We start from the raw sequence: 57,025 nt of genomic DNA, 5'->3' as shown, positions 1-57,025 counted from the left end.
CGCGGGCCAGTGATAGCGGATCAACTCGCGTTCGATGACGGTCAACCAGTCGGTGACCAGGCGTGAGGCGGGGTGGTTCGGGCTGCGCGCGGCGATGGCGACCAGCTCGAAAAGGATCAGGAACTGGCGTTGTTCGCGCGGCCGGCACAGATGCTGCCAGGCGGCGCGCAGCAGGTCGGCCGCCGAGTCGACGCGGCGGATCTCCTCCGAGAGCAACTGCTTCTCGAAGTCGGTGCGGATGTGTTCCAGGACCTCGTTGAGCAGCGCGTCCTTGGTCTCGAAATGTCTGATCAGGGTGGCGTGACTGATGCCGAGCGCCTGCGCGACCGGGCGGAGCGAAAGATCCTGGATGCCGTGGTCGAGCACATAGTCGGTGGCGGCCGCGAGCAGTTCCGGGCGGCGGTGCCGAAATCGCAGCGTGCGGCCGTCGACCTTCTTCTCGCTCGCCGCGGGCAGCCTGGCGGGTTCACTCATGGGGCAGATTTTACCGTTCCAACCGGTTACGTAACCGATCGGTACGGCTATTGTTTGGTAGACGGGTCGATCCGAGGGCCTGTGAGTGAGGAGACGAACGATGAAGTTCGACGAATACCGCGCCCACGACGCGGTCGGACTGGCCGAACTGGTCGCTCGCGGTGACGTGCACCCGGCCGAGTTGCTGCGGCTCGCGCTGGACCGCCGCGCCGAGGTCGACCCGGCGCTCAATGTGGTGAGCCTGCTGATGGAGGACGTCGGCAAGGAACTCGCCGAGCGGCCCGCCGGTGACAGCGCGCTGGCCGGTGTTCCGTTCCTCATCAAGGACCTCGGTCAGGACTACGCCGGATATCCGACGGCCGGGGGCACCGGTCCGCTGCGTTCGGTGCGCGCCGAACGGCACAGCATCGCCGTCGAACAGTGGCTCGCCGCCGGTCTGGTCATCTTCGGCAAGACCACCACCCCCGAATTCGGTAGCAAGGGCATCACCGAGACCCGGACATTCGGTGCGACTCGAAACCCGTGGGATCCGAATCGCACGCCGGGCGGTTCGTCCGGCGGGTCGGCCGCGGCCGTCGCGGCGGGCGTCGTGCCGGTGGCGGGCGCCAGCGACGGCGGCGGCTCGATTCGAATTCCGGCCGCCTGCACGGGTTTGTTCGGCCTCAAGGCGGGACGAGGTCTGGTGTCGAGCGGCCCGCAGCTGGGTGATCCGCTCTTCGGCGCGGTGTCGGAAGGCGTTCTCACGCGCAGCGTTCGCGATTCGGCGGTCATGCTCGACATCCTGAGCGCGCCGGATCCGGGTGCGCCCTATGCGGTGGCGCGCCCGGATCGCGCCTTCTCGGCGGCCGTCACCGAGGCTCCGCGCCGACTACGCATCGGGTTCAGCCATGAGTCTCCGATGGGAACGCCCGTCGATCCCGAGGCGGTGCGCGCGGTCGAGGAGGTGGCGCGACTGCTGGAGAACCTGGGGCACACGGTCGAACCCGCCGCGCCCGCGATCGACGGTAAGCAGCTGGCCACGGATTTCATGACGGTGTGGACGGCTTCGGTCGCGGCCGAACTCGCACACGCCTGCACGGTGACCGGTGCGGCCCCGCGCGATTTCGACATCGACACCCAGGTTCTCGCGGCGGTCGGTCGCGCCGTTTCGGCCCCGGAACTCATCGAGGCGCACGCCCGCTGGAATCTCTACACCCGCGCCCTCGGTGATTTCCACACCACCTACGATCTGCTGCTCACCCCCACGCTGGCCGAACCGCCGTTGCGGATCGGCCAGAACCGCACCCCGGTCATCGCCGAAACCGTGCTTCCCCCGCTGCTCCGCATAGGTGCGGGAAAAGTCCTGTCCCGCACCGACTTCTACGACAGCTTGGTCACGGCCAGCCTGTCGGCCGTGCCGTTCACCCAGCTCGCCAATATCACCGGTCGTCCGGCGATGAGCGTGCCCACGCACTGGACCGCGAGTGGTCTTCCGCTCGGCACCCAGTTCGTCGCTCCGCCCGGCGGTGAATTCCTGCTGCTGCAGCTCGCCGCCGAAATCGAGACCGCGCAGCCCTGGTTCGATCGAGTGCCCGCGGAAAGCCCTCTCCAGCAGGCGAAATCGCGCCGCTAGCGCTCAAGCCGGATCCGGCTGTTCGACGACGGGGTGGTGCGCGCCCACCACCCCGGTCACCGCGGCGACCACCAGAACGAACGCCGCCACGGCGCATCCCGTTCTGCTGAAGTGGAAGAGCTCCCAGCGCCGCAGGATCTCGGCGTAATCGGCGGGCGGACCGCCCACCGCCCACACTTTGATGTGCTGATTGATCGGCACGTTGCCCAGCCTGGTGATCAGGAAGGACGCGACCGCCAGGGCCGCGGCGCCGGCCGAGAGCCATCGGGTGGTCGACTTGGATCGGGTGGCGAGCAGCACCGTGCTCAACACCGTCAGTCCCATCAGGCTCTGCATGACGGGTCCGTTCACCCGCATCAGCGCGGTGTGGAAGGTGAATCGCACCTCGAGCGGCACCTCGCGGAACGCGTAGAGAACGTTCACCGCGCCGTAGCCGAAGGCTCCGGCCAACAGTCCCGGAAACAGCAGCGCCGCCGCCCGAATCCACCTCGACATCATGTGGAACTCCCATCGTCCGCATTCATCGCAACTCCGAGTTGCGATAGCATCGAGGATGTCCGATCGGCGCAATTATCGCAACTAGGAGTTGCAATGAGTCCCGTTCCGTCCCCTGGACGTGGGGAAAAGGTGCGAACGGCGGTGCTGGCCGCCACGCTCGACGAACTCGGCGCGCACGGCTACGCCGCGCTCACGGTGGACAATGTGGCTCGCCGGGCGGGCGTGCACAAGACCACGGTCTACCGGCGCTGGCCCGATCGCGACGGGCTCATCGCCGATGCGCTTTCGGACAGCGTCGACTCCGAAATCTCCATTCCCGATACGGGTTCGATCGAGACCGATCTGCGCGCGCTGGCGCGAACACTGGTGGTCTGGATCGACAGTCCCTCCGGCAGAGCGATTCTCGCCGCCGCGCTCTCGGACGCGGTCGGGCTGCCGCGTCCCCCCGATTCCATTCGGCATGTCTTCCGGGACCGCATCCGGCGCGCGCTGCCGATCGTCGACAAGGCGATGGACCGTGGCGAACTGCCGCGCGGCACCGATCCGGCTCGAATGCTGAAAACCCTTGCGGCGCCTATTTATATGCGGGCCCTGATCACCCACGAACCACTCGACGAGGCCGCCGCCGACGCCGCGGCCCGGCTCGCCCTGACCGCGGCCCGGGCGGGCCTGTTCGGGGGCGATCCGGAGCCGGGAGTCGCGAGCGGGGCGTAGCGCAGGCTCAGTTCCAAGTGGGCTGGAAGCTCAGCTGCGAGTGGGCTGGAAGCTCAGTTTCGAGTGGGCTGGAAGCTCAGTTTCGAGTGGGCTGAAAGCCCGCGCCGACACCCGCGCGAGCGTCGACATCACGCAGGACGGCGGCGATGTCGGTGCCGACCTCCGGGCCTATGCAGCCGACGCCCACGTACGCGTTGACCATGCCGACGAGCCGGGATCCGGCGACGATCGGGCCGCCGGAATCACCCGGCAGCACACAGGTCTGGGTCCAGGTCTCGCGTCCGCTGGCAAGGACGTCGCCCCAGACGAGACCGCAGTTGGTGCCGGTGGTGCGGCCCTTCTTGCAGACGGTGGCGGGGAACTGCGCGGGAGCGCCGACCTCGGTGATGGCGAAATCGCCGAGCCGGTCGGTGGGCGTGATGCGGTTCGGGTCGAATTCGATGATGGCGTAGTCGAGTTCGGCGTTCTTGTCCACGACGCGGCCGATCCCCTCACCGGTGTGAGCGGCTTCGGCAACGACGCTCGCCCCCGGTTCGCCGCAGTGCCCGGCGGTGAAGCCGACGAGACGCCCGGCAGCGTCGTTGCCGATCGTCGTCAACGTGCAGCGTGAGCTGTTCCCGACCACGATGCCCGATCCACCGCCCAGCAGGGCGGCATCCTCGGCGTGGCCGATGGCGGGTGCCGCCGCGGCGGCGAGTAGGGCGACCCCGACACCGGTCAGGGCGATTCGCCCTGGTCCGTATGCACGACGACCGCTCGGAGACTTGCTTGCGCGAGTAGATCGGAAGACAGTCACCTGAGCTACATACCCAATGGTCAGCAATCTAACAACATCGTCGCGCCGCTGGTCGGCTCAGGCGGTGATTGCCTCGTCGATCGGGGTCGGGCCGTTGTTGAACTGGATCGTGCGGTGGATGGTGGCCGGTTGCGCGAGCACGGCCGCGATGACGGCGGCGACGTCGTCGCGGCTCACCGTGCCGCTGGTGGCGCCCTGAGCGGCGGTTTCGATGCGGCCGGTGCCGGGATCCAGGGTGAGGGTGGAGGGGGCGACGATGGTCCAGTCGAGGTCGCTCGCGCGGACGTGGGCATCGGCGGCGGCCTTGGCCTCGGCGTAGTGGAAGAACGAATTATCCGGTGGCACACCGTGATCGGTGCGCGCACCGAAGTAGGAGACCAGGACGAAGCGGCGTACGCCCGCCGCGGCCGCGCCATCGGCGCTGCGCTCGGCCGCGTCCCGGTCGACCGCGTAGGTGCGATCGGGATTTCCCCCGCCCGCGCCCGCCGAGAAGACCACCGCGTCATGGCCGGAGACCAGCTCCGCGATCTTCTCCGCCGAGAGGTTCTCGATATCGGCGACCACCGGGACCGCGCCCGTGGAGGCGACCTCTTCGGCGTGCTCGGGATTGCGGAAAAGCGAGCTCACCTCGTGCCCCTCGGCGCTGAGCAGGCGCGCGAGCCGAAGCGCGATTTTCCCGTGACCACCGATGATGACTACTCGTGACATGGATCCAGTCCTCGCTTCCGAGATTTCTAGAGCCGAGCGGACGGTTCGTTGCTTTCGCTATCGACCATAGGCGATGACAGCGCGTAGAGGGGGAGGCCCCGTCGCGCCCCGGCCGTCGGAATCCGTTCGAGCACGCCGCCCGCGAAGACGTCGTACAGCGGGAGGGTCTCGAGATGGACGTAGCCGATATGGCAATCGCACACCGCCATCGGGCAGGGGCGCGGACGCAGGGCGTCGCGGAACGAGCCGTCGTAGAGGTTGCCGAGCGGATCGCGGACGAAATGACACCGGCGCACCGTGCCGTCGCCGTCCACGGACACCACCGAGGATCCGGTCCGACACGCGCGGCCGGCCGAGTCGTGGGGATGGCGGCTGAACGGGAACAGTGGATCCAGCTCCGTCCACGGTTCGGCCTGCTCGTCCGAATAGGTGTGTCCCTCAGCGGCATTCACCCAGAGGTAGACGTGCTCGGGCAGATCCGCGCGCAATCGCCGCGCCTGCTCCAGATGCTCGGGCAGACCGACGATGCCGACGCTGAAGCGCACACCGGCCGCGGTGAGTTCCCCGGTCCTGTCGATGAAGCGCTGGTAGGGAGTCTGGTCCGGATGGTAGGTGCACCACAGGGCCAGTGTGTTCAGGTCGGCCTCGGCCAGCCAGCCGGTGCGGCAGCTGAGATTGGTCTGGATGGCCACGCGCTCGATATGCGGTTCATGGGACAGTTCGACCATCGCGCGCCGATACCAGGACCGGACCAGGCCTTCGCCCCACGGCGTGAACAGGATCGAGAGCCGGTCCCGGGTCTGTGCGCGAGCCCACGCGGTGAAGCGCTCGAGCGCCGCGCGGTCGGCGCGCAACAGTTCGGTCGAATCGCGTCGCTTGGCGAAGGGGCAGTACGGGCAGTCGTAATCACACGAGGACAGCGGGCCGCGGTACAGGAGCGTCAGGTCCACGGTCAGCGCGCTTCGTAGGCCGACATGGCGGAAAGTACGGCGGGAGAGAAGAACTCGGGACCGATGGCATCGGAGTAGGACAGCCCTTCCGGGGTGAGCCGCAGCCGCTCGGCGGTCTCGCTCACCCAGCCCCGATCGGCGAGCGTGCCCAATTGCGCGCCGAAATCGAGTCGGGGGTCGCCGCCGAATCGGACCCGGTAGTCGGCGAGGGACAGTCCGTCGGCCTGCAACAGCGATTGCAGCAGATGCCGACGCCTCGCTTCGTCCGCGTCGATGACCCGACCGTGCAGAGCGCGGCTGAAATCGGTTGTCTCGGTGTAGGTGTCGATGATCGAGCGCACCTCCCGCATGGACACCGCGTAGTCGAACGAATAGTGCAGGCCGGAGGTGTAGGAGCGCGCTCCGCAGCCGAGGCCGATCATGCCGTCGGTCTGACAGGCGTAGTCGTCGGGTCCCTGCGGCGGCGCGTCGAGGCGGCGGAACATGCGCATGGAGACCTGCTCGTACCCGTTCGCCAGCAGATGATCCCGGCCCTCGGCATAGAGGCGCAGCCGATGGGCATCCCAATCATGTTCGGCCGCAGCGGGATCGAGTTGACGTCCGAGCCCGGTGAGTGGGCGGATGTAGAGCGGATAGAGATAGATCTCCTCCGGTCGCCACGTCAGCGCCGCGTCGAGGGAGACCCGCCAGCTGGTGGAGGTCTGTCCGTCGATGCCGTAGATCAGATCGATGTTCAGGACCGGTATGCCCGCGTCGCGAATGCGGCCCAGTGCCGCATCGACATCCGCGCGTCGCTGCGGACGCACGGCGGCGCGCGCCTCCTCCTCGATGAAGCTCTGCACGCCGAGACTCAGCCGCGTGGTCCCGCGCTCGGCGAGCACGGCCAGCCGATCGGCCGTCGCGGTGGCGGGCGACGCCTCGACCGAGAGCGGGATCGCGCGCAGGTCCGCGCCCATGACGAGTTCGGCTGTGTCGCAGAGGCGTTCCAGCTCACCGGCCTCGAGAAAGGTCGGCGTGCCGCCGCCGAACGCGGCGGTGGCGAAGTGCACCGGTTCGTCGTGACCGAGTGCTGCCCGGACCGCCTCGGCCTGGCGGGTGAGCGCGTCGAGGTAGCGGCCGGTCAGGTCGCCCGGTGCGCCCACCCGGGTGAACAGATTGCAGAATCCGCATCGCACTTCGCAGAACGGGATGTGCAGGTACAGCGAGAGCGCCTGCCGGGATTGACCCGCCCAGACCCGCGTGAGCGACGGGCGCGGTTCCAGCGGCCGGTACGCGGTCTTGTGCGGGTACGCGTAGACGTAGCTCTGATAGGGGCGCGGCAGGATGAGCGTGGAGGTCATGCGGAGGGCTCCAGGAAGAAGTGGCCGTACGGAACGGTCCAGACGGACTCGTGGCCCAGCCGGTGGCCGGTGTAGCCGTCGTCTCCGTAGGCGGTGCCGTGATCGGAGCAGACGATCGCGAAACAGCGCCTGCGCGAACGCATCACGTCGAACAGCCGGCCGACGTGACGATCGATGTAGCGCAGTGCGCCGGCATGCGTGGCACGGGTATCGCCCGCCTCGCGGGTGGCTCCCGGCGTGTGGAACCAATTGGGCTGATGCAGTGCGGAGGCGTTGAGGAACAGGAAGAGTCGTTGTGCGGCGGGAAGTTCCGAGACCACCTGTTCCGCGCGCGCCACCTGCGCCTCGAAGGAGGTGGGCGAGGCCACCGAGAACTCCGGCTCCCAGTGGCTTTCGGCGAACAGGCCCGGCAGCACACCGCCGAGCGCGCCCTGCTTGTTGAAGAAGCCGACACCGCCGATGCAGACGGTGTGATAACCCTGCCCGGCCAGCGCCGTCACCAGGTCGGGGGCGTCGAAGACGAAGGTGCCGTCGGCGGTCGTCTCACTGCCCGCGAACCGTGCGGCGAAGAGCCGGGGGTGCGGGCCCGGTGCCGCGGGCGTCGGGAGGAACCCGGCGAAAATGGCCTGGTGCGAAGCGTACGTGAAGCTGCCCGGTGCATGCCGTCGCTGCCAGCCGCCGCCGGGCAGGTGTGCGGCCAGGTTGGGGAGCAGCCCCTCGGCGGCGAGTTCGGTCGCGACGTCGTAGCGCAGGGTGTCGAGCGTGAGCAGCAGCAGGTCGTCCCGGCCCACCACCTCGTTCATGTCAGGCCGGTGCATGGAGATCCTCGAGGGCTGCTGGGGCGGTCGAAAAGCGTTGCGGAAGAACGAATTGCCGTGCGGCGCGCAGCTGTGCGGTGTACGTGTCGAGCCCGGCCGCCGGAGTGCCCGGCAGCCCGGTCAGTCGCGGCAGGAGATCGCCGAAGGCGTTCACCTCGCCGACCGCGAAGCGCTGCCAGCCGATCGCGGGCAGCAGATCGACTCCGACACACAGGGTTCCGGGGAAGCACGCCGCCGCCTGTTCGCAGATCGACAGGGCATGGGCCCAGCGATCGCCGGCCGCCTCGATGACCGCCGCGAGATCGCCGCGCGCACCGCCGAGATGCAGGTTGGTGAGCGGGGTGCGGCTGGTGCGCACGACCGCGTGCGTGGCCCGCCCCCCGATCACGACCACGCGCAGATCCGCCGATCGGCCCGCGAGTGAGGCTTTGGGCATCCAGCGTTCGACGTGCAGTCCGTCCGGGGCGAGCCGGTCGACGATCGCCGCGATATCGCGTTCGTCGGTGTAGCGCCGGACTCGGAGCGAATTGTGCAGCCGCGGAGCGTCATCCGGGCCACCGGTCGGCACGAGCTCCACCGAGGTGGTCGCGCGCAGCCGCCCGGAGCTGGTCGATTCGACCGCGAGCACGCCCGAGGCGGAGGAGCCGTGCGCGAGTTTGACGAAGACGCGCGGTATCGCGTTGTCGCGCATGAGATCACGAATGTCGGACCAGCTGTGCACCGGTGGGCCCGTGCCCGAGGTGGGCGAGGGCGGCACCGGAACCCGTGCGGCTGCGAGTGCGGCGTGAGTGAGCCGCTTGTCGAAAAGGACGGCGAGTTCGGCCGGATCGTCGAGGCGAACGCCGCCGCGCAGCGACTGCGCGGCCCGCAGGAACCGCTGGTACCAGCGAGCCGAACCCTCCACGCGGGTGGGTTCTTTCACCCCGCGCAGCAGCGCGTCCACCTCGGGGTTCTCGCCGGGCGAATCCAGCCGCACGATCTCGTCGTCGGCGAAATCGTGTCCGCCCTCGCGCAGCACGTCACGCCACTGCACGACGCGGGGCGTCGGGAGCCCGGCGGCGTCGGCGGCCTCGAGGAACATCCGCACCCGGCGGTTCTCGCCATTGCCGACGACCGCCCACCGGGACGTGGAATCCCCGGTAAAAGCCTTCGCGGACAACGTCACTCGCCGACCGCGACGAAGCGCCAGACCTCGCCGTCCTCGTCGTCCTCGTCGTCCTCGTCGATGTCGGACTCCGCGCCGTCGTCGCTCAGGCTCAGCGTCACACCCGCCGCGCCGAGGGTCTCGGTCAAGCGGGTGCGCATGGCGGCGCTGAGGTAGTTGTGGTGCATATCCAGGGAACTCAGGTGCGTCAGCGGCTGACCGCTCAGCAGGGCGACCGCGCCGTCGTCGGTCAGCACGCCCATGGAGACGTCGAGCGAGTCGAGCCGTGCGACGACGGGTGCGGACGCGAGCGCGAGGCAGATCTCGTCCTGCATCTCGCTGTTGCGCAGGGCCAGATGCTTCAGGCTGGGCAGCAGGGCGCCGGTCAGGATGGGCGCGAGATCCTCGACGGCGCTGTCGCCGCCGTACTCCGAGGTGCCCAGCCACAGATCCAGGTGGGTGAGCGCGGGCAGATCGCTGGCCGCGATACCGCGCACGGCGTCGGCGGGCATCCCGCCGGTCTGCACGACGAGTTCCCGTAGTCGCTCGTGTCTGACGGCGGGGAACCGCAGCTCCTGGCCGCCGCGCACGCCGAACCACTCCAGCGCGGGGAACGCCTCGAGCAGGGGAGTCACCAGACCCTGGTTGATCCAGGAGATCTCGCATTCCTCGTAGGTGATGTCGGCCAGGAAGAGCGCGCGCAGGGCGGGCAGGCGATCGGCGGCCGCGACCAGGGCCTCGATCACGGGTTCGGGGCCCTTGTCGTAGGCGTCGGTCCAGCAGCCCACGATGAGCGAGCGCACCGCGGTGGTGTCGACCTCGGAGACGAAGCGCGCGAAGCGATCCGTCCAGGGTTCCTGCGAATCGTAGGAATCCACCCCGACCCGCCAGGCGACCGAATCCGCGGCGGGCAGCGAGCGCGCGACCGGCTGCTGCGCTCCGGCCGAGCTGCCCGGTTCCACGAAGTCGAATGCGGGCAGGCCGCCGAACTCCGCGAGGTGTTTGCCGATGGTCATGCGTGCTCGCCCTCTGTATCCGTCTGCGCTGTCGATCGATGTGCTCGAATCGGCCCGGGCGCGAGCCGATCGCGCCCGGATACCGGAGTTCTTACCAAGTCCGGGTGACAAGCCGGATTTCAGGGCCTCCCGGGCTGCCCCGGTTCCCGAGGTTGTCGGTGCCCGGGTCTAGTTTTTCCCGGCATGGCACGCATCCGGTGCCGCGATGGGAGGGAATCCATGTATCGGCAAGGTGATGTTCTGATCGTGCCGCTGCGCGCGAGCGCGGTGCCCCTGACGGCCGACGATGCGGTGCCCGAGCCGCGCGACGGCCGTGGCCGGCTGGTGCTCGCGCTCGGCGAGGTCACCGGCCACGCGCACGCGATTCAGGGTCCGGGCAGGCTGATTCGCGAGTCGAGCGCGTTCGGCCCGATGCTGCTGCACCTACCGGAGGGCGGGCGGGTGGTGCACGAGGAGCACGCGGCCATCCCACTGCCCAAGGGCTGGTATCGAGTCGTGCGCCAGCGCGAGTACGTGCCGGGGTCGGTGCGCGTCGTCGCCGATTGACCGGCGGGCTCGATGCTGCGGAAATTACTGGGCGAGAACAGGAATGAGTGCGATCGTGACTGATCGGATCGAATGGCGGGCGCTCTCGGCGGCGACCGGCGCGGGTGACCGCACGGCGGCCGAGGCCGCGGTGCGGGCGGCGTATCGGCGGGCCGGACTCCGCGAACCGGCGCGAATCGTCTGGGCCCGTTCGCCACTGGAGGCGGTGCGCCTGCTGACCGGCTCGGAGACGGGCGAGGGGCTGGGGGATACGGGGGCCTGTGTGCGCGAAGCGCTGCGCAGCCGTCCGTGGGCGGCGGAACGCGAGCGGGTGCACGCCGAACTGGGGCCGAAGGGTTTCGGCGCGCACTGGCAGGCGACCGGTGCCGATCTGTGGGAGCTGACTTCCGCTGTCGTGGAACGGATTCGGGCGGGCGTTCTCGAGGCGATGGCCACGGGGCACAAGGAGACCGGGAGGCGCGGGGACGAGACCGGACTGCGTTTGCTGCTGCTCGATGCCGTGCTGGGGCAGCACGATGCCGCGTGGCTGTGCGCCTTCGACACCTCGCCGGGGCGTCCACTGGACGCGATCGCCGCCGTCGCACGCGAAGCGGGCTGGTGGTGGCCGTACGAGAACGTCGCGGTGATCAGCGAGCGGCCGCTGGAACTGCATCGCGACGAAGCCGGACGGCTGGACCGTGCGGACGGTCCCGCGCTGGCCTACTCGGACGGATTCGCGCTCCACGCGTGGCGCGGTATGCCGGTCGCCGGTGAATTCCTCACCGGGCTGGCCGCTTTGACGCCCGAGCGCATTCGGGACGAGGAGAACGCCGAGCTGCGCCGGGTCATGCTCGAGTACTACGGATACGATCGCTACCTCGAGGAATCCCGTGCGCGGCCGGTGCATCGCGACGAGACCGGGGTGCTGTGGCGCATCGCTCTCGACGGTGACGAGGATGTGGTCATGGTCGAGGTGGTCAACTCCACCCCGGAACCCGACGGCAGCAGCAATATCTACTGGCTCCGGGTTCCGCCCTCGACCCGCACCGCGCGCGAGGGAGTCGCCTGGACCTTCGGGCTCAGTGCCGAGGCCTACGACCCGATCCGCCAGACCTGAGCCCGGGCACCCGCTCCGAGCTGGTCGTTCTGCGAACGTTCAGCGATCGTTGAGAGCCCAGCGGCACGGTGGGCGGCGACGCGGAACCGCCGCCGGACCGGAGGAGAAGATCCATGACCGACACCATCGCCCCGAATGTGCTTCTCGTACACGGTGCCTGGGCCGACGGCTCCAGCTGGGGGAAGGTGATCGAGATCCTGCGCGCCGACGGCTACGGCACCGTGGTGGCCAGCCAGCTGGCGCTGCGGAACTACGCCGACGACGTGGAGACCGTGACCCGCGACCTCGCGCTGCTCGACGGCCCGACCATTCTGGTCGGGCACTCCTACGGCGGTGCGGTGATCAGCCAGGCCGGTGCGGACGCACCGAATGTGGCCGGGCTGGTGTACGTGGCTGCGTTCGCGCCCGAGGCCGGGCAGTCCGCCTTCGCCCTCAATCAGGAGTTCGGCATCGAGCTGCCCAGCGGCGCGGATCTGGTGAACATCGGCGCGCCCGAGGCGCCCGACTTCCTCATCGATCGGAATCGATTCCACCAGGACTTCTGCGCCGACCTCACCGCGGCGGAGGCCGCCGTGCTGGCCGCGACCCAGAAACCCACCTCGGTGCTGTCGCTGGCCGGCGCCGGTGACCGGGTTCCGGCGTGGGAGCGGCTGCGGGCCAACACCTGGTACCAGGTGTCCAGCCAGGACGCCATGATCCACCCGGATCTGGAGCGCCACATGGCGTCCCGGATCACCGACGAGGAGCGGATCGTCGAACTGGCGGCGGGGCACGCGTCGATGCTGAGCAAGCCCGCCGAGATCGCCGACCTCATCGAGAAGGCAGCGCGGAACGTCTGATCGCGCGCCTGGAACAGTCCGCCGGTCAGCCGCTGGAGCCTCCGCAGGCAACCGCTGATCGGTCGCGGCCGCGTCGCCCGGCTCTCACCAGCCGGGCGACGTGGTCGATTGCGGCCCAGGTCGATCAGGCCGGGAGCCGGAGGTCGAGCACGCTCAACTCGGGCGATGCGATGGTCACCGGCCGGGCCGTATCGGCCGATCACGCCACGGGGTTCGCGGCGGTGATCGGGTCGGAGATTGCTGCCGAGATCCGTAGCAGGTCCTCGATATCCGCGAGATACAGTGCGGCGTCGATGGATTCGGCGAGCACACGCGCTTCCCTGAGCAATGCCCGCCGCTGTTCGTTCACGGCGGACACCCGGGCCAGATCGATCAGCGCCGGGATCAGTTCGACCGGGGACTCGGCCGCGCGGAGTTGGACGACCGCGCGCGCCAGCAGGTCCGGATCCGTGCCGTCGGGTGCGGCCAGGGCCAGCGCGCGCATGGCCCGGCCGAGTGTGCCCGGGGTGTTCCAGCGCTGTGCCACAGCCAGTTCCGCGGCGGCCAGCTCGCGGGCGCGTTCGCGCTCGCCGAGTCGCACCAGTTCCATGGCGGCCGAACTGCGCCACGGGATGTGCGCGGGATTACTGATCCCGACGGAGGTCGATCGGCGACCGCACTCCAGGAAGTGGGCCAGGGCCTCGCGAGGCTCCGCGCGCGCGGAGCACAGCAGCGCGCGGACGTGGATGACGACCGTCGTCTCCCAGGTCTCCGGATTGGCTGCGTTCGTGCGGCGATCGAGCCACTTCCCGGCGTCGTCGAGGCGTCCGAGGCCGATCAGGGCATGCGCGTACTGGGCCACCAACGTGGTCGGCGGCGCGATGAACTCGTCATCGATGCCGCCGATCATCGGGGCGATGTCGCGCAGTGCGCGCCGGTACGAGCCCGAGCGCAGCAGCACCTCCGATCGGACGATGACACGGTAGGTGTCCAGCGCGCCGAAATGCTGGTCGCCGCCGCGCTCGCTCAATTGCAGTGCGGTGGTGAGTTCCCCGGCCCACATGGTGAGCTGCGCCAGCAGGCCGAGCAGTTGGCGGGGGAGTGGTTCGCCGTTGTGGAGGGCGCAATCGTCGGACAGGCGATCGAGCGCCGTGCGGGCGTCGATGTTCGCGCCGAAGGCGTCGTTCCAGGTGCGGATCGCGGTGGCGATGCGCGCGGTGGAGTCGTGGCCGGTACCGCCGGTGTCGGGCAGATCGGCGAGGAACGCTCGCCAGGTCGGCGGGGTGAGTGCGGCGATCATCCACGCGGATGCGCGAATCACGTTGGCGGCGGCCGGATTCCGGTCCTCGGTCTCGGCCAGCACCTCGCGCAGCAGCGCCATGGCGGCGGCCGCGTCCCGGCGGGTGCCGATCGTCCAGGCCAGCGGGATGAGCGCGCTCGGTGCGGCGCCCGCGGCTCGCTGATGACGCAGCGCCTCCTGCAGGCGCGCGCGGGCCGCGGCCGGATTGGTCCACAGTTCCAATTGGCCGAGACGAACCAGCAGCTCGTCGCGGTCCTCGGGAGCACAGATCCGCAGGGCCGCCTCGAGCCAGCGCGCCGCCTCCGCGATCTCGTTGTGGCGCAGGCATTCCTCGGCCGCGTCGATCAGGACCACCGTCCACTGCGCGAACTCGGGTCCGTCCAGGTCGCGCAGGTACTCGGCCACCTGCCGCACCGGGAAACCGGCCACGCGGGCACGCCCCGCGGCGGCCGTCCGGAAGGCGGATGCCTCGGCGGGTGGGCACAGCCATCGAATCGTGTTGGCGGACAGTGGATGCCGATACATCGGAGGGTCCGCGGTCAGCAGCACTCCCATGGTGGCGAGCAATTCGCAGCGATGACGCACCACGGCAACGGGTTCGCCGCACGCCGCGGCGAGAATGTTTGTTCCGGGCCGGAATTCGGCCAGCACCGCCAGTGCCCGCATCATCCGCGCACCCGCGGGCGAATACCTGTCGAGCTGCCGCTGGATGGACCGCGAGTAGCAACCCTCGGGTAGTCGATCGGGAACCCGGGTGCGGTCCGGAAGCGTTGCCAGGTCGGTGATCAGGGCGCCCGCCACCAACGGCACCGCACCGGTCGCCCGCAGGATGTCCTCCGCCAGCCCCGCCGGCGCCGCCACTCCCAGTCGTCGCCGGTACAGCCCTTCGATCGCGGCGATGCTCAACCCGCCGGTGCGCAGGACGGCCGCCGCGACCGGCTCCAACCGGCCGTGCAGATCCAGAACCTGCTGATCCCAGGACCTTTCGTCGAGAGTCAGCACGATCAGCACCCGCAGCTCGCGCAGGCGCGGCGCCACCGCCGCGAGCACCCGCGCCGACCTGTCGTCCATCAGCGTGGCGTCGTCGATCAGCAGCACCAGCGGCCGTTCCGCTGCCGCCCGTTCGAGCGCGGCGAACAGGCGATCCGCGCGGCCGGCCTGTGCGCCGCCGGCGGTTGTGAGGCGGGGGCCTTCGCGGTCCGGGGTGTCGAGATCTCCCGGATCCGTGGTGGTCGGTCGGCGCACGCCTGAGCTTTTCGGCTCTGCGGAGACCGGGTCGCTTCGAACATCGGCGTCCGCCGAGCCGGGGGTTTGCCCGGCGTGGTCGGCACACCCGTCTTCCGCGTTCGCGCTTCCGACACCTCGCACTGCGTTCGCGTGATCGACTCGGGCCGCGGACGGCGCGCCGAGGCGGTCGAGCAGCAGCCCGACCAGGTCCGCGTCGCCGGAGCGCGCGGTCAGGTCCACTCGCAGGGTGGGGGCGTGCTCGCGCGCAATCTCGTTGAGCAGCTGCGTTTTTCCGTACCCGGGGCGGCCGGTGACGACCACCATGCCGCCGACCCCGGTGGCGGCGCGCCGCACGCAGGCAGCGATGCGCGCCAGTTCGCTCTCGCGATCGAAGACGAGCGGAAGGGCCGAATCATCTTCCGGCACAAGTTCTTCGGCTCGGCTCGGCGCAGCGTACCGGCGCGGGTGCTCGGTGGTGTCGGTTCCGGTCAGGATCTGTTCCTGGAGGCGGCGCAGGTCCGCACCGGGCTCGACGCCGAGTTCCGCCACCAGCAGCCGCCGGATGTCGCGGTAGACCTCGAGCGCCTCCGCGCGACGGCCGCTGTCGGCCAGCGCTCGCATGAGAGCCGCCCGAGGGCGCTCGCGCAGTGGGTTCTCCGTGATCAGGCGGCGCAGGCGTTCGATCGCCTCGTCCGTGCGGCCGCAGCGCACCGCCGCGTCGAGACTGTCCTCGCTGACCGCGAGTCGTCGTTCCGACAACGCGGCCCGCTGGGCCTCGGCGAACGGTCCCGGGACACCGGCGAGTGGTTCCCCGGAGCACAGTGCCAGCGCCCGCGCGTACCGGTGTTCCGCGCGGGCCCAGTCGCCGGCCTGTCGTGCGCGGCCCGCCTCGGCCACGAACCGATCGAACAGACCCACATCGATCTGATCGTCGTCGATCTTCAATTGATAGCCGCCGTGCCCCGACAGCAGGACCGACGGCGGCGTGCGCGGCGTGCGGCCGGGCTCGAGCACTCGTCGCAGCGCGGAGATATGGGTCTGGATCACGCCGGTCCCGCTGGCGGGGAGCTCGTCCTCGTACAGCGCGTCCAGCAGCCCGGCTGCCGAGATCCACTGTCTCGGTCGCAGCGCCAGCGCGCACAGCACCGCCCGCCGCTGCGGCGGTCCCAACGGCAGCACCTGTCCGTCGCGACGCACCTCTACCCCGTCGAGCAGCACCACCTGCACTGCCCCAGGCTGAACCATCCGCTTTCCACACCCTCTCGCACCGGCTGGACCAGCGTAAGGGTCAGTTGTTGCCGACGATCATGATGGGGCTGTCCACCGCCAGCAGCAGGGATTGGCTGGTGGAACCGAAGACCCGGCTGGCGAAGCCGCCGCGCCCCCGGGTGCCGACGACGAGAAGCTGTGCGCCCCGGGACCATTCGAGCAGCGAATGCTCGGGGCTGTCCTGCACCGTCTCGCGCTGGATGCGCACGCCGGGGTAGCGCTCCTGCCACCCGGCCAGGCTTTCCGCGAGCACGTAGTCGTCCAGGGCGTCCATTTCGGGATCATCGGAGTCGGCCGAATCGGCTCCGCTCATGGCGTGCAGGGCGATCAGGTCGACGCCCCGGGCCGACGCCTCCTCGAGCGCAGTCTTGACCGCGGGTTCGCTCACCGCCGTGCCGTCCACGCCGACCACGACCGGGCGGGTGTGCATATCGGGCGGGAATCCGACGCCGTCGCGCACGATCACGAGCGGGCAGTGCGAACGGCGGGCCAGCATGGAACTGATCGAACCGAGAAGCGCGCGCCGCAGGGTGCCGCCGCCGCGCGCCCCGGCGACGAGCATGTGCGAGGAGTGGGTGCGGTCCAGCAGCGCGGGCGCGACCGCGCCGTGCGCGATCTCGGTGGTGATCTCGACCCCGGCGGCGGCCTTCGCGGCCTCCTGCTGGGCGGTGTCGAGCAGCCACTGCCCGGATTCCTCGAGCCGGGTGTAGTCGTCCTCGGTGAGCGCGGTGCCCAGACCCAGCCCGTGATCGGGGGTCAACTCCAGCACATGCAGCAGATGCAGCGGCCTGCCGTGCGTCGCGGCGGTGTGCGCCGCCCAGGCCACCGCCGAACCGGCGGATTCGTCCACGGCGACGACGACGGGCTCGCTGTTCGGCATGTCTTCTCCTGCTCTGGAAGCGGTACCTCGGTAGACGCTTACCCGAAAGAGCGGACTGTCGCTCAGCGATTCGATGTCCGAACAGCCGGTTTCGGTGACGCCGTCACCGACCCTACGTCGTCGCGGCATGCTCGCCGTGCCGCGGCCCGCGACGGCGGTGCGCCGCCGCCCGCCACCACGGTTCCCGGGAGCGCCGGAGTGAGTGTCCGTGCCCCGCCGAGTGGGTGTACGAAGCCTCGGCGGGGCCCGGCCCGGACCGCTGACCGGTCCGAGGATTCGGGGTGGCGGTCGGGAAAACCGCACGTCCCCATCCTGGATCCTCAACCTGTGTTGAGGTCAAGCCCGTCGAGCAATTGATCTGCGCGGCGCGATCGTCGCCGCGAAACACCCACGCCCGCCACGCCACCTTCCGCACCGCCGAGCCGGCGGCTCTGCTGTCGGGAGTGAACGGTGGCGTAGCGGGCTGGAAGGCCGCGTCGCGGACGGGGTCAGCGACGAGTCAGCGGTGCGTGCAGACCGAGATGCTCGCGCAGGGTGGTGCCGGTGTACTCGGTGCGGTACGAACCACGTTCCTGCAGTTCGGGAATCAGCAGATCGACGATGTCGTCCAGGCCCGTCGGCACCAGGTACGGGGTGATGTTGAAACCGTCGCTGGCGCCGTGGCGCACCCAGCGGGTCAGCTCGTCCGCGACCTGACCCGGCGTGCCCGCGAAACCGAAGCGGGCCGTGGTCTCGATGACGACCTGGCGCAGGGTGAGTCGCTTGGTCTCGGCCAGCTCCCGCCACTGCTTCACCACGGCCACCCGATCGTGGCCGTCCCGCTGCGCGCCCCGGGTTCCCGAAATCGCGGTGGTCTCGGGATCTTCCACCGGGAGCGGACCCTCGGGATCGAGATGTGAGAGGTCGCGGCCCCACACCTGCCCCGCGAGCGACAGTGCCGTGGCGCCGGTGATCTGGTGCTCCAGCAGCCAGCGCTTCTTCTCCTCGACCTCGGATTCCCTGTCGGCCAGCACGATCTGGGTGCCGGGCAGGATCCGGATGTCATCGGCGGGCCGGCCGGCGGTGACCAGGCGGGCGCGGATGTCGTCCGCGAACTCGCGCGCCGCGTCGAAGTGAGTTCCGAAGGGCGAGAAGATGACCTCGGCGGAGGAGGCCGCGAAATCACGACCCGCGGGGGAGGCGCCGGCTTGGAAGATCACCGGATGGCCCTGTGCGCTGCGGGGCAGCGTGGGCCGGATGGCGACGCGGAAATGCTCGGTCTCGCGCTCGATGGTCCGCACCGCGCCCGGAGTCAGCCAGGAGGAACTCTGCCGTGATTCGGCAATGGCGTTGTCGGACCAGGAATCCCAGATCTCGCGGGCGATCCCCAGGAACTCGGCCGCGCGGTCGTAGCGGTGGGCGTGATCGAGGAATCCACCGCGCCGGAAGTTCTCACCCGTCCACGCGTTGTCGGTGGTGACGACATTCCATCCGGCGCGGCCGTCGGAGAGCACATCCAGCCCGGCCAGCCGGCGCGCCAGATCGGCGGGCTCGTTGTAGGTGGTGTTCTGGGTGGCCACCAATCCGATTCGATCGGTGATCCCCGCCAGCGCGGCCAACTGCGCGATGGCATCGGGGCGGCCCGCTATATCCGTGTCGAGCAGTTGCCCGTCCTGCTCGCGCAGGCGCAGACCCTCACCCAGGAAGAACGCGTCGAACAGCCCGCGCTCGGCCGTGGTCGCGACCTGCCGGAAGGTCTCGAAATCGATCTGCGACCCGCTGCTCGGATGGGACCAGACGGTGTGGTGGTTGACGCCCTGGAAGAAGACCCCGAAATGCACCTGGGCGGCGGGGAACGGAACCTCGGTCATCGGTTGACCTCCTTGGCATAGCGGTTGGCGGGCCGGGCGAGGCCGAGGTTCGCGCGCAGCGTCGAACCCGGAACCGGGCGATGGGCGATACCCGCGCGCAACAGCGCGGGCAGAACGAGACGGGCGAGGACGGGCAGGTCCTCGTCGATGACCGCGAGATGCAGGCGGACTCCGTCGGCGTGCCCGGCCAGTTCGGTGACCAGAGCGACGAGCTCCGCGGCCGATCCCGAGAAACTCAGGCGAGCAATCGATTCGGCGCCGGACTCGGCGGACTCCGCGTCCGCGACGGCGGGGGGAGCGCTCGCCCCCGTGTCGATCGCACGCCGCCCGAGATCCGAAAGACGTTCGGCAGCGGTGGATCCCGGCGTGTCCACCGCGATCGCCACGTCGACGACCACCCTGGCCACTCCGGCCGCGCGGGCCCGGCGTACCGCCTCCAGCGCGTCCGGGACCGTCGCGCCGCTCACCAGAGCGACATCGACATGTGCGGAATCGGTGGCACCGTAACCGAACACGACGACCTGGCCCTGCGGGGGCCTGGGCACGATGGCGGGGCCCTTGACCGAGTAGGTCTCGCCGATGAAGTCGGCGTAGTGCAGCCGCTCCCGATTCAGGAATCTGCCCGCGGCGTAGTCCCGGACGACCGCGTCGTCCTCCCACGAGTCCCAGAGCCGCCGTGCGACCTCGATGGAATCCGCACGCTCCCTGCGCAATTCGGTTTCGCTGACGCGCGGTGCCGCACCCCAGGCGCGTGCGGCCCCGGGCTCGTGCGCCGCGACCCATCCCGCCCGTCCACGCGAGGAGTAGTCCAGCGTCGCCAGTTGTGAGGAGATGTGGAAGGGCTCCGCGTAGGTGGTCGCCACCACCGGAACCAGTCCGATCGTGCTGGTCGTGGCCGCCACGAACGACGCGCGCGTGGTGGCGTCGATGCGCCCGCCGGTGCCGGGCGGCTCGATGCCGTCGTCGAAGGTCGCGAAGGTGAAACCCGCGTTCTCCGCGGCCTTCACCCGCTCCCGCACCGTCCGCCCGGTCAGTAATCGACCGGGCTCGTGCCCGGCCCGCTGCCACGCGGCGGGGTGAAAACCCTCCCCGTCGAGCTCGATCCCCAACGCGAACGACCCCGCCCGGTATCCACTCTCACTACCCATAGTTTGACGATCGTCGAACCAGCTCCCCGTCGCCACGATTGCCGTCACCGTGATCCGAACCCTGGTGTTCCAGGGCCGATCGCGGTGACTCGGCTCACCCGAACGCCGCGGGCGGCGGTCCGCGCGTCGCGCTTGTAGGCTCTTGTTGTGTCAGAACAGTTTCGCGTACAGCGAGCGATAGCCGCTACCCCGGCCGAGATCTTCGCGGTGCTGACCGACCCACAGGGCCACGTCGCCATCGACAGTTCCGGAATGCTGATGGCGGCCAGCGGCGACAAGGTCGCCGCTGCCGGTGACACCTTCGTGGTGCACATGGACCGAGAGGCGCTCAACGATTACCCCCTCGGCCTGTACGACGTGACCGTCGAGATCGTCACCTTCGAGCAGGACCGCGAGATCGCCTGGACCGTCCGCGGCCGAGTCGAACCGGGCCACGTCTACGGCTACCGCCTGGAGCCGATCGACTCGGGCACCCTAGCCACCTCGTACTACGACTGGTCCGGGGTCCCCCAGAAATTCAAGGAAGCCGAGATCTTCCCGGTGATCCCCGAAAGCGCCCTCCGCGCAACCCTCGGCATCCTCGCCCGCACCGTCGCCCCCGGCAAACCCCGCCCGGAACTACCCGCCTGACACCGAACCGCCATGCCCTCCGCCGATGGCGCACCCATCCGAATGCGGATGCGGAACACCGTACTTCGCGGCGCGCGCCGACCCTCCTGATGCTCACCCTCCTGGGCTGATCCGGGTGCGGTCGGTGAATTCTGCACGGCGACAGTCGGTTTCGTCGGGGTTCCATTTCGTCTGAATTCGGATCAGGTGCGGCACCTGTACCTGAGCCGTGATGGTGGGCAGTCTTGGAGCCGGTTCGTCATTCCACGAGCTTCCGTGTTGTGACCGGTGCTTCGGCCGGTCGAGGTCGTTCACAGGTAACTCCCAGCTGGCTTGGAGTATTGGGCCAGTTCAGGGGCCTAGGCTCCGGCAGTCGAGCTGCGGAGACGGGACCTAGTGGGAAAGGGCGGGCATGACTTCCATGACCGGTGTTGCTGGCGGTGCGGTACCCGGGGGCGGGGGCGCTGATACCGGGGCCAGCGGGGCAGGGCCCCGGTGGGCCGGGAGCGGCGGGGCCGGTTGGGCGCGGCTGGTTTTCGGGGCGGCCGGGCGGCCCCGGTGGGAGCAGCCGGGGCTGATCGCGCTGCTGGTGGTGACCGCCGGTGTGTATGTGTGGGGGCTCGGGGGTGCGGGGTGGACCAACGAGTACTACGCGGCGGCGGTGCAGTCGGGGACGCAGAGTTGGAAGGCGCTGCTGTTCGGATCGCTGGATCCGCAGAACGCGATCACCGTGGACAAGCCGCCGGCGTCCATGTGGGTGATGGGGTTGTCGGGCCGGATCTTCGGGTTCAACTCGTGGTCGATGCTCGTGCCCGAGGCGCTCATGGGCGTGGCGGCGGTGGCCCTGCTCGCGGTGACGGTGCGGCGGTGGGCCGGGCCCGCCGCCGGATTGATCGCGGGCGCGGTGCTGGCGGTGACGCCGGTGGCGGCCATGATGTTCCGCTACGACAACCCCGACGCGCTGCTGACCCTGCTGCTGGTCGCGGCCGCGTACTGCACCGCGCGATCGGTCGATGCGTCAGGGCCGCACTGGTTCTCCGCGAGCACCGGCTGGCTGGCCGGCGCGGGCGTGCTCATGGGGCTCGGCTTCCTCGCCAAGATGATGCAGGCATTCCTGGTGCTGCCGGGGCTAGCGCTGGTGGTCCTCGTCGCGGGACCGGGCGGAGTGCTCTCGCGCATAACGAAATTGGCGACGGCCGGGGCCGCGCTGGTGGTATCGGCCGGATGGTACGTGGCGCTGGTCGAGTTGTGGCCCAGCGGTTCTCGGCCCTTCATCGGCGGATCGACCGATAACAGCCTGTGGGAATTGGCGGTCGACTACAACGGGCTCGGCCGGATCCTCGGCAATCAGGGCGGCGGACATCCCGCGGGCCCTGCGGTGCAGGGTGGTTCTCACAACCCCGGGGGCGGTCAGTCAGCAGGCAGCGCAAGCGGTGGCAATTCACCGAGTGGCGGTCAACCTTCCGACGGTAGCCAGTTTCCCGGCAGTGATCAGATCTCGGGTGGCGGTCACCTGGCGGGCGGGCAGCTCCCGGGCGGCGGACAGGGGCCGAGTGCGAACCAGGTGCCGGACGCCGGGCAGGCGCACGGCCAATTCCAAGGTGGTTTCGGTGGTTTCGGGTCGAAGCCGGGAATCACGCGGCTGTTCACCGGTGAGCTCGCGACCGAGTTCTCGTGGCTGCTGCCTGTCGCGCTCATCGCGCTGATCGCGGGACTGTGGTTGACCCGCCGGGCCCCGCGTACGGACCGGGTTCGCGCCGGACTGGTGATGTGGGGCGGGTGGCTGCTGGTCAGCGCCGCGGTGCTCAGTTACATGAGCCGCAGTTTCCACTCGTACTACTCGATCATGTTGGCTCCGGCGATCGGCGCGCTGGCCGGTATCGGCATCACCCAGCTGTTGCAGCGCCGGGAACATCTCGCGGCCCGAATCACCTTGGCGGTGATGGCGATCGCGGCCGGGGGATGGACCTTCGTGCTGCTGCACCGGACTCCCGACTGGCTGCCCTCGCTGCGGTGGGCGATTCTCGCGCTCGCCGTCGTGGCCGCCGCGCTGGTGCTGATCCTGCCCCAGTTCCGGCGCTACGGACTCGTGATCGGTCTCGTCGCACTGCTTTCCGGCCTGCTCGGCCCGACCGCGTATGCCGTGGAGACGGTCGCCTCGCCGCACTCCGGTGGCAGTCCCGTCGCGGGCCCGGCTCGGGCCACGCACTTCGGGAATCGTTCCGGTGATTCGGACGCCGCGCTCGACGACCTGATCACCGCCGCCGACACCCGCTGGGCCGCGGCGGCGGTCGGAGCATCGGACGTGAGCTCCATCGAATTGCGCACCGGCGCGGCACTATTGGCGGTCGGCGGTTTCAGCGGCCGGGACGAAGCCCCCACCCTCGAGCAGTTCCAGCAGTACGTCGCCGATCACGAGATCACCTACTACCTGGTCCGTCAGCGCACCCAGAACCAGCCGAACCGGGGACCGGGCGGCGCCGGAGCCGGTTCGGCGGACCCCTCTGCCGCCGAGCCCGGCGCCGGTGACCCGGCCGCCGACGAGCCCCCGGCCCAGCAGAGCGCGGGCGGCGGCTACGGCCGCTCCGGATCGGAGGAGTCCACCTCGGCCCACATCACCGCCTGGGTCAAGGCCAACTTCCCCGAGACCACGATGGGCACCGTCGAGGTGTACCGGCTCAACGGGTAGCGCACGATCGTCGCCGCGAACCCCTCGCTCTGTACGAGCCGAGGGGACCGCGGCGACCGGTGCGCCGGCACCGTGGACGCGGTGACAACGACTCGACCTCCCGGCGGGTTTCGCACCGGATGCGCGTCGAAGGTGGATCAGCGTCGAACTCAGCCGACCGGCTCGACCCGGGCCGGAACGTGCTTGTGCCAGGGCGTTCCGGCGATCGGATCCCGCCAGGTGAGATCGGTGAGCTCGTTCGCCGCGACTCCCACCCGGGTCGAGTTCTCGTCCAGCCCATAGCCGTTGGGCAGGGAGACGTGCCCCGACTGCATGCGGTCGCTGACCTCCACCAGGGCCTCCGCGGTGCCGGTGGCGGTGACGATCCGCGCCGATCCGCCGGGCGTGAGACCGAGGCGCTGCGCGTCGGACGGATTCATGCGCAGCGCACCGCCCGGATCCCGGGTGCGCCAGGACGGATCCCGGATGATCGTATTGGCGCTGAAGGAGCGCCGCTCACCGGCCGCGAGCACGAACGGGAACTCCGAACTGGTATGCACCGCAGGGGTTTGCGGAAGATCCGCGAGCACCGCGAGCAGCTCCGGGATCGCCAGCGGTATCCGGCGATCGGCATGCGTCAGGTAGTTCCAGGCGTCCTCGTACTCATCGGCGGTGAACACCACGCCGGAGCGCGCGGCCAGGATCGCGTCGAACAGCGCGTCGGCGCTGCGATGCCCCGCCCGGCGCATGGCCGCCGGGTACTCGCGCGACACCCGCTGCGCCAGCGCCCACAGCACCGCCGCCGAGCGCGCTCCGAACGGCAGTGTGGGACCGAGGGTTTCGTAGAGCAGGAAGGGCGCGATCCCGAAGATCTTCTTGTCCCGTGCCGCCAGCGCCGCGAAGGTCAGCGCATAGGCCCGTCTGCCCAGCTTCGCCGCGACCTTCAACGCGGTGAGAGTGACGGGCGAGGCGACCCGCAGCTCCCGCAGCAGACGCGCGTAGATCTCCGGTTCCGGCAGGGTGCCCGGCAGCGGATCGAGCACCGGAGCCCGCAGGTGGAAGGTGTTGCGCGGGAACTCCAGATTGAAGAAGGTGGCCTCCCACTTCTCGAACTGGCTGGCCGCGGGCAGGACGTAGTCGGCGAGTCGGGCGGTCTCGGTGAGGGCGACATCGATGACCACCACCGTGTCCAGCGCCTCGAGCGCCTTCTGGAACGTCCCCGAATCAGCCAGCGAATGCGCCGGATTGGAGGATTCGACGACCATGGCGCGGAAGCGTTTCGGATGATCGGTGAGGATCTCCTCGGCGATCACATTGCACGGCACCATCCCGCCCAGCAGCGGCGCGCCCGTCACGGGTGACTCCCGGATCTTCAAGCTGTAGCTGGCCAGCGGCGTCATCCAGGAATGCGGCTGCATGGCACCGGGTTTGGCGAAGTTCCCGGTCAGCAACCACAGCAGTTTGTTCAAGTACGACACCAGCGTGCTGTTCGGTCCCTGCTGCACGCCCAGGTCCTCATAGGTGGAAAGGCTTGCCGCACCGGCGATCACCCGTGCGGTGCGACGCAACAGCTCCTCCTCGACGCCGCAGATCGCGGCATAGCCCGGCACGTCCACGGTGGCCAAGGTGGCCAGCACCGGCGCGCTGTCGTGCGTGTGATCCGCCAGGAACTCGTGATCCACCAGATCCTCGGCGACGATGATCCCCAGCAGCGCGGTCAGGCACCACGCATCGGTGCCGGGCCGCACCTGCAGGTGGATATCGGCGAGGTCCGCCGTCTCGGTGCGCACCGGATCCAGCACGATCATCGTGCGCGCCGGATCGGTGGAGATCTGCTTGAGCACCGTGCGCGCTCGAGGAACCCCGTGCGACTGATACGGATTCTTGCCGATGAACACCGAAACCTCGGCGTGCTCGAAGTCGCCCGTGGTGTGCCCGCCGGTCAGATGCGCGTCCACCCAGCCCTCGCCGGTCTTCTCCTGCGCGAGCGCGGTGGACCGGTAGCGGCCGCCGAGCGCGCGCATGAGCGCACCCGAATACGCGCCGCCCAGGTGATTGCCCTGTCCGCCGCCGCCGTAGAAGAAGATGGATTCGCCACCGTAGCTGTCGCGCACCGAACGCAGCCGGGCGGCGATCTCGGAAATTGCTGTGTCCCAGCTAATTTCGGTGAAGGAACCGTCGGGCTCACGCCGCAGCGGTGCGGTCAGCCGGGTGCCGCCGTTCTGGTAGTGATCCAGGCGCAGCGCCTTGTTGCAGGTGTACCCCTCGGACGCCGCGTGCTCCTTGTCGCCGCGGATCTTGGCGAAGCGCCGATCGTCGAGCTGGATGCGGATGCCGCAGTTGTTCTCGCACAGGATGCATGCGGTGGAGTGCCACTCCGGGTCATTTCCTTCGCCCATGAAGCATGACGGTATCACGATCGGTCTACTTCGGCTCGAAATCTCGGAACGTTGCGAAAACGGCCCGGAAAGCGACCAGTTCGGTAGGGGATTGTCCGATCGAATGCGATGGGCGGGGTCGGCCGTGGAAAGTTACAGTGGCGAGCGACGTCGAGGGCGGACGGTGAGGAGTTCGGCGATGGCCGAGGTTCGGGCGCAAGTGGGGGTGCTGGGCCCGGTGCAGCTCACCATCGACGGGGTGGAACAGCAGCTGGGCGGACCCAAGCAGCGTGCTGTGCTGGCCTACCTCACCATCAATGCCAACCGGCCGGTGTCGGTCGATGCGCTGGCGACCGCGGTCTGGGAGGAGAACCAGCCCCCGGATGTGCGGGTCAGCCTGCACGCCATCGTCTCCAACCTGCGCAAACCGCTGCGCGACGGCGGGATCGACGCGCGAACGGTGCTGCAGCACATGGGCACCGGGTATCGGATCGTGGTGGACGACGCGGCCTGTGATGTCGTTCGATTCCGATCCCGGCGGGAGAACGGCTTGCGGGCGCTGGCCGCCGGGCGGTTCGGTGCGGCCGCCGCGGCGCTCTCGGATTCGCTGGCGCAGTGGCGCGGCCCGGTGCTGTCGGATCTGCGGGGGCTCGGCTTCGCCGACGCGTACGCCGTCGCGCTCGACGACGAACGGATCGGCGTCATCGAGGCGCGTGCGGAGGCGGAGATCGCCCAGGGGCACGCGGATGTCGTCATCCCGGAGCTGGCTCTGCTGGTGCGGGACCATCCGCTGCGGGAATCGTTGTGGGAGCAGCTGATCACCGCTCTGTACATGGCCGGGCGGCAGTCCGATGCGCTGGAGTCCGCGCGCCGGCTGCGCGCCATTCTCGCCGACGAACTCGGCATCGACCCCGGGCATCGCATCCGCGATCTCGAGGCCAAGATTCTGCGCCAGGATCCGCTGACCGCGCAGTCGATCGGCGCCGCCTCGGCGACCCGGGCCAACACCATCATCGACCGCAGCTGGCACGTACCGCAGGCCGTACTGCGGGACCGGGCCGGGAACGTGTATCCGATCATGGGCACCGCGACCCGGATCGGCCGGCTCTCGGACAACGACATCGCCCTGCCGGACGGACGGGTGAGCCGTCATCACGCGATGGTGGTGGACAACGGACTCGCGTACGTGCTCAAGGACCTGATGTCCTCCAACGGCGTGTACGTGAACGGGAGGCGGGTGATGGACAGCGTCGTGCTGTCCGATGGCGCGGTGGTGCGGATCGGAGACACCGAGTTGACCTTCACGCTGATCCATAAGGGACGTGAATAGAACAAGTTCTAGACATATGGCTCTATTTGTCTTACGGTCGAACCATGAGTTCAACGGCGTCTCATGCGGTCGGCTTCGAGCTTCGCTCCGGGGAAACCTGGAAGAACCCCTGGCCCATGTATTCCGCACTGCGCGATCACGATCCGGTGCACCGGGCCGTCCCCGAGGGGCGCGAGTCCGACGATTTCTACGTCCTGTCCCGGCATGCGGACGTGTACGCGGCCGCCCGGGATCCGGAAACCTTCTCCTCGGCGTCCGGGCTGACGGTCGACTACATCGGGCTCGAGGCCGCGGGTGTCGGCACGCACCGGCCCTTCGTGTTCATGGATCCGCCCGAGCACACCGATTTCCGGCGTCGCGTATCGCCGGGATTCACACCGCGCCAAGTGAATTCGGTGGAGCCCGCGGTGCGGGAGTTCATCGTCGAGCGCATCGAGCGGCTGCGTGCGGACGGCGGGGGAGATATCGTCGCCGAACTGTTCAAGCCGCTGCCGACCATGGTGGTGGCGCACTATCTCGGTGTGCCGGAACAGGATCGGGGCAAGTTCGACACCTGGACCGAGGCCATCGTGGGCGGCGCGGTCGCCGGAGCCGGACTCGCCTCCGGATCGCAGGACGCGCTCTCGGCGGTCGGCGAGCTGGTCGGCTACTTCTCCGAACTGATCGCCCGCCGCCGCACCGAACCCGGCGACGACACCATCTCGCACCTGCTGGCCTCCGGCATCGGCGCGGAGGGCGACAATGACGGCCTGGTCGCCATGCTCGGCTTCGCCTTCACCATGATCACCGGCGGAAACGACACCACCACCGGCAATCTCGGCGGCGCGGTGCAACTGCTGACCGCGAATCCCGAGCAGCGTCGCATTCTGGTCGAGGACCCGTCGCTCATCGGCGACGCCGTCGAGGAGTTCCTGCGGATGACCTCACCGGTGCAGGGCTTGGCGCGCACCACGACCCGCGATGTCGAACTGCACGACACCACCATTCCCGAGGGCCGCCGCGTCCTGCTGCTCTACGGCTCGGCCAACCGCGACGAACGCGAGTTCGGCCCCACCGCCGCCGAACTCGACGTGAGGCGCAATCCCAAGCGCATCATGACCTTCAGTCACGGCCACCACCACTGCCTGGGCGCCGCCGCCGCCCGCATGCAGGCCCGGGTCGCGCTCGAGGAACTGCTCGCCCGCTGCCCCGACTTCACCGTCGACCTCGACAATGTGCGCTGGTCACACGGCAACTACGTGCGCTGGCCTGCGTCGGTTCCGTTCTCCGCCACGGCGTGAGTCCCCGCCCGCGTGGACGGTGCCGATGCCGAAGATGGCACAGTACGGGGGCCGGTCCACCGGAGCCGGAGGCGGGTTCGGCAAGGATCGGCGCAGGTGAAAGGACAAGGCATGAGCCGCGATTGGTTGTCGGACGATCGGGCCGATCTGGCCGCCGAGCGGATTCTCGACGCCGCCGCGCAGCTCTTCGCGGAACGCGGTGTGACCTCGGTCGGGATGGGCGACATCGCCAAGGCCGCCGGGTGCTCGCGGGCCACCCTCTACCGGTATTTCGACAACCGGCAGGCTGTGCGCCTGGCCTTCGTGCATCGCGAAACCCGCCGCATCGCCGCCCGCATCGACGACCGCGTGCTCGGGATCGAGGACCCCGGTGAGCGCATCGTCGCCGCCATGACCTTCGCGGTGGCCGAGGTCCGCGCCGACCCCATGCTGATCGCCTGGTTCCGCCCCGGTGAAGCCGGACCGGCCGGGCGGATCAGTCAGGACTCCGATGTCATCGAATCCATCGCGGGCGGCCTGTTCACCCCGACGGGCCTCACCGACCCCGAACGCAGCCGCCTGGCGCGCTGGCTCACCCGCATCATCGTCTCGCTGCTCGCCGCCCCCGGCCGCGACGAGGCCGACGAACGCGCCATGCTCGAGGATTTCGTGGCCCCCGTGATCACCCGCGCTTTCGCGTGATCCCCGCGCAGCGGTCCGTCTCCCGCCGGGAGAGGGCCCACTGACGTCGGCGCGCGGCGGCTGACCGGTGTCCTTGTGACCGGAATCGCGTCGGTGGTGGCCGTGGCGCGGGGCAATCGCGGCTGGGACACAATGGCCTGCATGTCATCCGTTCCCGTGCCGGCCACGTTCACGACTGTGCATCCGCTGTCGGACAGTCAGCGGGAGCGGCGTGAGCGGTTGATCGGGGCGGCTCGGGAGCTGGCCGCCGAGGGGGGATACGCGGCGGTCACGATGCACGCGGTGGCCGATCGAGCCACGCTGGCACGGGCCACCGTGTACCGCTATTTCGGCAGCAAGGATCAGTTGCTGACGGCGGTCGGGGCGGAATGGGCGCGGGAAGTGACCGCGGCGCATCACGATATCGGCGCGGCGGGCCGGTCCGCGGATGCGAAAGGACCGGCGGAACGGGTCGCCGGGGTGCTGGCGGCGATCATCGAGCGGACCGCGGCGGAATTGCCGCTGTGCACGGCGGTGGTGACCGCGGTCATCTCCGGAGATCGCACGGCCGATGCCGAGCGCAGCGGGCTGTACGCGCTGTGGATGGGGCAGTTCGACGAATTCATCGGAGACGCGGTGCCTTCCGAGGAACGCGCCGAAATCGACTACCTGCTGGGGCAATTGCTGCTGGCCGGGTTCACCAGCATGTGCATGCTCGCGCAGCCCAAGGACCATGTGCGGGACATGCTCACCGGGGCTGCGCGCCGTCTCCTGCCCTAGCGATCCGGTCTCGCGATCGCGGGCCGCTCATCCGGACTATCGGCCCGGCGATATCCGGTGCGGTGGCCGTAGAGGGCTGGTGTCAGAGCCGCCGCGAAATCGGCGACGGCCTCGCGAGCCGGTTTCATGGGCATGGCATGGAAGACGTGCCACAGGCCCCGGTATTCGCGATGACGCAGTGGCGCACCGGATTTGGCGGCCAGTGCGGCGAGGCGGCGGGCGTCCCCGGCGAGGAGGTCGTCGCCCGCCGAGTGCAGCACGATCGGTGGCAGGCCGGTGATATCGCGATACAGCGGCGACAGGGCCCGCCGCCGGGATTCGGGTACACCCGGTAGATACGCGTCCATGAATTGCACCATCAGATCCGGAGTGAGCAGGGGCTCACGGCTCGGATCGCAGTGGAAGGCTTCGGAATCCGCGGAATAGTCCAGCACCGGGCAGATCAGACCCAGAATGGCCGGTGCTGGCAGTCCCTCGTCCCGCAGCCGCAGCGCCAGGTCCAGAGTGAGGGTTCCGCCCGCCGAATCACCGGCTACCGCAATCCGTTCCGGGGGAATGCCCTGTGCGAGCAGCGCGCGGTAGGCCGCCATCGTGTCATCGACGGCGGCCGGATGTGGATGCTCAGGCGCCAGCCGGTAGTCCAGCGCGTACACCGTGGTCCGCATGGCCGCGGCGATGGCCCCGGTGAGCGTCCGCACCATCTGCGGGGCGCCGATCACGAAGCCGCTGCCGTGCAGGTACAGCACCGCGGCATCGGCCGGAGCCCCACGTGGAGTGAGGATTTCGGAGGGCACACCACCGAGCTGCCCGGTGGTCGCGGTGACCTCGCCGGGCGCGCGCGAGAACCGGGTCCCCGCCACCGCCCGCGCCCGAACCCGCGGCCAGTCCGGAGCCGGGCCGAACCACCAGCGGCCGATCAGCCGGGAACCCGATCGCAATGCGGAGATCAGCACGGTACTCACTTCCGGCTCATGACACGAGGATCCAGCTGATAGTCGACGGAATCCGGGGTGCGGCGAATCAGCTTCTCGTACCGGCTCGGACTCCACGGCCACAGCTCCGGGAGCCCGTCCTTCCCCAGATACCAGCTCTGGCAGCCGGTGGTCCACACGGTGCCGGGCGCGGCGGCCCGCATGCGCGCGTTGTATCGATCGGTGGCCGCGCGGGTCGGTGCGACGGTCGCGAATTCGCCTGCCTGCCAGCGCTCGAGCCAGCCGACGATGCGAGAGGACTGCGCCTCCGCGACGGCGGTGAGCGGGTGGTTGGCGAACGGGCTGTGCGGTCCGACCAGCATGAACAGATTCGGGAAGTCCGGCAGCATGACGCCCTCGAAGGCGCGCGGTCCGTTCGCCCACTCCTGGTTCAGGGTGCGGCCCCCGGCTCCGGTCACGGGCATGGGGCGCATGTAGGCGTGCGAGTCGAAACCCGTTGCCAGCACCAGGATATCGAGTTCGTGCAGAACTCCGTCGGCGGTGACGACGCCGTCCGGTCGGACCTTGTCGATCCCGTCGGTGACCAGTTCCACATCCGGTCGCTGCACCGCGGTGTAGAAGCGGTCCGACACCACCAGCCGCTTGCACATGGCCTGATAGTCCGGTGTCAGCTTGCGCCGCAGCTCGGGATCCTCGACCGACCGCAGGTTTCGCGCCACCACCCATTGAATGAGGCTGCGGATCCTTCCCTGATGCACCAGTCCCTGCGAGAACGCCGCGAAGAAGCCACGATTGACCTGATAGGCGAGCCGGCTCAGGGCGGGAACGCGCCGGTAGAGGCGCTTGGTGAGCGCACGGTAGGGCTTGTTGACCGTCGGCAGGATCCACTGCGGAGTCCGTTGGAACATCACGACCTTCGGCACCTGGCCGGCCAGCGCGCTCACCAGCTGGGTCCCGGTCGATCCGGTGCCGATCACGCCGACCCGCTTGCCGGTCAGGTCCACCTCGTGATCCCAGCGGGCCGAATGCATGACGGGTCCGGCGAAATCGTCCAGTCCCGCGATGTCGGGCCGATTCGGATGATGCAGGAATCCCGTTGCGAAAATGACGAAGTCGAAGCGTTCCACCGCGCCGGTGGAGGTGGTGACTAGCCAGCCCTCGTCCCGGAAGTCCGCGCCGATGACCTCGGTGCCGAACTCGGTGCGCCGGTCCAGGCCGTGCCCGCGCGCCACCCCGGCGAGGTATCCCTGGATCTCGGGGCCGGTCGAATACAGCTGCGTCCATTCGGGATTCATGGCGAAGGTGAATTGGTAGTAGCGCGAGGGCACGTCGCACACCAGGCCCGGATACGTATTGTCCCGCCAGGTTCCGCCGTAGTCCGCGGCCTTCTCGTACAGGGTGAAGTCGGTGAATCCGGCTCGCTGCAGTGCGACGCCCATGCCGATCCCGGAGATTCCAGCGCCCACGATGGCTATCCGCGGTTGGTTCATGGGACGGCAGCCTAGACTCGAGTCTCACCTCTTGTGAACGCTTCGGCGAATATCGTTAGACATTCCGTCATTCGATAGACACTGTGTAAAGTGAATGTTACGTTGTGCGCCGAATCACACGCGCGAGCCGAGGAAGAACAATGCGAGCACTCCAGTGGACCGGCCCCGAAACCGTGGCGGTCAACGAGATTCCGGTTCCCGACATCGGGCCCGGTGACCTGCTCATCAAGGTCGGCGCGGCCGGAATCTGCCACTCGGACCTGACGCTGGTCAACTTCCCGTACAAGATTCGCGAGGATCCGCTCACGCTCGGGCACGAGGTGGCGGGCACCATCGCCGCCGTCGGTGCGGATGTCGTCGGCCGCGAGGTCGGCGAGCGCGGCGTGGTGTATCTGTTCTGGACCTGCGGCATCTGTCGCGAATGCGTGAGCGGCAACGAAAACGTCTGTCTCGCAGCGGGCCGCGTCGCCATGCCGCCCTGCCCCGGGCTCACCGAAGAGGGCGGGATGGCGGAGTACGTGCGCATTCCCGCGAGCACCTTCGTGCCGATCGGCGATCTCGACTTCCTGCAGGCCGCGCCGGTCGCGGATGCCGCGCTCACCGCGTATCACGCCATTCGGGGCGCGAAGGAGGCGCTGCGGCCCGGCGGCACCGCTCTCGCGATCGGCATCGGCGGGCTCGGGCATGTGGCCGTGCAGATTCTGCGCGCCATCTCCGGCGTGCGGGTCATCGCGGTCGACATCGCGCAGGAGAAGCTCGACCTCGCCGCGGAGTGCGGCGCGGATCTGGGCATCCTGTCCGGCGATGACACCGCGCAGCAGCTGCTGGATCTGACCGGCGGGCGCGGCGTGGACGCCGTGTTCGACTTCGTCGGCGTGGACGCCACCGCCAAACTGGCCGTCGAGACAGTCGCGCCGAACGGCGCCTACCGCATGGTCGGAATCGGCGGCGGCGTACCGGAAATCACGGCCGGACCGGCCGGTGGACCCGCCTGGCCGTGGGGCGCGACGGTGCGAAAGTCCTTGGGCGGCACCCGAAGTGACCTGTACGCCTGCGTGGCTCTCGCGCAGGCCGGGAAGCTGCACATGGAGATCGAGCGGTTCGACCTCGAGGACGGCCCGGAAGCGTTGCAGCGCTTGGACAAAGGTCAGATTCGCGGCCGAGCGGTCCTCGTGCCCTGACGGTGCGGCAAGGGGCAGGCCGTGCAGCGGGGATTCCGGCTGCACGGCCCCGACACGGGTAGTGGGCGAGCGCGCGATCAGCCCCGGCCAGGCTCGATCTCGCCGAGGAACTTCTCCATGCGCGCGGTGATCTCGTCCGCGAACTCTCCGTTGATGGCGTGCGAGGCCTCCGGCCACACCTCCAACTGCGCATTCGGCACAAGCTTGCGCGCGCGAGCGATGATCCGCCGGGAATTGTGCACGATGCTGCGGCCCGCGTAGATGCCGAGGAACGGTACGTCGATTCCCGAAAGCTGTTCCCGCGAAGGCTTTGTCGTCACCGGCAGATACGCCGCGAAATCCCGCATGCCCGAGGCGATCAGCTTGCCCTCCGGCTCGTCCTGCGGTGTCTCGGCCCCGCCTGCGACCCAGCTGAGCAGCCTGTTCCGCCATTTCTCCGGCATGCCCGGCAGCACCGAGCCCAGCGACACCGTGATCATCTTCCAGCTCACGCCGCCGAAGACGAAGGGCGCGTCCAGAATCGAGAGCGACGCCACCCGTTCCGGATGACGCACAGCCAGATTCACCGCCGACCAGCCGCCGATCGACACCCCCAGCACGTGCACCGGTCCCGGCTCCAGCGCCCGCAGACATTCGGCCAGCCACGCGGCCTGATCGGCGGCATCGGTGAGCGGCTCGGACTGCACGCTCAACCCCGGCTCACCCAGCAGATCAAGCGTGATCACCGGCCGGAGCGTGAGCAGGCCGGGCAGATTCGCCCGCCACAGCGGCGTCGCGGACTGCCGCCCGGGCAGCAGTACCAGCGGTGTGCCGGTCGCGGCACCGAAACGGTAGGCGCGCACGGTGCCGAACCTGGTCGGTACGTCCCGGAACTCGTGCGGCGGCGGCAGCAGATCGAATCCCGCCTGATAGGCGCTGCGATAGCGCCGATACCCGGCGATCTCACGGAAGTAGCCGATCCGCTTGCCCTTCCACGCGGATCCCACATTGGCTTCGGGGTACTCGAGGGTCGTCACCGCTACAGCATCCCCCGCTGATCGGTGCGCGATCAACGAGCCGATTCGTTCGATCGCATCGGGGTACTCGCTGAGCGGGAGTGATCGGAGTTCGGTCACCCGCGCGTCGCTCGGAGCACCGGTGTCCGAGGAGCGCAGGAATTCGCCGGCGTGGGAGGTGAGGGGGTTCGCCGTGCGAGATCCGGCGAATGTTGTCCCTACGGTTGCTGAACTGGTTCGTACCAGTTGGTGATACGGTTCGCTGTGACGCCGACAACTCAGGTCTCGCCCCGAGATCCAGAGCATTCCCGGGGCAGGACCAGCGTTTCTGTCTGCCGGGCTCATGCGAAGGCGAAACACCTGGCGCCGGGCTGTCTGCTTTTCGACGAATCAGTGGCCGCCCAGCGCCGAACTGCATTGTTGCCGAGAAGCCAGACATAGGAGAAACAGTGGCGCTATCGGACCGCGGCCTGTTCCGCACCAAGTCGGTGGAGCAATCCATCCAGGACACCGATGAACCGGACTCGAAACTCCGCAAGGACCTCACCTCCGTGGACCTGACGGTCTTCGGTGTCGCCGTGGTGGTCGGCGCGGGCATCTTCACCCTGACCGCGCGCACCGCCGGCAATCTCGCCGGACCCGCTGTCTCCCTGGCCTTCGTCTTCGCGGCCGTGGCCTGCGGCCTGGCCGCGCTCTGCTACGCCGAATTCGCCTCCACCCTCCCGGTGGCCGGCAGCGCGTACACCTTCTCCTACGCCACCTTCGGTGAGATCGTCGCCTGGATCATCGGCTGGGACCTCGTGCTCGAGTTCGCCCTCGGCACCTCCGTCGTCGCCAAGGGGTGGTCGCAGTACCTCGGCGTGGTGATGGGCGGGCATCAGCCGATCTGGCATATCGGTTCCATCAAATTCGATTGGGGCGCGGTACTTCTCATCGCCATCCTGACCGTGCTGCTGGCAGCGGGCACCAAGCTGTCCTCCCGGGTCTCGGCCGTCGCGGTCGCCATCAAGCTGGCCATCATCGCGCTGGTGCTCGTCGTCGGCCTGAAGTACTTCAAGGTCGACAACCTGAAGCCGTTCATCCCGGAATCGGTGCCCGGCACCGACGACGGCACCGGCAAGCTGCATCAGACGCTGTTCTCGCTCGTCACCGGCAGCGGCCACAGCACTTTCGGCTGGTACGGCCTGCTGGCCGCGGCCTCGATCGTGTTCTTCGCCTTCATCGGCTTCGACGTCGTCGCCACCGCCGCCGAGGAGACCAAGGACCCGCAGCGCAATGTGCCGCGCGGCATCCTGGGCTCGCTGGCCATCGTGACCGTGCTGTACGTCGCGGTCTCGCTGGTGCTGACCGGAATGGTGTCCTACAAGGATCTGCAGGGCGAGGACGCCACGCTCGCCACGGCCTTCGCCATCAACGGCGTCACCTGGGCCAAGAACGTGATCTCCATCGGTGCGCTGGCCGGTCTGACCACCGTCGTCATGGTGTTGTTCCTCGGCCAGACCCGCGTGCTGTTCGCCATGGCCCGCGACGGACTGATGCCGCGCAAGCTCGCGCACACCGGGTCCAAGGGCACGCCGGTGCGGATCACCGTCATCGTCGGATTCATCTGCGCCCTGCTGGCCGGATTCGTCGAATTCGGCACCCTGGAGGAAATGGTCAATATCGGCACGCTGTTCGCGTTCGTGCTGGTCTCGGTCGGCGTGCTGGTGCTGCGCCGGACCCGGCCGGATCTGAAGCGCGGATTCCGGGTGCCGCTGGTTCCGTTCGTGCCGATCCTGGCCGTGCTGGCCTGTGCGTGGCTGATGTTCAACCTCTCGGTGGAGACCTGGCTGCGATTCATCATCTGGATGGCGCTGGGCATGGTCGTGTATTTCGCCTACGGTCGCCGGCATTCGCTGCTGGGCCGGGCCGAGGAGCCCACGGACGCAGCGGCGGCCACGAACGCGGCGAAGCCCACGAACGCGGCGAAGCCCACGAACTCCGAGTGACGCGGTAGCTGATCGGGTGCTGCAGTTCGATACCGGTGGTGTGTCGGGACGGCGCGACCTCACGGAGTGATGTTCAATTGCTCTGAATAGTGAGAGTTGTGCCACAAGTTCCGCCCAGCGCCATCTCAGCACCCGAGAGGAACCGATCGTGAGCATGCTCCTCGCCGTGCACGACGCGTACACGCACGTGATCGCGCAGATCGGCAACCCGACGCCGGAGACCCCGCCCGTCGCGGACAAGCTGATGAAATTGGTCCGATACTTCACCTGGTTCACCATGCTGTCCGGCGTCACCGCCATCACGTACGGCGGCGGCCGGTTCGCGTGGGAGAAGTGGAGCGGAGGCGGTCTCGAATCGCCGAAGATGGTGGCCGGAGCCATGATCGGCGGCGCCACCGCCACCAGCGCCGGAACCATCATGAACGCTGTGATCGGCAGCTAGTCCGCAGGCTCCGCGCCATCGGCATCCGATTCGGGCGCCGATGGCGGGTGCGCATGCGCTTCGATGGTTTCTCGGCGCGAAGGCCCGCGATCCGCACGGATCGCGGGCCTTCGTGTGTGCCGGTCCGGCCTAGCCCTGCGCGAGCATGCGGTTCATCCGGTCGATCTCGGACTGCTGTGCGGCCACGATCGCCTGAGCCAGCGCCTTGGACTCGGGGTTCGTTCCGGCGGCGAGTTCGGTGTTCGCCATGCCGATCGCACCCCGGTGGTGCTCGATCATCATCGTCATCCAGAGGCGATCGAAGTCGGGGCCGGACAGGGATTCGAGCGTGCTCATCCGCTCGTCCGTCATCATGCCCGGCATGCCCTCGTGGCCGCCCATGGTGGGATTCGGGGCGGGTTTGCCGAAAGATTGCAACAGGCTGGTTATCTGCGCCATCTCCGGGGACTGGGCCTGCTCCACGCTCGAGGCGAGGGCGATGAGTTCGGCGTTCTGCGAGCGGCTCGAGACCAGCTTCGCCATCTCGACGGCCTGGGCGTGATGGGGATACATCATCTGCAGGAAGGTCACGTCGGCGTCGTTGAAATCGGAGCGGGCGGTGGGCTGCGACGACGCGCCATGATTCATGCCGGGCATCTCCGCGACGGTGGTGGTGGAGGTCGTGGCCGGGCTCGACGAATCGTCGCTGCCACAGCCCGCGGCGATCAGCGCCACGGCGGAGGTCGCGGCGACGACGGCGAGCTTGATGGGGGTGGTGAACATGGGTGTACTCCTCGGTGATTACCGCTGAATCCGGGAATGGGCATGCGAGAGCCCACGGGGTGTAGGTGAAATGCCGCGTGCGCGTGAGGAATACGCGACGCGGAGACCCCCGTCAGATTCGGAGAATCGCCAATTCGGCCAGGGAGAGCACCGTCCAAGGAGGTGGGCGGGCGCGATGCGGTCGCCACTGCCGCGGCGTCGCGGAGCTCGGGCCGTCGCGGTGGAATCCGGCCCAGCTGAGCAGCGCCAGGCCGAGGCCGAGCAGCAGCGCCGCGAGTACGAACACGCAACCGTGCAGACCCGCGTGAGAACCGCAGTCGGTGCCCGCGCAGGAGGCCATCGGATCGTGATCGCCGCCGGTGAGGGTCGCGGTCACCGTCGCCGCAGGGTGTAGAGCGACACCGGTCAGGGCGGTGATGAAGCTCGTCACCCGATGGTCGGATTCGGTCGACGCTGCCGGGAGGAGCGGCGAAGCGGCTGCTCGGTGGTCGGGTTCGGCCAGGATTGTCGCCGTCGGCCGGTCCTGTGCGGCGGCGGTGTCCACGGTGCCGGACGGCATGGCCGACGCCGGGACATCTGCCGTCGAGAGAGCGGCCGGGTGGTGCTCGCCCGGGCCGTGGCTCATCGCCAGGACGACCGAGTGCATGAGCGCTATTCCGGCGAGCAGAGCGAACAGGCCGAACGCCCGGAGGTACCGGGTGCCGTTCCATCGCTGCTCGACCACGCGGCCAGTCTAGTGACCGGACTCCGGGCGGTTCCGATACCCCCTGCTGGTATCGGGTCGGGGTGGTCCGGGCGGGCCGGCCGATGTCATCGGGCGGGACGCGCCCGGCTCGCCGCCGCGAGGATCGACGGCGCTGGCGGTAGCGTGGCGGCCGTGTCACAGCGCGAACTGGTCATTTTGGGAACCGCCAGTCAAGTACCGACCAAGCAGCGCAACCACAATGGATATCTGTTGCGCTGGGATGGCGAGGGGATGCTCTTCGACCCGGGCGAGGGCACGCAGCGGCAGATGATCCACGCGGGAGTCTCGGCCACCGACATCACCCGCATCGGCATCACCCATTTCCACGGGGATCACAGCCTCGGGCTCGCGGGGGTCGTGCAGCGGATCAGCCTCGACCGGGTGCCGCATCCGGTGGACGTCTACTTTCCGGCGTCGGGCGAGCAGTACTACCACCGGCTGTGCAATTCCACCGCGTACCACCAGACCGCCGAGCTGCGCCCGCATCCGATCTCGGCGGAGGGGGAGCTGCCCGCGCCCGGAGCGCCGTTCACGGTGCGCACGGTGCCGCTCTCGCATCCGGTCGAAGCGTTCGGCTATCGCCTCGACGAATCCGACGGCCGGAGAATCATTCCGGAGCGACTACGCGAGCTCGGACTGTCGGGGCCGGTGGTGGGGCGGCTGCAGCGCGACGGTGAGGCCGAGGTCGACGGCCGCGTCGTCACCCTCGACGAGGTGAGCGAGCTGCGCCGGGGACAGAGCTTCGCGTTCGTCATGGATACCCGCCTCTGCGACGGCGTCCACGAACTCGCGGCGGGGGTGGACATGCTGGTCATCGAGGCCACGTTCCTGGATGCCGATACCCATCTCGCCACGGAGTTCGGGCATCTCACCGCAGGGGAGGCGGGGGAGGTCGCGGCGCGGGCGGGGGTGCGCACGCTGGTGCTGACCCATTTCTCGCAGCGCTACCGCACACTCGACGACCACATGAGCGAAGCGCGCGAACACTTCTCCGGGGAGATCGTCGTAGCGCACGACCTCATGCGGATCCCGGTGCCGCCGCGCCACTGAGCGAGTCGATGGGTGTCCGCCGGTCATAGCCCCGCGCCGTTCGGCCGCGTGAGCCAGAGATCGCCAGGCTCCCGACCGGCCTGTCGGACCCCGCGGCACGGCGAGCGCTGCCGACCGTGCGGTGTGCCGGGGTGCGAAGTTCGCCGCGACATTTCGGGTCCGGGCGGGTGCGGGCATGATGGACCGCATGGATGCGCACGAGGAACTCATCGCTCTTGCCGACCGGTACTGGGACGCCTTTCTGGAGGCCGCGCCCAGTGAGGCAACACTGTTGGGGGACAGGCGTTTCGACGATCGGATCGAGGATCTCTCGGCGGCGGCCGACGAGCGGGTGCTGGGCACCTGGCAGGGCTTGCTCGCCGAGGTCGACGCGCTCGATCCGGAACGGTTGTCCGCCGAGGATCGGGTCACTCGAAGTCTGCTGCGCACCGAGTTGAACGCCGCGGCGCAGCATCTGGAATGGCGCCCGGTCGAGCTGGCCTCGGACCAGATGACCGGCGTGCACGCCGGGCTGCTCACCATGGCACCGCAGCTCAACGCGCCCGAGCCCGAGAACGCGCTGGCGCTGGTGCGGCGCTACCGGCAGTTCGGCGAGCTCATGGCACAGGCAACAGATCGATTCCGGGCGGGCCTGGGGTCGGGTCGCACGCCCGCGCGCATCACCATCGAGCGCTCGCTCAATCAGCTCGACGGGTATCTGGCGTCGGACCTCGCTGAGGATCCGTTCACCACCTTCGCCGGTCCGGCGGGCTGGGACGGCGAATCCGCCTGGCGCGCAGACCTGGCCGAGGTGGCGCGCGAGGTCATCCGGCCCGCCTTCGCCGCCTACCGCGGCGTGCTGGCGGAGGAACTGCTGCCCGCCGCCCGGCCCGACGAACAGCCCGGACTGTGCTGGCTCGGCGACGACGGAGCGGACATCTATCGTCGGCTCCTGCACCAGCACACCACCCTGCCCGACCTGGGCGCGGACGAGATCCACCGGCTGGGCCTGAGCGAACTCGAGAAACTGAGTGCCGAGTACGCCGAGGTCGGCTCCCGGCTGTTCGGTGCGTCGGAACTCGGGGTGATCTTCGCTCGGCTCCGCGAGGATCCGGACCTGCACTACGGCGACGGCGAGGAGATCATGTCCGACGCCCGTGACTGCCTCGCCGCGGCGCAGGCGGAAATGGGCAACTGGTTCGGCCGGTTGCCGCGTGAATCCTGCGACATCCTGCCGGTCCCGGAGTTCCTGGCGGCGGATGCCCCTGCGGCGTACTACTTTCCGCCCGCGGCCGACGGTTCCCGACCGGGCGCGTACTACGTCAACCTGCACGAACCCAAGGGCCGCAACCGCTACGAGACCGCCTCGGTCGCCTATCACGAGGCCATTCCCGGGCATCACCTGCAGCTCACCATCGCCAACGAGCTCGACCATCTCCCCAGTTTTCAGCGAATGTCGTTCTCCAACACCGCGTTCGTGGAGGGCTGGGCGCTCTACACCGAGCGCCTCGCCGACGAAATGGGTTTGTACCCGGACGATCTCGCGCGGATCGGCATGCTGGCCGCGGACTCCTGGCGGTCCTGCCGCCTGGTGGTGGACACCGGTCTGCATGCCAAGGGTTGGTCCCGGCAGCAGGCGATCGACTTCATGGTCGCCAATGCCCCGGTCGGCATCACGGAGATTCGCACCGAGGTGGATCGCTATATCGCCATGCCCGGTCAGGCGGTCGCCTACAAGGTCGGGCAGTTGGAGATCCGCCGCCAGCGGGCCGCCGCCGAACAGCGGCTGGGTTCCGCGTTCGATATCAAGGCATTCCACGACGTCGTGCTCGGTTCCGGTTCGGTGAGCCTTCCGGTGCTGCGGGAGCTGGCCGCCACTCTCTGATGGCTGCCCGGTCTCGGTGGGCCAGGAGCGCCGGGGTTTCCGTTGCCGGAATAGCTACCCCTACGCTGCGTTCGACTCATTTGTTGAGTTGAGCTAACGAAAGGGGTTGCCGGTGACGGCCACCGAGGCGAAGTCGTCCATCGGCCTGCGCTCCGAGCGCGGGCCGATCCTGGCGGCCATCATGCTGGCGACCTCACTGGTGGCGCTGGACTCCACCATCATCGCGACCGCCGTGCTGACCATCACCGATCAGCTCGGTGGTTTCGCGCAGTTCCCCTGGCTGTTCAGCATCTATCTGCTGGCCCAGGCGGTCACCGTCCCGATCTACGGCAAGCTGGCCGACATGATGGGCCGTAAACCCGTCATGCTCTTCGGAATAGCGGTCTTCGCGCTCGGTTCACTGCTGTGCGGATTGGCCACCAGCATGCCCGCGCTCATCGCCTTCCGCGCCGTGCAGGGCATCGGAGCCGGGGCGGTCGGGCCGATGTCCATCACCATCGCCGGGGACATCTACACGATCGAGGAGCGCGCCAAGGTGCAGGCGTACCTGGCCGGTGTGTGGGCGATGTCCTCGGTGCTCGGGCCGCTGCTGGGCGGGGTGTTCTCCGAATACGTCAGTTGGCGCTGGATCTTTCTGGTGAACCTGCCGCTGGCCGCGTTCGCCGCCTGGATGATCCTGCGCAAGTTCATCGAAAGCGCTCCCCGCCAACGGCATCGGATCGATTTCCTCGGCGCGGGACTGCTCACGGTCGGCGCGGGCGCGTTGATTCTCGCGCTGCTGGAGGGCGGGCAGGCCTGGGCGTGGGGCTCGCTGCCGAGTATCGCCCTGTTCGCGGGCGGTGGGCTGATGCTGATCCTGTTCGGCCTCGTGGAGCGTCGCGCGGTGAATCCGATTCTGCCGCTGTGGGTTCTGACCCGGCGCGTTCTGGTCGCGAGCAGCCTGGTGTCGCTGCTGGTCGGCGCGGTGCTGCTCGGTCTCACCTCGTACGTGCCGACCTTCGCGCAGGGCGTGCTGGGCAGTGGTGCGCTGGTCGCGGGGCTCACCGTCGGTGCGCTCACCATGGGCTGGCCGGTCTCGGCGTCGCAGGCCGGAAAGGTGTATCTGCGCATCGGGTTCCGCGCCACCGCTCTGATCGGCAGTGTGCTCGCCACCCTGGGCGCGTCCTCGCTCATTCTCGTGAATTCCGGAGCTTCGCTGCTGCAATTGGCCGCGAGTTGTTTCGTCATCGGCATGGGAATGGGGCTCGTCGCGAGTCCGACGCTGATCGCCGCGCAATCGAGCGCCGAATGGTCCGAGCGGGGCGTGGTCACCTCCACCAATATGTTCGCCCGCAATATCGGCAGCGCGGTCGGCGTCGCCGTCTTCGGGGCACTGGTCAATTCGCGGGTGGGCGGGCAGGGGCATCCCGATCCGGAAGCGCTGGCCTCGGCGGTGCATCTGGTTTTCATCGGAGTCGCGCTCATGGCGGCGGTCATGGTCGGCGCTTCGGCGATGATGCCGCGCCGCGCCGGCTGACGATTGGTTTGCGGGCGGCTCCGAAACCGATAGCGCGAATTCTCGGCAAACATTCCCGGTCGCAGCTAATTTGCGAGCTCTGCGGCCGTGGCCGGGCATTCGTCTAGAAAACCTGTCGGCGACGGCCGTACTCGTTTTCCTGCAAATTTCTTTCCGCTGTGCAGCGACCGGCCGACTACGACTATGTGGCAATGATCTAGCACACTGTAGGTGTGCTTGAGGTCGAGGACGTGCTGAGTCGATTGCGGCGGTATCCGGATGTGGAGGCGGTGAATCTTTATGCGGTCGATGCCGCCGATCGTCTGATGCTCGATGTCGCGGCAGATTCCCTCGCCGCGGCCGGGGACGGACGGGTGGCGGTGATCGACGACGGATACGGGGCCCTGACCCTGGGTGCGATCGCGGCGCACGATCTGCACGGCGTGCGCGTGCATCAGGATCTGCTCACCGGCGAGCTGGCATTGGCCAACAATGCCCGCGTGCTCGGGCTGGCCGATCGGTTCACCGAGCACGAGCTCGGCCCGCAGCTGCTCGAGAACGTCCGGGTGGTGCTGTGGCGCTTGCCGCGCGCGCTGTCCGGACTCGCCGAGACCGCCGAGTCCATTGCCCGGTACGCCGCAGCGGATGTCGAGGTGTTCGCGGGCGGTCGCGACAAGTACCTGACGCCCGCCATGAACGAGGTGCTCGCGGAATCCTTCGGTTCGGTGCGCGCCAGCCGCGGTCGTCAGAAGTCGCGGACCCTGCTCGCCTCGGAGCCGAAAACGATTGGGGATCCGCGCTTTCCGATGCGGAACCGGCTGGAGGAACCCGAACTCGAGGTGGTGGCGCACGGTGCGGCCTTCTCGGGCCCGCGCCTGGATATCGGCACCCGCTTCCTGCTGGACTACCTGCGGCGGATGAAGCCCGACGCCCGCGATGCCATCGACCTGGGTTGCGGCACCGGCATTCTCGCGGTGGCGCTGGCCAAATCGCGGCCCGGCATCCACGTCACCGCGACCGATCAGTCCGCGGCGGCGGTGGCCTCCGCGCGTGCCACCGCCGAGGTGAACGAGGTGTCGGATCGGGTGCTGGTGCTGCGTGACGACGCCATGTCCAACTCCCCGGACAACAGTGCCGATCTGGTGCTGTGCAATCCGCCGTTCCATGTCGGGGCGGCCGTGCACACCGGGTCGGCCATCAAGATGTTCCAGCAGGCCGGTCGGGTGCTGCGTCCCGGCGGGGAGCTGTGGACGGTCTACAACACTCATCTCAACTACCGCGGCGTGATGGAGCGCATGGTCGGCAAGACCGACATCATGGGGCGCAATCGCAAGTTCACCGTCACCCGGTCGGTGCGCGGTCTGCACGACGTTTCCAGCCCGGACGAGAGCGACTGACAGGCCGACCAGCACAATGGAAAGCATGGGACGAATCGATCTGCGCATCTTCACCGAGCCTCAGCAGGGCGCTTCCTACGACACCCTGCTGAGCGTCGCCAAGGCGACCGAGGACCTCGGCTACGACGCCTTCTTCCGCTCCGACCACTACCTGGCCATGGGCGGAGCGGACGGCCTGCCCGGCCCGACCGACGCCTGGATCACCCTCGCGGGCCTGGCCCGAGAGACCAGCCGTATCCGACTGGGCACGCTGGTCACCGCCGCGACCTTCCGGCACCCCGGATCGCTCGCCATCCAGGTGGCTCAGGTGGATGCCATGTCCGGTGGCCGCGTCGACTTCGGTTTCGGTGCGGGCTGGTACGAGGCCGAGCACACCGCCTACGGCATTCCCTTCCCGGCCGACAAGTTCCCCCGTTACGAGGAGCAGCTGGCCATCCTCACCGGGCTGTGGAGTACGCCGCTCGGTGAGACCTTCTCCTTCTCCGGCGAGCACTACACGCTGACCGACTCGCCCGCCCTGCCCAAGCCGGTGCAGCCGAAGATCCCGGTGCTGATCGGTGGCACCGGTCCCAAGCGCACCCCGCGGCTGGCGGCCCGCTATGCCGATGAGTTCAACGCCCCCTTCCAGTCCGCGGAGGCCAGCGCCGATCTGTTCGAGCGAGTTCGCCGCGCCGCCAAGGACATCGGGCGCGGGCCGGAGGAGATCACCTTCTCCAACGCGCTCGTGGCGTGTGTCGGCGCGACCGATGCCGACGTGGCCCGACGGGCCGCCGCCATCGGGCGCGAGGTGGACGAGCTCGCGTCCAATGGGCTCGCGGGAAGTCCGGACGCGGTGGTCGCCAAGCTCGCCCACTACGCCGAGACCGCGGGAACCACCCGTGTGTATCTCCAGATCCTGGACCTCGCCGATCTCGATCATCTGGAACTCATCGCCGACAAGGTCATGAGCCAACTGGGCTGAGCTGGACTGTCGGTTGCCCGGCGCCCTTCGGTGCCGGGCAGCTCATTCCGTGGGCGTTCGGTGTGGACGACCGCGAGGATTCGACGAATTCGGGTCCGCCGAAGTTTTCGAACTTTCCACGACAGTGGATGTCGAGAACCGTGCGGCGGCTCCGTCCCAGAGGCAGACGCGGCGCCACGGCCGCCCACACCGGAGGAGATCAGACATGGCGATCCAGCGAATGGACAATGCCCTCATCGTCGTCGAAGACCTGGACGCGGTCATCGCGTTCTTCGTCGAACTGGGCATGGAACTCGAAGGCAAGGGGCCACTCGAGTGGCAGGGCGCCGAGCGCGTCATCGGCCTCGAGAACGTCCGCCAGGATGTGGCCATGCTGCGCATCCCCGGGGCCACCGGCGGCATCGAATTGGCGAAATTCCATGCACCGCAACCCATCACGCCCGAGCCCAAGGACGCCCCCGCCAATACCCTCGGTCTGCGCCGAGTCATGTTCGCGGTCGACGACATCGACGACGTCGTCGCCCGCCTGCGTGCCCACGGCGCCGAATTGGTCGGCGAGCTGGTTCAGTTCGAGAACATCTACCGCCTCTGCTACGTCCGGGGCCCCGAGGGGATCGTCGTCGGCCTCGCCGAACAGCTCAACTGAGCGGTTTCCGCGCGCGAGGCGTCGCGGACGAAGGTGGGCAGGCGCTCGGACTGATCGTAATCATCTGCGGCCCAATCGTTTTCGTCGGCCGAGGCGCGCCTGTCTTTGCGCTCACGGGTTCGGCGGCATGTCCGAGGTACACAAGGCTCGGCCGATACGCGCCTCCCGAAAACGCCGAGTCCCCGCCCGGGTGTCGGGCGGGGACTCGGCGTACTTTCGCCTCACCGCCGCGTGAATCCACGGTGGTGGCCGGAGCTCATCGGGTGCCGTCGTGCACCCACTTGAACCCACTGGCGCCGGTATTGACGCAGATGACCGGTTCTCCGGTGTTCACGTCCCACGTCGGATGCATCGCCTCGCTGCGAGGGCACGAGGTGTGCACAATCGGCGTCGCCGATGCGGACGCCGCCCCCGCCGAACCGATCAATGCCGCCGCGATGACCCCACCGATCACGGCCGCGCTGTTAAGTACCTTCACTGTGTTCTCCCCTCGTAGACCGACAAGATCACTCTGCACGCAAGGTGTTAACGAAACCTTGCGGTTCACTTGTCGATGGTTCACCCTACGTCGTCGATGACGCAGCGATCGAGGTGCCGAAGCGGGAGAGGGAGATTTACGGTGCTGCTGGTCCCAGGGCGATCCAGTAGCAACCTGTTTCGAGACAAGCCTGCGGTCACGGAGGACTCGGGAGTCGCGCGCTACTGCAGGGGTGTTCGAGATCGCTTGTGGCAGTTGGCGACACCGTATGCCGACTATGTCGACGCCGTGCGTTCCGATTGGTGACGCAGGGTTTTCGCTACGGGCGTGAAGCGCTGGGGGGGGGAGCGTTTCGGAGATTCGGCGTAGAGCCGGACTATCGGGTCGGCAGCTTGTCGACCGCGTAGGCGGGCACGAGTCCGAGGTCGATGACCATGCCGCCGAGGAGGTCGAGTGCGTCTCGTGCGGCGTCGTCGAGTTCATCGAGGTCCTCGTCTTCGGCCGGCCACCCGTCCGCCCCCACCGGGCGAAGTCCAGTTGCGCTGTGGACGAATGACATCGGCCCCTCGGTCCGGGCAGCGGCCATCTTCTGTTGATCGAACGGGTCCGCGGGCGGCATTCGGTCGATCTCGGTCCCACTCATTGCGCCGCCGCCGGGACGCGGTTGTACACCTTGCCGGTGTCCACGGCGATGACGTCGGCGACCTCGAGGATCTCCTTCGGGATGCCGTGTTCGAAGTGGCCGATGCTGGGCACGACGATCGCGGCGGCGTGTGTTCTGTCGATCGCTACGCGCAGTCGGCGCACCTTCTCCTCGATGCCCGAGTTGAAAACGATGGTCTTGCGGAAGTCGTACTTCAATTTCGTTGCGAGATTACGGATCTGGGCCTCGTCCCATGGCTGGCGCATGCCCGACAGATCACTGCGAAGGTAACCAATTGCGGCCTTCATGGGCCCACCCTTCGGGGCTGTGGTGTGGTTTTGACGTTCTGGATGCCGGAGCGTCGCCGACCAGGGGAGTCGGGGTTGTGGACACAAGCCCGGGGGAGGCGACGCGTCCTGCTCCGCGGGGATCTGTGCTACCTGATATCCGGGAGCAACTCAGCGGTCGGCGGAACGACGAGCGTCGGCGGCAAGAGCGCTCGAGTCTGTGTCGCGGTCATGGAGGAAACCTCCTGAGCTGAACGGTGTGTGGTGAGTGCGTCCCGGTATCGGGCGCTGCGCACAAGGGTCGGTCCTGGCGATGAGGCAACACAATGTCCCTTCCGCTTCAGGTCAGCGGAAGGGACATTCGTGGGATGTGTTCGCTCAGTACTCGAGTTTGATGGCGCTTGCCAGTTCGCGCATATCCGTAGTCAGCGTGCGCCGTTTGCTGACGATCTTTCCGAGGATGTCGCGGGAGTATCGCTGCTGTACAAGCCATTCCGGCGCGGTGCGTTGTACGAAGCGAACCTCTTCGAGGGCGTCGCTGTACCGGCCGAGTTGGACGTGCGCGTTAGCTACATCGAGGCGATGTCGCATTCTGCTGGCCCCGGTGGGCTCGATCATCGGCGCGGGAATCTTGGCGGCGATCGCCAGTGTCTTCTCGGGTTCGCCTGCGATTACATGTGATTCGGCGGAAATGTAGGACACCTCCAGCGGTCCGAAAGTCCTTCCGAGCAGCCGCTCCACATAGACATCACGACCGATCCGCGCTGCGGCGGCTCGTGCCATCGACAGTGCGTCCTCGACCTCGCCCGGCTGGTTGTCGCGCACTGCCGCGTTCGCGATCTTCAGCCACAGCCGGCCCCACATCGCGACCGTCTGCAGGTTCGCCCGTGAGAATCGCGGCTCGATGTCATCGGCCCATCGCACAGCCATCGACCGGGCATCGTCCAATCGCCCTTGTCGCAACAGCGCCCAGAGCCTCGTGTCGATCGCGGTCGCTGCTTCGACGTGGCTTTGCGCGGCATCGACGGCCCGTGTCAGCACCAGATCGGCGTCCTCGAATTGCCGAGTCTGCGACAGCAGGGAAGCCACCATGTTGAGCATGCGGAACCGGATGGCCCGAGGCTCTTCGAGACTTTCGACATCGTGGATCAACCCCGGCAGCAATGTCGTCACTCGACGGTACTGATCCGAACTGATCAGTGCTTGAACTGTCACCAGGGTCGCTTGCAGCCCCTCGGCAGTGGCAGGTTCGTCGTAGTCCGAAGGCCCGCTCGTATTGCCGAACAGCGCCGCCCGGACCGGTTGCCAATCGGCTTCGGTATCACTGTCCGGATTCTCGTAGTCGGGCTGCTCCTGCAACTGCGATGTTCTGATGTTCATCGCGACAGCGAAGGCCCGTAGCGTCTCCAGTCGTGGGTCGTACTCGCCTTGCTCGATCTTCTTGATCTGAGACAGCGAGACCTTCGACGCGTCGGCCAGCTGTCGTTGCGTCAGGGCTGCCCGCTTCCGGGCGTTCTTCAGCCGCTCGCCGACAACCACGCTCATGACCCCACGCTACGACTCTTCGCTTCGTGCGTACAGCGAATCCGGCTTCGGTTCAGATGTGGCTGGGCTGCCGACAATTCTCTGCCGCAACGATTTCCGGCAGGTCGGTGAGGTTGTGGATCTTCCAGTCGGACAGGTTCGCGACGCGTGGGTCGTCGTGCTGGATCCAACCCCACGGCCCGCGTTGGATGAACGCGGTGCGCATGCCTACTCGCTTCGCGGGCGCGATGTCGTTGTCGAGCCGGTCGCCGACGTAGACGATCTGGGCGGCGTCATACGGCGCGACTTCGACGATCTTTTCGAAGAAGGCATGCGACGGTTTCGCGACACCCCAGTCATCCGATGTCGCAACGAAATCGGTGGGCAGTTTCAGGCTGCGCAGAATCCGGCCTGATGCGACGGTCTGGTTGCCGACTATGCCGACCCAGATTCCCTGGTCGCGGAGATTCGACAGCGCTGGTCTGACGTCGGGGTACAGGTCTTCCTCGGCATAGGTTTCCGGTTGCCCGGCCTGTGCCCGAGCGTCGCGTTCGTGCGTGAGATCGAATCCGGGGCGGAAGACCTGGAACGCTTCGCGGTAGTCCTTCCCCTGGGCGATCGTCGCGCCGAAGACCGAGACGAAGGTGTGCCGGGGCACCCCGAGCCAATCCGCCCACGTTCCGTACTCGCGGGTCTCGTCCACGAGTGTTTCTCCGACATCGAACACGACAGCCCCGATCATGGGCCATACGGTACTGCGGGCGGTGGACGGGCGCTCGCATTCTCGGCGTCGCTGGTAAAGGTCGGGTAAAGTCCGATTGGTCTGTTCCGGGAACTCGTGAGGGGCCCGGGGCGTTGTCTCGCTAGAACGAGGCCACGACCAAGTGAGCCGCGACTCCAGAAAGGGACGCACAGTGCGCTCCACATCAAACCCGGTTTTCCGGAACCTGCAACCGCAGCAGCAGGGCGGCGGTTACGCCGGCTTCGGCTCGGCAGCAGCTGGAGCCGGACAGTTCGCAAACCAATACGGTCAGCAGCCGCCGCAGTACCCGCCGTACGGCGGTCAGCAGCAGCCGCCGATTCCGGCCACCCGGCCCATGACGATCGACGACGTCGTCACCAAGACCGGTATCACGCTCGGTGTGGTCACGGTGGCGGGCATTCTGTCCTATGCGTTGACCTCGGCCAACCACAATCTCGCACCGCTGTTCGTGATCGGCGGCGGCCTGATCGGGTTCATCCTGGTCATGGTCGCGAGTTTCGGTCGCAAGCAGGACAATCCGGCGATCGTGCTCAGCTACGCGGCGTTCGAGGGCCTGTTCCTCGGTGCGCTGTCGTACATGTTCACCGGCGTCGAATTCGGTGGCGTCGGCGGCGCGGGGCTCATCGCCCAGGCCGTGCTCGGCACCTTCGGCGTGTTCTTCGGCATGCTCGTGGTCTACAAGACCGGAGCCATCCGCGTCACCCCGCGCCTGACCCGCATGATCATCGGCGCGCTCATCGGCGCGGTCGTGCTGGCGCTGGGCAATATGGTCGCCATGCTGTTCACCACTGACGGCTTCGGCCTGCGGTCCGGCGGCACCATCGCCATCATCTTCAGCCTCGTCATGATCGGCATCGCGGCGTTCAGCTTCCTGCTGGACTTCGACGCCGCCGATCAGCTCATCCGCGCGGGAGCGCCGGAGAAGGCGGCCTGGGGCGTGGCACTGGGTCTGACCGTCACGCTGGTCTGGCTGTACGTCGAGATCCTGCGACTGCTGTCGTACTTCCAGAACGATTAGTAGACAGCCGCTTTCGCGGCTGAGAAGTTCTCGGGGGACTGCCCCCGAGGCCCCGGTTACGGGGAACCGCAACTGTCGAATGGGCGGGCATCGGAATCCGGTGCCCGCCCATTCGCGTTCATGCAAGCAGTCTGTAGCCAACCTGCAGGTTCATCGTTCGTGGCCGGCCACCCCCTTCAGCACATCGGTGGAGACGTGGTCCTTGCCGCAGTCCTCGGCGATGATCGCCACGCTGGCCGAGTTATCGGTGCGCAGGGGCAGGATCGCCTGGTAGGCGGGGGAGGCGTACCAGTCCAAAGCCGCCTGATAGTCCGGGAATTCGATGACGACGATATTGGCCCCGGCGGGTCCCTCGGTCACCGTCTGCCGGCCGCCGTGCACGAGGAACCTGCCGTCGAACGGCCGCAGCGTCCCGTCGATGCGTTCGAGGTACTCCACGATGTCGGCATTGAGATCCAGGTCGTGGATGTGGGCGATGGCGTAACCGGGCATTTCGAGCTCCTCGTCGAGTACTGCGTTGCTGCCCTTGATGTTTCCCCGCCACGAGAATGAAGTCGATTACCTATCAGGTAATACGAAGTACGGCCCCCACTCCGAAGAGTGGGGGCCGTACCTATCGCGAGAGTGAGGGGTTACCTCAGCTGAGGCGCTCGATGATCATCGCCATGCCCTGGCCGCCACCCACACACATGGTCTCCAGGCCGAACTGCTTGTCCTGGGTCTGCAGGTTGTTGATCAGGGTCGCGGTGATGCGCGCGCCGGTCATGCCGAACGGGTGGCCCAGCGCGATCGCGCCACCGGAGATGTTCAGCTTGTCCTCGTCCAGCTTCAGGGCCCGGGCCGAGCCCAGAACCTGCACCGCGAACGCCTCGTTGATCTCGTACAGGTCGAGATCGCCGACGGCCAGGTTGGCGTTGCCGAGAGCCTTCTTGACCGCCTCGATCGGGCCCAGGCCCATGATCTCGGGGGACAGGCCGGACACGCCGGTGGACACGATGCGCGCGAGCGGGGTCAGGCCCAGCTCCTTGGCCTTGGTGTCGCTCATGACGACGAGCGCCGCGGCGCCGTCGTTCAGCGGGCAGGCATTACCGGCGGTGATGGTGCCATCCGGGCGGAAGACCGGCTTGAGCTGCGATATCTTCTCGTAGGAGGTGCCGGCGCGCGGGCCGTCGTCGGTGCTGACGACGGTGCCGTCGGGCAGGGTGACCGGGGTGATCTCGCGAGCGAAGAAGCCGGACTTGATGGCCTCCTCGGCGCGGTTCTGCGAGCGCACGCCCCAGTGGTCCTGGTCCTCACGCGAGATGCCGGTGAACTGCGCGACGTTCTCGGCGGTCTGGCCCATGGAGATGTAGACGTCCGGCAGGATGCCCGCCTCGCGCGGATCGGTCCACACGTCCGAGCCCGCCTCGGAGCGCGCGGCGGTGCGGGCCTCGGCCTCGGCGAAGAAACCGTTGTGGGTGTCGGGCCAGCCGTCGGCGGTGCCCTTCGGGAAGCGCGACACGGTCTCGACGCCCGCGGAGATGAACACATCGCCCTCGCCCGCCTTGATGGCGTGGAACGCCATCCGGGTGGTCTGCAGCGAGGAGGAGCAGTACCGGTTCAGGGTGACACCGGGCATGAAGTCGTAGCCCAGCTGCACGGCCACGGCGCGCGCCATATTGAAGCCGGCCTCGCCCGCGGGCTGACCGTTGCCCAGCATCAGGTCGTCGACCAGGCGGGGATCGAGCGCGGGAACCTTGTCCAGCGCGGCGCGGACCATCTGAGCCGCCAGATCGTCCGGGCGCATGCTGACGAGCGAGCCCTTTCCGGCGCGGCCGATCGGTGAGCGGGCGTACGAAACGATTACGGCCTCAGCCATGAGGACTCCTTCAGTGCAGGGGTGAACCTCTTCGAATTTACGACGGGTGTGTCGAGGGTCAAACATCCGGTATGCCGGTATCCCAGTGACTGAACTGTGGGATTGCCCTCATGCCCAGGCCACAGAGGGTTGCTAGCCGATGTCTTCCGGATCCGGCGCGGGTTCCAGCCCGGGCGCGAGACCCTCGGGCGGAGTCGGCCGGGGCGCGGGAGCGGCGGCCTGCGAGGGCACCTCGAACGAGCCGCGCTGCGGGATATTGGCCGTATCGGTGAAGATGCTGACCTCGATGTGCCCCGGCCCGGTGTCCTGGAACCGGGCGTACTGGATGCTGCCGTAGATGCCCGAGACCACGGTTTCCCGATATTCGCCGACCGCTCCGGTGTTCATGTTGCGCCAGGCGACGGTGATCCCGGTTTCGCACAGCGGCGCGAAACTCCACTCACCCGGACCCACTCCCACGATCGGGAGCGATTTCACATTCACGATGGCCCGGCCCGGCCATTCGGGGCTGGTCTCGGCCCAGGTGCGAATGCTCGCGCCGCAGATGCCGTCCCGGAACATGCTCGGCACCTGGGGAAATTCGAAGTTCTGGGCCGAGCAGGGTGCGGCCGTGGTGAGCGTGGTGGCGGCGGCGAGACCCCCGAACAGCAGGGCGGTTCGTGCGCGCGAGGGCGTCCTCATGCGCCGATGGTAATTTCCGCCGACGGTGAGATGCCCTACGTGCGCGCAAGCCCCCATCTCCTTTCTGCAACGATGAGGGGTATGCGCATCGCTAACCATGTCGTCGATCTGATCGGAAACACCCCGCTCGTTCGGTTGAACTCCGTGGCGGGTCCGAACTCGGGACTGGTGGCGGCGAAGGTCGAATACCTGAACCCGGGCGGCAGCTCGAAGGACCGCATCGCCGTCAAGATGATCGACGCCGCCGAGCAGGCCGGGCTGCTGAAGCCCGGCGGCACCATCGTCGAGCCGACCTCCGGTAACACCGGTGTGGGTCTGGCCCTGGTCGCGCAGCAGCGCGGCTACAAGTGCGTCTTCGTCTGCCCGGACAAGGTCAGCGAGGACAAGCGCAACGTGCTGCGCGCCTACGGCGCCGAGGTCGTGGTCTGCCCGACCGCGGTCGCGCCGGAGGACCCGGACAGCTACTACAACGTCTCCGATCGCCTCGTGCGCGAGATCGACGGCGCGTGGAAGCCGAACCAGTACTCCAACCCCGGCGGCCCGGAATCGCATTACGAGACAACCGGTCCCGAGATCTGGCGCGACACCGACGGCAAGGTCACGCACTTCGTGGCGGGCGTCGGCACCGGCGGCACCATCTCCGGCACCGGCCGCTACCTCAAGGAGGTGTCCGGCGGCAAGGTCAAGGTCATCGGCGCGGATCCGGAAGGCTCGGTGTACTCCGGCGGCACCGGTCGCCCGTATCTGGTCGAGGGTGTCGGTGAGGACTTCTGGCCGACCGCCTACGACGCCTCCATCCCGGACGAGATCATCGCGGTCTCGGACGCCGACTCGTTCGAGATGACCCGCCGCCTGGCCCGCGAGGAGGGCCTGCTGGTCGGTGGCTCCTGCGGTATGGCCGTGGTCGCGGCGCTCAAGGTCGCCGAGCGCGATCCGGACGCGGTCGTGGTCGTGCTGCTGCCCGACGGTGGCCGCGGCTACCTCTCGAAGATCTTCAACGACCAGTGGATGAGCTCCTACGGCTTCCTGCGCTCGCGTCTGGACGGGTCCACCGACGAGGTGCACGTGGGTGACGTGCTGCGCGGCAAGTCGGGCGAGCTGCCCGCTCTGGTGCACACCCACCCGCAGGAGACCCTGCGCGACGCCATCGAGATCCTGCGCGAGTACGGCGTCTCGCAGATGCCGGTCGTCGGTGCGGAGCCGCCGATCATGGCGGGCGAGGTCGCGGGCAGCGTGACCGAGCGGGATCTGCTCTCGGCGGTGTTCGAGGGTCGCGCCAAGCTCACCGATTCGGTGGCGACGCACATGAGCCCCGCCTTCCCGCTGATCGGTTCGGGAGAGCCGGTGTCGGCGGCGACCAAGCTGCTCGAGCACACCGACGCGCTCATGGTGGTCGACGACGGCAAGCCGGTCGGCGTCATCACCCGCCACGATCTGCTGGGCTTCCTGAGCGACGGAACGCTCGCATAGTCGTCACAGTCGCATAACCGCCCGCCCGGACCTCGGTCCCGGCGGGCGGTTCGCTGTGCGGGGTCGGCCGTGGCCCCGACCGGCGGTCTGCGAGCTCGGCCGCTCGAATCACACGGAGGTGATTTGTGGCCTCTCCCATGGCAATTCGGATCTGCCTCGTAGATCACACCATCCGCGCGTGCCGGGATAACTGCGTCGTTACTATCTGTTAATGGTTGTCGAGCACGATCAGCTCGTATGAACCGAAGACAGGCCTTCACCTGGGTGGCTTTGTCGGCCGCGGTGCTGGCCGGTGCGGCGCTGCTCGATCGCGTCGGATTCCCCGCGCCGCAGATGATCCTGGCCATCGTGGTCGGGGCCGCGCTGGCCATGACGGGGCGGCTCCCGAAACCCCTTCCCAAGCAGGTGAATACGGCCGTGCAGGGCATGCTCGGGGTGCTCATGGGCAGCTATCTGCAGGTGTCGCTGCTGACCTCGATCGGTCTGGATCTGCTGCCCGTGCTGGCCGTGACCGCCGCTACAATCGTGGTGAGCGTCGCCGTCGCACTGGTGTTCGCGCGGGCCGCGAAGGTCGATGTCCCGACCGCGACCCTGGGTTTGCTGGCCGGTGGTTCGGCCGCGGTGGTCGCGGCCGCCGACGAGCTCGACGCCGATCCGCGGCGGGTGGCCTTCATGCAGTATCTGCGCGTGGCGCTGGTCGCCCTCAGCGCACCCGCCATCGCCGCGGTGCTGGACGATGAAGAGGGAATCTCTTACAGCACAGCAACTCTCGGTGGTTCGGTCACCGATCCGTCGCTGCCCTACTGGATGATCGTCGGCCGCGGCGATCAGGTGGCGGGCATCTCCACGGCGATCATGCTGTGCGTGGTGGGAGTGTGGCTCGGCCGCCGCATCGGGCTACCCAACGCGGCGTTGCTGGGGCCGATGTTGGTCACCGCCGTGCTCACCGCGGCCGGTGTCAGTCACGGCTACGCGCCGACGCATCTGTTCAAGGATCTGTTGTTCGTGCTGATCGGTTTCGAGGTCGGTTCCCGGTTCACCCGCGCGGTGGTGCGTGAGATGGCGCGCATGATTCCCGGCATGGCCGTGGCGGTGCTCGCGCTGTCCGGGGCGGTGGCCGCGATGGCGCTGGGGCTGGCCTACTTCGTCGACCTGGAGATGTCGGATCTCTATCTGGCCACCACGCCCGGCGGGATCAACGCCGTGCTCGCCACGGCTGACAAGATGAACGCGAATCTGCCCCTGATCACCAGCGTGCAGACCATCCGGCTGTTGCTGATGATGTTCACGCTGCCGCTGCTCATGCGCCTGTTGCGCCGGTTCTCCGTGCCGCGCGCGCTCCCGGCGGGCGTGGTCGCCGAACTGCCCTGAGAGTGCGGGCGGCGGAGTCCGGGCTCCGGCTGTGCGAGTCGCGGTCCGGCTGTGCGGCACACCGGCATTTCGGCGAGGGTCGATACGGCCGCCTCAGTTGCCTCCTGACGCGATTCTGGAGCCTGGCGGACCTCCCCTGGGGTCGATCGGGTCGCCGCCGCGCTCGCGTGGGTGCGACAGCCCGGTGGCGGTTCCTCAGGGCTCGCGGGATGTACGCGCCGCGGCCTCGAGTGCTCGAATCGGCGCCGTGAAATGGGGAAATCCGCCGCTGACGTCGGTGTAACGGGTTGGCCGGTAGGTGGAGTATCGCGGCCGGTAACCGATAACAGGGCTTTGACCTGGGAATATGCTTATCACTGTAGTATCACGGTGACCGGCGAAATGATCTAGAACACGGTTGCCGGAAGATCGCTTGGGTAACGCGAAACGCCGAAAAAACGCGCATTCCGGGTATATCGCAATAACCGAGCTAAATTCTTCTGTGATCTGAAGCACTTTGTGTTTCGAATTGAATCGCCAGGTCAGGGCTTGTATTAATGCAGGTCCAGGCATCGCCGGGCGAGCCAGTTCACCTTGTGTTCATCTTTGGTTAAGGCTGTGTTAAATGAGCGCTATCAAGCTGTGACCTTGTAGGAAACAGACCCAAAGTCTGGATGACGCGAGGAGATGTGAACTCACATGCGGAACGTGATCACCACACCGGTGGAATGAGGTCCCGCGGCCCGAAGTGGTCGTGAACGTCCCGCAACTCTCCCGAGAGCGTCGAATTCCTTTGACCCGTAACGGGTCTCACAACAGCAACGCACTCCAGCCCCAGCGCAACGGTGAACGCCGTCCGGCGTTCGCGTGACAAAGCGCTGCCTCCTTCAGGCCTGGGAGCCCGAAACCGAACAGGAATCCAACTTCGCCATGCCCACGAACACACTGACTGCCCTGAGTGACCCTGCCAGACGTAGCAAGGTGGTTGCCGCCGCCCGTACTGCGGGCACCGCCGCCCTCGCGCTCGGCGTCTTCGGGTCCATCATCACCGCCGCCGGTGCTGCCACGGGCGATGTCCGCCCGGCCGCCGTCCAGG

At 68.2% G+C, this 57,025-nt stretch carries 50 protein-coding genes (1 of these 50 cut by a window edge); 23 read left to right on the top strand and 27 right to left on the bottom strand.

Annotated elements, in window-relative coordinates:
- A protein-coding gene (locus NJ1_RS23010) for a TetR/AcrR family transcriptional regulator (protein ID WP_067697822.1) crosses the window boundary here: on the bottom strand, positions 1-474 show its 5' portion. The gene continues 162 nt to the left of window position 1, outside the view; 474 of the gene's 636 nt are visible here — the first part of the coding sequence; the start codon lies at positions 472-474; its stop codon lies beyond the left edge, outside the window.
- 100 nt (positions 475-574) lie between these two features.
- On the opposite strand from NJ1_RS23010, the gene NJ1_RS23005 reads away from it, so the two are divergent.
- Positions 575-2,086 (top strand): amidase, encoded by a 1,512-nt coding sequence (locus NJ1_RS23005; protein ID WP_067697820.1) that lies wholly within the window; start codon positions 575-577, stop codon positions 2,084-2,086.
- 3 nt (positions 2,087-2,089) lie between these two features.
- Here NJ1_RS23005 and NJ1_RS23000 read toward each other — a convergent pair whose 3' ends face one another.
- Positions 2,090-2,584, bottom strand: coding sequence for an anthrone oxygenase family protein (locus NJ1_RS23000; protein ID WP_067697818.1), 495 nt, complete (start codon positions 2,582-2,584; stop codon positions 2,090-2,092).
- 93 nt (positions 2,585-2,677) lie between these two features.
- On the opposite strand from NJ1_RS23000, the gene NJ1_RS22995 reads away from it, so the two are divergent.
- Positions 2,678-3,298: a TetR/AcrR family transcriptional regulator gene (locus tag NJ1_RS22995; protein ID WP_218025247.1), complete on the top strand. Its 621-nt coding sequence runs from the start codon at positions 2,678-2,680 to the stop codon at positions 3,296-3,298.
- Between the two features lie 76 nt (positions 3,299-3,374).
- On the opposite strand, the gene NJ1_RS22990 is transcribed toward NJ1_RS22995, so the two are convergent.
- The 7 genes from NJ1_RS22990 to NJ1_RS22960 form a co-directional block, all read right to left on the bottom strand.
- On the bottom strand, positions 3,375-4,025 hold the full coding sequence (locus tag NJ1_RS22990; RefSeq protein ID WP_157574179.1) for a chymotrypsin family serine protease: 651 nt from the start codon (positions 4,023-4,025) through the stop codon (positions 3,375-3,377).
- Positions 4,026-4,151: 126 nt separating this feature from the next.
- Positions 4,152-4,802 (bottom strand): SDR family oxidoreductase, encoded by a 651-nt coding sequence (locus NJ1_RS22985; RefSeq protein ID WP_067697814.1) that lies wholly within the window; start codon positions 4,800-4,802, stop codon positions 4,152-4,154.
- 26 nt (positions 4,803-4,828) lie between these two features.
- Positions 4,829-5,752, bottom strand: coding sequence for an STM4011 family radical SAM protein (locus tag NJ1_RS22980; RefSeq protein ID WP_067697812.1), 924 nt, complete (start codon positions 5,750-5,752; stop codon positions 4,829-4,831).
- A 2-nt stretch (positions 5,753-5,754) separates the two neighbouring features.
- Entirely contained in the window at positions 5,755-7,092 is a 1,338-nt protein-coding gene (locus NJ1_RS22975; protein WP_067697810.1) for an STM4012 family radical SAM protein, read from the bottom strand.
- Positions 7,089-7,910, bottom strand: coding sequence for an STM4013/SEN3800 family hydrolase (locus NJ1_RS22970; RefSeq protein WP_084478645.1), 822 nt, complete (start codon positions 7,908-7,910; stop codon positions 7,089-7,091). Before NJ1_RS22970 ends, NJ1_RS22975 begins: the two co-directional genes overlap by 4 nt.
- On the bottom strand, positions 7,897-9,075 hold the full coding sequence (locus tag NJ1_RS22965; protein ID WP_067697806.1) for an STM4014 family protein: 1,179 nt from the start codon (positions 9,073-9,075) through the stop codon (positions 7,897-7,899). The genes NJ1_RS22970 and NJ1_RS22965 overlap by 14 nt, the downstream gene beginning before the upstream one ends.
- A complete protein-coding gene (locus NJ1_RS22960) occupies positions 9,072-10,070 on the bottom strand; it encodes an STM4015 family protein (protein ID WP_067697804.1) in 999 nt (332 codons plus the stop codon). The genes NJ1_RS22965 and NJ1_RS22960 overlap by 4 nt, the downstream gene beginning before the upstream one ends.
- Positions 10,071-10,289: 219 nt before the next feature.
- Here NJ1_RS22960 and NJ1_RS22955 point away from each other — a divergent pair, with 219 nt between their 5' ends.
- The 3 genes from NJ1_RS22955 (at position 10,290) to NJ1_RS22945 (ending at position 12,551) form a co-directional block, all read left to right on the top strand.
- Positions 10,290-10,616 (top strand): DUF8820 family protein, encoded by a 327-nt coding sequence (locus NJ1_RS22955; RefSeq protein ID WP_067697802.1) that lies wholly within the window; start codon positions 10,290-10,292, stop codon positions 10,614-10,616.
- Positions 10,617-10,671: 55 nt separating this feature from the next.
- The gene (locus NJ1_RS22950; protein WP_245717534.1) at positions 10,672-11,712 is read left to right on the top strand and encodes a DUF6745 domain-containing protein; all 1,041 of its coding nucleotides are present in this window, start codon (positions 10,672-10,674) and stop codon (positions 11,710-11,712) included.
- A gap of 113 nt (positions 11,713-11,825) precedes the next feature.
- Entirely contained in the window at positions 11,826-12,551 is a 726-nt protein-coding gene (locus NJ1_RS22945; protein ID WP_067697798.1) for an alpha/beta fold hydrolase, read from the top strand.
- Positions 12,552-12,750: 199 nt separating this feature from the next.
- On the opposite strand, the gene NJ1_RS22940 is transcribed toward NJ1_RS22945, so the two are convergent.
- From NJ1_RS22940 to NJ1_RS22925, 4 genes are all read right to left on the bottom strand, one after another.
- Positions 12,751-16,302: an AfsR/SARP family transcriptional regulator gene (locus NJ1_RS22940; protein WP_084478643.1), complete on the bottom strand. Its 3,552-nt coding sequence runs from the start codon at positions 16,300-16,302 to the stop codon at positions 12,751-12,753.
- 43 nt (positions 16,303-16,345) lie between these two features.
- Positions 16,346-17,206, bottom strand: coding sequence for a universal stress protein (locus NJ1_RS22935; protein ID WP_067697794.1), 861 nt, complete (start codon positions 17,204-17,206; stop codon positions 16,346-16,348).
- 488 nt (positions 17,207-17,694) lie between these two features.
- Positions 17,695-19,056, bottom strand: a complete 1,362-nt coding sequence (locus tag NJ1_RS22930) for an NtaA/DmoA family FMN-dependent monooxygenase (RefSeq protein WP_067697792.1) — start codon at positions 19,054-19,056, stop codon at positions 17,695-17,697.
- Positions 19,053-20,204 carry an LLM class oxidoreductase gene (locus NJ1_RS22925; protein ID WP_067697789.1) on the bottom strand — a complete coding sequence of 384 codons (1,152 nt, stop codon included), beginning with the start codon at positions 20,202-20,204 and terminating at the stop codon, positions 19,053-19,055. The genes NJ1_RS22930 and NJ1_RS22925 overlap by 4 nt, the downstream gene beginning before the upstream one ends.
- A gap of 147 nt (positions 20,205-20,351) precedes the next feature.
- Here NJ1_RS22925 and NJ1_RS22920 point away from each other — a divergent pair, with 147 nt between their 5' ends.
- Both NJ1_RS22920 and NJ1_RS40240 read left to right on the top strand, forming a co-directional pair.
- Positions 20,352-20,834, top strand: coding sequence for an SRPBCC family protein (locus tag NJ1_RS22920; protein ID WP_067697787.1), 483 nt, complete (start codon positions 20,352-20,354; stop codon positions 20,832-20,834).
- Positions 20,835-21,225: 391 nt separating this feature from the next.
- Positions 21,226-23,502: a glycosyltransferase family 39 protein gene (locus NJ1_RS40240; protein ID WP_245717533.1), complete on the top strand. Its 2,277-nt coding sequence runs from the start codon at positions 21,226-21,228 to the stop codon at positions 23,500-23,502.
- Between the two features lie 149 nt (positions 23,503-23,651).
- Here the strand turns inward: NJ1_RS40240 and NJ1_RS22910 are convergent, their stop codons facing one another.
- On the bottom strand, positions 23,652-25,880 hold the full coding sequence (locus NJ1_RS22910; protein WP_067697785.1) for a molybdopterin-dependent oxidoreductase: 2,229 nt from the start codon (positions 25,878-25,880) through the stop codon (positions 23,652-23,654).
- Between the two features lie 178 nt (positions 25,881-26,058).
- Here NJ1_RS22910 and NJ1_RS22905 point away from each other — a divergent pair, with 178 nt between their 5' ends.
- From NJ1_RS22905 to NJ1_RS22890, 4 genes are all read left to right on the top strand, one after another.
- On the top strand, positions 26,059-27,189 hold the full coding sequence (locus tag NJ1_RS22905) for a BTAD domain-containing putative transcriptional regulator (RefSeq protein ID WP_067697783.1): 1,131 nt from the start codon (positions 26,059-26,061) through the stop codon (positions 27,187-27,189).
- 44 nt (positions 27,190-27,233) lie between these two features.
- Positions 27,234-28,469, top strand: coding sequence for a cytochrome P450 (locus tag NJ1_RS22900; RefSeq protein WP_067697781.1), 1,236 nt, complete (start codon positions 27,234-27,236; stop codon positions 28,467-28,469).
- 111 nt (positions 28,470-28,580) lie between these two features.
- Positions 28,581-29,150 (top strand): TetR/AcrR family transcriptional regulator, encoded by a 570-nt coding sequence (locus tag NJ1_RS22895; protein WP_067697779.1) that lies wholly within the window; start codon positions 28,581-28,583, stop codon positions 29,148-29,150.
- 141 nt (positions 29,151-29,291) lie between these two features.
- Positions 29,292-29,909, top strand: coding sequence for a TetR/AcrR family transcriptional regulator (locus NJ1_RS22890; RefSeq protein WP_067697998.1), 618 nt, complete (start codon positions 29,292-29,294; stop codon positions 29,907-29,909).
- On the opposite strand, the gene NJ1_RS22885 is transcribed toward NJ1_RS22890, so the two are convergent.
- Both NJ1_RS22885 and NJ1_RS22880 read right to left on the bottom strand, forming a co-directional pair.
- The gene (locus tag NJ1_RS22885) at positions 29,906-30,871 is read right to left on the bottom strand and encodes an alpha/beta hydrolase (RefSeq protein ID WP_067697777.1); all 966 of its coding nucleotides are present in this window, start codon (positions 30,869-30,871) and stop codon (positions 29,906-29,908) included. The two genes, NJ1_RS22890 and NJ1_RS22885, sit on opposite strands and share 4 nt — an antisense overlap.
- Complete coding sequence (locus NJ1_RS22880; protein WP_067697775.1) at positions 30,868-32,331, bottom strand: flavin-containing monooxygenase; 1,464 nt, start codon at positions 32,329-32,331, stop codon at positions 30,868-30,870. The genes NJ1_RS22885 and NJ1_RS22880 overlap by 4 nt, the downstream gene beginning before the upstream one ends.
- 140 nt (positions 32,332-32,471) lie before the next feature.
- On the opposite strand from NJ1_RS22880, the gene NJ1_RS22875 reads away from it, so the two are divergent.
- Complete coding sequence (locus NJ1_RS22875) at positions 32,472-33,512, top strand: NAD(P)-dependent alcohol dehydrogenase (protein ID WP_067697773.1); 1,041 nt, start codon at positions 32,472-32,474, stop codon at positions 33,510-33,512.
- A 77-nt stretch (positions 33,513-33,589) separates the two neighbouring features.
- Here NJ1_RS22875 and NJ1_RS22870 read toward each other — a convergent pair whose 3' ends face one another.
- Positions 33,590-34,528 (bottom strand): alpha/beta fold hydrolase, encoded by a 939-nt coding sequence (locus tag NJ1_RS22870; protein WP_067697995.1) that lies wholly within the window; start codon positions 34,526-34,528, stop codon positions 33,590-33,592.
- Positions 34,529-34,956: 428 nt separating this feature from the next.
- Between NJ1_RS22870 and NJ1_RS22865 the strand changes: the two genes are divergently transcribed.
- Together NJ1_RS22865 and NJ1_RS22860 are read left to right on the top strand one after the other, a co-directional pair.
- Complete coding sequence (locus tag NJ1_RS22865; RefSeq protein ID WP_084478639.1) at positions 34,957-36,495, top strand: APC family permease; 1,539 nt, start codon at positions 34,957-34,959, stop codon at positions 36,493-36,495.
- A 154-nt stretch (positions 36,496-36,649) separates the two neighbouring features.
- Positions 36,650-36,937: a hypothetical protein gene (locus NJ1_RS22860; protein WP_174557111.1), complete on the top strand. Its 288-nt coding sequence runs from the start codon at positions 36,650-36,652 to the stop codon at positions 36,935-36,937.
- Between the two features lie 129 nt (positions 36,938-37,066).
- On the opposite strand, the gene NJ1_RS22855 is transcribed toward NJ1_RS22860, so the two are convergent.
- Together NJ1_RS22855 and NJ1_RS22850 are read right to left on the bottom strand one after the other, a co-directional pair.
- Positions 37,067-37,699: a DUF305 domain-containing protein gene (locus NJ1_RS22855; RefSeq protein WP_067697771.1), complete on the bottom strand. Its 633-nt coding sequence runs from the start codon at positions 37,697-37,699 to the stop codon at positions 37,067-37,069.
- Between the two features lie 112 nt (positions 37,700-37,811).
- Positions 37,812-38,423: a hypothetical protein gene (locus tag NJ1_RS22850; protein WP_067697770.1), complete on the bottom strand. Its 612-nt coding sequence runs from the start codon at positions 38,421-38,423 to the stop codon at positions 37,812-37,814.
- A 153-nt stretch (positions 38,424-38,576) separates the two neighbouring features.
- Between NJ1_RS22850 and NJ1_RS22845 the strand changes: the two genes are divergently transcribed.
- The 6 genes from NJ1_RS22845 (at position 38,577) to NJ1_RS22820 (ending at position 45,857) form a co-directional block, all read left to right on the top strand.
- Positions 38,577-39,494, top strand: a complete 918-nt coding sequence (locus tag NJ1_RS22845) for a ribonuclease Z (RefSeq protein WP_067697993.1) — start codon at positions 38,577-38,579, stop codon at positions 39,492-39,494.
- Positions 39,495-39,681: 187 nt separating this feature from the next.
- A complete protein-coding gene (locus NJ1_RS22840; protein ID WP_245717532.1) occupies positions 39,682-41,358 on the top strand; it encodes a DUF885 domain-containing protein in 1,677 nt (558 codons plus the stop codon).
- 112 nt (positions 41,359-41,470) lie between these two features.
- On the top strand, positions 41,471-42,874 hold the full coding sequence (locus NJ1_RS22835; RefSeq protein WP_067697991.1) for an MDR family MFS transporter: 1,404 nt from the start codon (positions 41,471-41,473) through the stop codon (positions 42,872-42,874).
- 212 nt (positions 42,875-43,086) lie between these two features.
- The gene (locus NJ1_RS22830; protein WP_067697767.1) at positions 43,087-44,250 is read left to right on the top strand and encodes a class I SAM-dependent methyltransferase; all 1,164 of its coding nucleotides are present in this window, start codon (positions 43,087-43,089) and stop codon (positions 44,248-44,250) included.
- A 34-nt stretch (positions 44,251-44,284) separates the two neighbouring features.
- Positions 44,285-45,211, top strand: coding sequence for an LLM class F420-dependent oxidoreductase (locus NJ1_RS22825; protein WP_218025251.1), 927 nt, complete (start codon positions 44,285-44,287; stop codon positions 45,209-45,211).
- A gap of 205 nt (positions 45,212-45,416) precedes the next feature.
- On the top strand, positions 45,417-45,857 hold the full coding sequence (locus NJ1_RS22820) for a VOC family protein (RefSeq protein WP_067697763.1): 441 nt from the start codon (positions 45,417-45,419) through the stop codon (positions 45,855-45,857).
- A gap of 256 nt (positions 45,858-46,113) precedes the next feature.
- Here the strand turns inward: NJ1_RS22820 and NJ1_RS22815 are convergent, their stop codons facing one another.
- The 5 genes from NJ1_RS22815 to NJ1_RS22795 all read right to left on the bottom strand — a co-directional run bounded on the left by NJ1_RS22815 (position 46,114) and on the right by NJ1_RS22795 (position 49,531).
- The gene (locus NJ1_RS22815; RefSeq protein WP_067697761.1) at positions 46,114-46,335 is read right to left on the bottom strand and encodes a hypothetical protein; all 222 of its coding nucleotides are present in this window, start codon (positions 46,333-46,335) and stop codon (positions 46,114-46,116) included.
- A gap of 376 nt (positions 46,336-46,711) precedes the next feature.
- The gene (locus NJ1_RS22810; RefSeq protein ID WP_157574164.1) at positions 46,712-46,978 is read right to left on the bottom strand and encodes a hypothetical protein; all 267 of its coding nucleotides are present in this window, start codon (positions 46,976-46,978) and stop codon (positions 46,712-46,714) included.
- Entirely contained in the window at positions 46,975-47,286 is a 312-nt protein-coding gene (locus tag NJ1_RS22805) for a hypothetical protein (protein ID WP_067697758.1), read from the bottom strand. Before NJ1_RS22805 ends, NJ1_RS22810 begins: the two co-directional genes overlap by 4 nt.
- Before the next feature lie 357 nt (positions 47,287-47,643).
- Complete coding sequence (locus NJ1_RS22800; protein WP_067697757.1) at positions 47,644-48,810, bottom strand: helix-turn-helix domain-containing protein; 1,167 nt, start codon at positions 48,808-48,810, stop codon at positions 47,644-47,646.
- Positions 48,811-48,862: 52 nt separating this feature from the next.
- Entirely contained in the window at positions 48,863-49,531 is a 669-nt protein-coding gene (locus NJ1_RS22795; protein ID WP_067697756.1) for an HAD family hydrolase, read from the bottom strand.
- A 172-nt stretch (positions 49,532-49,703) separates the two neighbouring features.
- Between NJ1_RS22795 and NJ1_RS22790 the strand changes: the two genes are divergently transcribed.
- The gene (locus tag NJ1_RS22790; protein WP_067697755.1) at positions 49,704-50,570 is read left to right on the top strand and encodes a Bax inhibitor-1/YccA family protein; all 867 of its coding nucleotides are present in this window, start codon (positions 49,704-49,706) and stop codon (positions 50,568-50,570) included.
- Between the two features lie 150 nt (positions 50,571-50,720).
- Here NJ1_RS22790 and NJ1_RS22785 read toward each other — a convergent pair whose 3' ends face one another.
- From NJ1_RS22785 to NJ1_RS22775, 3 genes are all read right to left on the bottom strand, one after another.
- A complete protein-coding gene (locus NJ1_RS22785; protein ID WP_067697754.1) occupies positions 50,721-51,062 on the bottom strand; it encodes a DUF1330 domain-containing protein in 342 nt (113 codons plus the stop codon).
- A 145-nt stretch (positions 51,063-51,207) separates the two neighbouring features.
- A complete protein-coding gene (locus NJ1_RS22780) occupies positions 51,208-52,428 on the bottom strand; it encodes an acetyl-CoA C-acetyltransferase (protein WP_067697753.1) in 1,221 nt (406 codons plus the stop codon).
- Positions 52,429-52,560: 132 nt separating this feature from the next.
- A complete protein-coding gene (locus NJ1_RS22775; protein ID WP_067697745.1) occupies positions 52,561-53,109 on the bottom strand; it encodes a hypothetical protein in 549 nt (182 codons plus the stop codon).
- Positions 53,110-53,190: 81 nt separating this feature from the next.
- On the opposite strand from NJ1_RS22775, the gene NJ1_RS22770 reads away from it, so the two are divergent.
- The gene (locus NJ1_RS22770; protein WP_067697743.1) at positions 53,191-54,579 is read left to right on the top strand and encodes a cystathionine beta-synthase; all 1,389 of its coding nucleotides are present in this window, start codon (positions 53,191-53,193) and stop codon (positions 54,577-54,579) included.
- 237 nt (positions 54,580-54,816) lie between these two features.
- Positions 54,817-55,950, top strand: coding sequence for an AbrB family transcriptional regulator (locus NJ1_RS22765; protein ID WP_084478636.1), 1,134 nt, complete (start codon positions 54,817-54,819; stop codon positions 55,948-55,950).
- Positions 55,951-57,025: the final 1,075 nt, after the last annotated feature.

Source organism: Nocardia jejuensis NBRC 103114 (assembly GCF_001613145.1).
In the GTDB taxonomy this organism is placed as follows: Bacteria; Actinomycetota; Actinomycetes; order Mycobacteriales; family Mycobacteriaceae; genus Nocardia; species Nocardia jejuensis.
The sequence above is the reverse complement of the archived record's forward strand: the minus strand, read 5'-3'. Positions and strand labels throughout refer to the sequence as shown.

What these genes read in the sequence shown, in the direction of transcription:
- NJ1_RS23005 (WP_067697820.1), top strand. Translation starts at nt 575, where the DNA reads ATGAAGTTCGACGAATACCGCGCCCACGACGCGGTCGGACTGGCCGAA.
- NJ1_RS23000 (WP_067697818.1), bottom strand. Translation starts at nt 2,584, where the DNA reads ATGATGTCGAGGTGGATTCGGGCGGCGGCGCTGCTGTTTCCGGGACTG.
- NJ1_RS22995 (WP_218025247.1), top strand. Translation starts at nt 2,678, where the DNA reads ATGAGTCCCGTTCCGTCCCCTGGACGTGGGGAAAAGGTGCGAACGGCG.
- NJ1_RS22985 (WP_067697814.1), bottom strand. Translation starts at nt 4,802, where the DNA reads ATGTCACGAGTAGTCATCATCGGTGGTCACGGGAAAATCGCGCTTCGG.
- NJ1_RS22975 (WP_067697810.1), bottom strand. Translation starts at nt 7,092, where the DNA reads ATGACCTCCACGCTCATCCTGCCGCGCCCCTATCAGAGCTACGTCTAC.
- NJ1_RS22970 (WP_084478645.1), bottom strand. Translation starts at nt 7,910, where the DNA reads ATGCACCGGCCTGACATGAACGAGGTGGTGGGCCGGGACGACCTGCTG.
- NJ1_RS22960 (WP_067697804.1), bottom strand. Translation starts at nt 10,070, where the DNA reads ATGACCATCGGCAAACACCTCGCGGAGTTCGGCGGCCTGCCCGCATTC.
- NJ1_RS22955 (WP_067697802.1), top strand. Translation starts at nt 10,290, where the DNA reads ATGTATCGGCAAGGTGATGTTCTGATCGTGCCGCTGCGCGCGAGCGCG.
- NJ1_RS22945 (WP_067697798.1), top strand. Translation starts at nt 11,826, where the DNA reads ATGACCGACACCATCGCCCCGAATGTGCTTCTCGTACACGGTGCCTGG.
- NJ1_RS22940 (WP_084478643.1), bottom strand. Translation starts at nt 16,302, where the DNA reads ATGGTTCAGCCTGGGGCAGTGCAGGTGGTGCTGCTCGACGGGGTAGAG.
- NJ1_RS22935 (WP_067697794.1), bottom strand. Translation starts at nt 17,206, where the DNA reads ATGCCGAACAGCGAGCCCGTCGTCGTCGCCGTGGACGAATCCGCCGGT.
- NJ1_RS22930 (WP_067697792.1), bottom strand. Translation starts at nt 19,056, where the DNA reads ATGACCGAGGTTCCGTTCCCCGCCGCCCAGGTGCATTTCGGGGTCTTC.
- NJ1_RS22925 (WP_067697789.1), bottom strand. Translation starts at nt 20,204, where the DNA reads ATGGGTAGTGAGAGTGGATACCGGGCGGGGTCGTTCGCGTTGGGGATC.
- NJ1_RS40240 (WP_245717533.1), top strand. Translation starts at nt 21,226, where the DNA reads ATGACTTCCATGACCGGTGTTGCTGGCGGTGCGGTACCCGGGGGCGGG.
- NJ1_RS22910 (WP_067697785.1), bottom strand. Translation starts at nt 25,880, where the DNA reads ATGGGCGAAGGAAATGACCCGGAGTGGCACTCCACCGCATGCATCCTG.
- NJ1_RS22905 (WP_067697783.1), top strand. Translation starts at nt 26,059, where the DNA reads ATGGCCGAGGTTCGGGCGCAAGTGGGGGTGCTGGGCCCGGTGCAGCTC.
- NJ1_RS22900 (WP_067697781.1), top strand. Translation starts at nt 27,234, where the DNA reads ATGAGTTCAACGGCGTCTCATGCGGTCGGCTTCGAGCTTCGCTCCGGG.
- NJ1_RS22895 (WP_067697779.1), top strand. Translation starts at nt 28,581, where the DNA reads ATGAGCCGCGATTGGTTGTCGGACGATCGGGCCGATCTGGCCGCCGAG.
- NJ1_RS22890 (WP_067697998.1), top strand. Translation starts at nt 29,292, where the DNA reads ATGTCATCCGTTCCCGTGCCGGCCACGTTCACGACTGTGCATCCGCTG.
- NJ1_RS22880 (WP_067697775.1), bottom strand. Translation starts at nt 32,331, where the DNA reads ATGAACCAACCGCGGATAGCCATCGTGGGCGCTGGAATCTCCGGGATC.
- NJ1_RS22875 (WP_067697773.1), top strand. Translation starts at nt 32,472, where the DNA reads ATGCGAGCACTCCAGTGGACCGGCCCCGAAACCGTGGCGGTCAACGAG.
- NJ1_RS22860 (WP_174557111.1), top strand. Translation starts at nt 36,650, where the DNA reads ATGCTCCTCGCCGTGCACGACGCGTACACGCACGTGATCGCGCAGATC.
- NJ1_RS22855 (WP_067697771.1), bottom strand. Translation starts at nt 37,699, where the DNA reads ATGTTCACCACCCCCATCAAGCTCGCCGTCGTCGCCGCGACCTCCGCC.
- NJ1_RS22840 (WP_245717532.1), top strand. Translation starts at nt 39,682, where the DNA reads ATGGATGCGCACGAGGAACTCATCGCTCTTGCCGACCGGTACTGGGAC.
- NJ1_RS22820 (WP_067697763.1), top strand. Translation starts at nt 45,417, where the DNA reads ATGGCGATCCAGCGAATGGACAATGCCCTCATCGTCGTCGAAGACCTG.
- NJ1_RS22810 (WP_157574164.1), bottom strand. Translation starts at nt 46,978, where the DNA reads ATGAGTGGGACCGAGATCGACCGAATGCCGCCCGCGGACCCGTTCGAT.
- NJ1_RS22805 (WP_067697758.1), bottom strand. Translation starts at nt 47,286, where the DNA reads ATGAAGGCCGCAATTGGTTACCTTCGCAGTGATCTGTCGGGCATGCGC.
- NJ1_RS22800 (WP_067697757.1), bottom strand. Translation starts at nt 48,810, where the DNA reads ATGAGCGTGGTTGTCGGCGAGCGGCTGAAGAACGCCCGGAAGCGGGCA.
- NJ1_RS22795 (WP_067697756.1), bottom strand. Translation starts at nt 49,531, where the DNA reads ATGATCGGGGCTGTCGTGTTCGATGTCGGAGAAACACTCGTGGACGAG.
- NJ1_RS22785 (WP_067697754.1), bottom strand. Translation starts at nt 51,062, where the DNA reads ATGCCCGGTTACGCCATCGCCCACATCCACGACCTGGATCTCAATGCC.
- NJ1_RS22780 (WP_067697753.1), bottom strand. Translation starts at nt 52,428, where the DNA reads ATGGCTGAGGCCGTAATCGTTTCGTACGCCCGCTCACCGATCGGCCGC.
- NJ1_RS22775 (WP_067697745.1), bottom strand. Translation starts at nt 53,109, where the DNA reads ATGAGGACGCCCTCGCGCGCACGAACCGCCCTGCTGTTCGGGGGTCTC.
- NJ1_RS22770 (WP_067697743.1), top strand. Translation starts at nt 53,191, where the DNA reads ATGCGCATCGCTAACCATGTCGTCGATCTGATCGGAAACACCCCGCTC.
- NJ1_RS22765 (WP_084478636.1), top strand. Translation starts at nt 54,817, where the DNA reads ATGAACCGAAGACAGGCCTTCACCTGGGTGGCTTTGTCGGCCGCGGTG.